The 57,671-nt window shown below is 34.9% G+C and carries 35 protein-coding genes and 1 tRNA gene (2 of these 36 running past the window's edge); 22 read left to right on the top strand and 14 right to left on the bottom strand.

Annotated elements, in window-relative coordinates; all coding sequences use genetic code 11:
• The 7 genes from atpB to V6246_RS10485 form a co-directional block, all read right to left on the bottom strand.
• On the bottom strand, positions 1 to 199 hold the start of the coding sequence (gene atpB / locus V6246_RS10455) for a F0F1 ATP synthase subunit A (RefSeq protein ID WP_341560407.1). 917 nt of this gene lie to the left of the window's left edge; the window shows 199 of its 1,116 coding nt (coding positions 1–199); it begins with the start codon at positions 197 to 199; its stop codon lies beyond the left edge, outside the window.
• Between the two features lie 135 nt (positions 200 to 334).
• Positions 335 to 706, bottom strand: coding sequence for a DUF6168 family protein (locus V6246_RS10460; protein WP_341560408.1), 372 nt, complete (start codon positions 704 to 706; stop codon positions 335 to 337).
• On the bottom strand, positions 706 to 957 hold the full coding sequence (locus tag V6246_RS10465; RefSeq protein WP_159018842.1) for an AtpZ/AtpI family protein: 252 nt from the start codon (positions 955 to 957) through the stop codon (positions 706 to 708). Before V6246_RS10465 ends, V6246_RS10460 begins: the two co-directional genes overlap by 1 nt.
• Positions 929 to 1,303 (bottom strand): bactofilin family protein, encoded by a 375-nt coding sequence (locus V6246_RS10470; protein ID WP_410488896.1) that lies wholly within the window; start codon positions 1,301 to 1,303, stop codon positions 929 to 931. The genes V6246_RS10465 and V6246_RS10470 overlap by 29 nt, the downstream gene beginning before the upstream one ends.
• Positions 1,304 to 1,344: 41 nt before the next feature.
• Positions 1,345 to 3,924 carry a type IX secretion system periplasmic lipoprotein PorW/SprE gene (gene porW, locus V6246_RS10475; RefSeq protein WP_341560409.1) on the bottom strand — a complete coding sequence of 860 codons (2,580 nt, stop codon included), beginning with the start codon at positions 3,922 to 3,924 and terminating at the stop codon, positions 1,345 to 1,347.
• A 274-nt stretch (positions 3,925 to 4,198) separates the two neighbouring features.
• The gene (locus V6246_RS10480; RefSeq protein ID WP_042500739.1) at positions 4,199 to 4,654 is read right to left on the bottom strand and encodes a 6-pyruvoyl trahydropterin synthase family protein; all 456 of its coding nucleotides are present in this window, start codon (positions 4,652 to 4,654) and stop codon (positions 4,199 to 4,201) included.
• A 130-nt stretch (positions 4,655 to 4,784) separates the two neighbouring features.
• Entirely contained in the window at positions 4,785 to 6,119 is a 1,335-nt protein-coding gene (locus V6246_RS10485) for an MATE family efflux transporter (RefSeq protein WP_341560410.1), read from the bottom strand.
• 122 nt (positions 6,120 to 6,241) lie between these two features.
• On the opposite strand from V6246_RS10485, the gene V6246_RS10490 reads away from it, so the two are divergent.
• The 3 genes from V6246_RS10490 to V6246_RS10500 all read left to right on the top strand — a co-directional run bounded on the left by V6246_RS10490 (position 6,242) and on the right by V6246_RS10500 (position 8,126).
• The gene (locus tag V6246_RS10490; RefSeq protein WP_341560411.1) at positions 6,242 to 7,036 is read left to right on the top strand and encodes a universal stress protein; all 795 of its coding nucleotides are present in this window, start codon (positions 6,242 to 6,244) and stop codon (positions 7,034 to 7,036) included.
• Positions 7,037 to 7,042: 6 nt separating this feature from the next.
• Positions 7,043 to 7,116, top strand: a tRNA-Ala gene (locus V6246_RS10495).
• A 152-nt stretch (positions 7,117 to 7,268) separates the two neighbouring features.
• Positions 7,269 to 8,126 carry an endonuclease/exonuclease/phosphatase family protein gene (locus V6246_RS10500; RefSeq protein WP_341560412.1) on the top strand — a complete coding sequence of 286 codons (858 nt, stop codon included), beginning with the start codon at positions 7,269 to 7,271 and terminating at the stop codon, positions 8,124 to 8,126.
• 103 nt (positions 8,127 to 8,229) lie between these two features.
• Here V6246_RS10500 and V6246_RS10505 read toward each other — a convergent pair whose 3' ends face one another.
• The 6 genes from V6246_RS10505 to V6246_RS10530 all read right to left on the bottom strand — a co-directional run bounded on the left by V6246_RS10505 (position 8,230) and on the right by V6246_RS10530 (position 19,622).
• On the bottom strand, positions 8,230 to 8,946 hold the full coding sequence (locus V6246_RS10505) for a hypothetical protein (protein ID WP_341560413.1): 717 nt from the start codon (positions 8,944 to 8,946) through the stop codon (positions 8,230 to 8,232).
• Positions 8,946 to 12,305: an alpha-amylase family glycosyl hydrolase gene (locus tag V6246_RS10510; protein ID WP_341560414.1), complete on the bottom strand. Its 3,360-nt coding sequence runs from the start codon at positions 12,303 to 12,305 to the stop codon at positions 8,946 to 8,948. The genes V6246_RS10505 and V6246_RS10510 overlap by 1 nt, the downstream gene beginning before the upstream one ends.
• A 141-nt stretch (positions 12,306 to 12,446) precedes the next feature.
• Positions 12,447 to 13,913: a SusE domain-containing protein gene (locus tag V6246_RS10515; RefSeq protein WP_341560415.1), complete on the bottom strand. Its 1,467-nt coding sequence runs from the start codon at positions 13,911 to 13,913 to the stop codon at positions 12,447 to 12,449.
• 25 nt (positions 13,914 to 13,938) lie between these two features.
• Positions 13,939 to 15,066: a SusE domain-containing protein gene (locus V6246_RS10520; protein WP_341560416.1), complete on the bottom strand. Its 1,128-nt coding sequence runs from the start codon at positions 15,064 to 15,066 to the stop codon at positions 13,939 to 13,941.
• Between the two features lie 21 nt (positions 15,067 to 15,087).
• Complete coding sequence (locus V6246_RS10525) at positions 15,088 to 16,689, bottom strand: RagB/SusD family nutrient uptake outer membrane protein (protein WP_341560417.1); 1,602 nt, start codon at positions 16,687 to 16,689, stop codon at positions 15,088 to 15,090.
• Between the two features lie 11 nt (positions 16,690 to 16,700).
• On the bottom strand, positions 16,701 to 19,622 hold the full coding sequence (locus tag V6246_RS10530) for a SusC/RagA family TonB-linked outer membrane protein (protein ID WP_341560418.1): 2,922 nt from the start codon (positions 19,620 to 19,622) through the stop codon (positions 16,701 to 16,703).
• A 238-nt stretch (positions 19,623 to 19,860) separates the two neighbouring features.
• Here V6246_RS10530 and V6246_RS10535 point away from each other — a divergent pair, with 238 nt between their 5' ends.
• From V6246_RS10535 to bglX, 19 genes are all read left to right on the top strand, one after another.
• Positions 19,861 to 20,934, top strand: a complete 1,074-nt coding sequence (locus V6246_RS10535; RefSeq protein ID WP_042499472.1) for a LacI family DNA-binding transcriptional regulator — start codon at positions 19,861 to 19,863, stop codon at positions 20,932 to 20,934.
• A 165-nt stretch (positions 20,935 to 21,099) separates the two neighbouring features.
• A complete protein-coding gene (locus V6246_RS10540; protein ID WP_133967766.1) occupies positions 21,100 to 22,467 on the top strand; it encodes an MFS transporter in 1,368 nt (455 codons plus the stop codon).
• Positions 22,468 to 22,475: 8 nt separating this feature from the next.
• Entirely contained in the window at positions 22,476 to 23,132 is a 657-nt protein-coding gene (pgmB, locus tag V6246_RS10545; protein ID WP_341560419.1) for a beta-phosphoglucomutase, read from the top strand.
• Between the two features lie 78 nt (positions 23,133 to 23,210).
• Positions 23,211 to 25,517, top strand: a complete 2,307-nt coding sequence (locus V6246_RS10550; RefSeq protein ID WP_341560420.1) for a glycoside hydrolase family 65 protein — start codon at positions 23,211 to 23,213, stop codon at positions 25,515 to 25,517.
• A 15-nt stretch (positions 25,518 to 25,532) separates the two neighbouring features.
• On the top strand, positions 25,533 to 27,644 hold the full coding sequence (locus tag V6246_RS10555) for a glycoside hydrolase family 97 protein (protein ID WP_341560421.1): 2,112 nt from the start codon (positions 25,533 to 25,535) through the stop codon (positions 27,642 to 27,644).
• A gap of 19 nt (positions 27,645 to 27,663) precedes the next feature.
• A complete protein-coding gene (locus V6246_RS10560) occupies positions 27,664 to 29,610 on the top strand; it encodes a glycoside hydrolase family 13 protein (RefSeq protein WP_341560422.1) in 1,947 nt (648 codons plus the stop codon).
• Between the two features lie 17 nt (positions 29,611 to 29,627).
• Entirely contained in the window at positions 29,628 to 30,599 is a 972-nt protein-coding gene (locus V6246_RS10565; protein ID WP_341560423.1) for an alpha/beta hydrolase, read from the top strand.
• A 51-nt stretch (positions 30,600 to 30,650) separates the two neighbouring features.
• A complete protein-coding gene (locus V6246_RS10570) occupies positions 30,651 to 32,531 on the top strand; it encodes an alpha-amylase family glycosyl hydrolase (protein ID WP_341560424.1) in 1,881 nt (626 codons plus the stop codon).
• A gap of 67 nt (positions 32,532 to 32,598) precedes the next feature.
• A complete protein-coding gene (locus V6246_RS10575; RefSeq protein ID WP_341560425.1) occupies positions 32,599 to 34,260 on the top strand; it encodes an alpha-amylase family glycosyl hydrolase in 1,662 nt (553 codons plus the stop codon).
• Positions 34,261 to 34,456: 196 nt separating this feature from the next.
• Positions 34,457 to 37,270 (top strand): helix-turn-helix and ligand-binding sensor domain-containing protein, encoded by a 2,814-nt coding sequence (locus V6246_RS10580; RefSeq protein ID WP_341560426.1) that lies wholly within the window; start codon positions 34,457 to 34,459, stop codon positions 37,268 to 37,270.
• 278 nt (positions 37,271 to 37,548) lie between these two features.
• The gene (locus V6246_RS10585) at positions 37,549 to 40,683 is read left to right on the top strand and encodes a glycoside hydrolase family 2 TIM barrel-domain containing protein (RefSeq protein ID WP_341560427.1); all 3,135 of its coding nucleotides are present in this window, start codon (positions 37,549 to 37,551) and stop codon (positions 40,681 to 40,683) included.
• A gap of 13 nt (positions 40,684 to 40,696) precedes the next feature.
• Positions 40,697 to 42,109, top strand: a complete 1,413-nt coding sequence (locus V6246_RS10590; RefSeq protein WP_341560428.1) for a glycosyl hydrolase family 16 — start codon at positions 40,697 to 40,699, stop codon at positions 42,107 to 42,109.
• A gap of 32 nt (positions 42,110 to 42,141) precedes the next feature.
• Complete coding sequence (locus tag V6246_RS10595; protein WP_341560429.1) at positions 42,142 to 42,993, top strand: glycoside hydrolase family 16 protein; 852 nt, start codon at positions 42,142 to 42,144, stop codon at positions 42,991 to 42,993.
• Positions 42,994 to 43,033: 40 nt separating this feature from the next.
• Positions 43,034 to 46,126 carry a PKD domain-containing protein gene (locus V6246_RS10600; protein ID WP_341560430.1) on the top strand — a complete coding sequence of 1,031 codons (3,093 nt, stop codon included), beginning with the start codon at positions 43,034 to 43,036 and terminating at the stop codon, positions 46,124 to 46,126.
• Positions 46,127 to 46,766: 640 nt separating this feature from the next.
• The gene (locus V6246_RS10605; protein ID WP_341560431.1) at positions 46,767 to 49,910 is read left to right on the top strand and encodes a SusC/RagA family TonB-linked outer membrane protein; all 3,144 of its coding nucleotides are present in this window, start codon (positions 46,767 to 46,769) and stop codon (positions 49,908 to 49,910) included.
• Between the two features lie 20 nt (positions 49,911 to 49,930).
• Positions 49,931 to 51,433 (top strand): RagB/SusD family nutrient uptake outer membrane protein, encoded by a 1,503-nt coding sequence (locus V6246_RS10610; RefSeq protein ID WP_341560432.1) that lies wholly within the window; start codon positions 49,931 to 49,933, stop codon positions 51,431 to 51,433.
• Between the two features lie 18 nt (positions 51,434 to 51,451).
• On the top strand, positions 51,452 to 53,548 hold the full coding sequence (locus tag V6246_RS10615) for a hypothetical protein (protein ID WP_341560433.1): 2,097 nt from the start codon (positions 51,452 to 51,454) through the stop codon (positions 53,546 to 53,548).
• 12 nt (positions 53,549 to 53,560) lie between these two features.
• Positions 53,561 to 55,234 carry a family 16 glycosylhydrolase gene (locus V6246_RS10620; RefSeq protein WP_341560434.1) on the top strand — a complete coding sequence of 558 codons (1,674 nt, stop codon included), beginning with the start codon at positions 53,561 to 53,563 and terminating at the stop codon, positions 55,232 to 55,234.
• Positions 55,235 to 55,238: 4 nt separating this feature from the next.
• A complete protein-coding gene (gene bglX, locus V6246_RS10625; protein ID WP_341560435.1) occupies positions 55,239 to 57,530 on the top strand; it encodes a beta-glucosidase BglX in 2,292 nt (763 codons plus the stop codon).
• A gap of 117 nt (positions 57,531 to 57,647) precedes the next feature.
• On the opposite strand, the gene V6246_RS10630 is transcribed toward bglX, so the two are convergent.
• Positions 57,648 to 57,671: the end of an NUDIX hydrolase gene (locus tag V6246_RS10630; protein WP_341560436.1), read on the bottom strand. Its footprint extends 696 nt past the window's final position; only the last 24 of its 720 coding nucleotides appear in the window; its start codon lies off the right edge, out of view — the gene reads right to left on this strand; it ends in the stop codon at positions 57,648 to 57,650.

Below are 57,671 nucleotides of genomic sequence, written 5' to 3' on the forward strand. Positions count from 1 at the left end.
GTGTTCCAGATTCATTGTGCGTGTAGAAATGAAAATCGTGCGAATCCTTTAAGTGATGTGCAATATATTCATTAATTTCTTCTGCTGTATCTACTTTGTTTCCAGGTTTATGCTGCGCATCATCTCCATAAGAAGATATAGAAAACAACGCTAAAACTAAAACTGCTATAAAATTGATAGATTTTTTTGCCACCATCATACTTTTTCTAACTAATAAATTTATGCTCTGTAAATTTTGTGCAAATGTAAGTAATAATTTAAAAAAGTAAAGCCTTTTTTTTATTAGATTTTTCAAGAATAGAAAATTCTTAAAGAATTCTTAAAAAGTTAGTAATTACTTACTGTTTAAGAGCTTTGAAACTGCTATGGCTTCGGTGATTAAAAATAGAAATAATGGAATCACTAATCCAATGCGTTCCATTTGCGTCAAATTATCATTAGCAAAAACCGATGATTGAAAAATTAAAACAAAGGCTCCAATTTTAAAAAACATCAAAGTTAAGTAGGCGTAACCTGCTTGATTAGGCAATTTTTCTGCAACAAATTCTACGGTTGCGTAAACTATAACAGCCGCTATTAAATGGAATAGATATACAGAAAGCAACGAGAACGAAAGTGTTTCGGTGGTTAAGTAATTTTGAAGATTGAAGGCTATTAGGAATAATACTAAAAGAATAGCCGTTACAATTAAAATACGCTTAATCATTAAGGTTTGTTTTTGGTTTGGTCGCTGTTTGTTAAGTTGAGTACTTGTTTTATAACCGCATACATGGCAATAAAAACAGCAATTAAGGTCACTATTTTGTAATAGAGTTGGTTGGTGTTATTGAATTTTACATCTAGCCATTCACCCAATTTGCTACCTAAATAGATTGTTAAACCCATTTGGAGCGCAATAGATGAAAACCTGATAAACGGATTAAGCCGTTTATCCGATGGCTTTTGGTTGTCCGCCATCTTTCACTTGCTTTTTATGCCCTTGCATAGCACATGATACATTAAAGGTTGCCCCAGGTTCTACTGCTAGTTTTCCAACAACAACATCACCTTCAATATTTGCGGTAGATTTTAATGTTAGCGTGCCGGTTAAAGTAAGTGTGCCTAAAAAAGCGCCTTCAAAATGAGCATCTGTACCTTGTAAAGACCCTTTTATAGATCCCGATTTTCCAACAACAACTTTACCTGGAGTTGAAATATTACCTTCTACGGTGCCATCTATTCTAAAATCGCCTTCACTTTTTAAATCACCAACAATAATGGTTCCTTTTGCTACTATATTCTGGTTGGACGTTGCTTCTGCCATGTTCTTGTTTTTTTTATTATCTGAAAACATAATGAGTTTGGTTATTGGTTATTTGGGTTTAAGTAGGCCTCTAAATTTTTATGAATTTGAACGGTTTGATAATTCGCCGATGAAATTACGAAGAATGGTTTAACAATCCTCTTTTTATTTTTATCGGTTAACAGTTGTTTGAATGTTTTAGCAACGGCTTCGTTCTTTATGCCATGCACTAAAACAAAGGTTTTTTGCGGGTTATACAAGTCTACCGAAGATGACAATCGGTAATATTTAACCTCTTTTAAAACACTGTCTAGCTCTTTTTGAAAAGCCGAAATGTTGTTTCGTTCCGCATCTTTAAACTGAAAAACAACTTTGTAATGCGTAGTGACACTATCTATAGCTTCAACAAAATCGGTACTTGCTATTTTTGGAAGCACGTCGTTAATTATCTTTTGGGCTTGTTTACCTTCGTTAGTATTGGCATAGGTAACCGATAAATTATTAACACCTTCCTTAAAGGCCTCAAAGCCATTTAAACGACCGTTTGCGGTAGCTTTTAAAAGTTCTAACTTCGGAATAATAGGTTCGCCATCAAAACGTTTAATATAATCTTCACTTTTAGAAATAACCTCGGCATATTTTTGTTGTTCGTGTAAGTTGTATAGCGCTTCATATAAACTCTCTGGGCTATTTTCGTCTTTGTCTGAAACCAACTCTGGATGCTCTAAAATATTAGCATAACGCGATTCTGGATAGTTTTTAATAATTTCAGATTTTGCAATCGAAGCTTCTCCGTTTTCTCCTAAAAGCTCATATATTTTATATAAATTATATTTAGAAGGAAGAATTAATCGCTCTTCTGGGTTGCTTTCTAATAAATTTTGAAACTTACTTTTTGATAATTTATATTCTTTAAATTTCTCTTTGTAAATTAATCCGAGTTGATAATAAGCGTAGTTTCTTTCTTTTGAAATACTGTCTATTTCTTTTTCTTCCGAAGGAATTTTAGAAATATAAAATTGTGGATCAAATCGTTCTTCATCTGATGCTAAAGCAGACAGGTCGTTAGTGGATCCTGTAGTATTTGTACTTGTTGCTATACTGCCTTTGCTAGACCATCTCCAATTATCTTCTAAAGCGCGGTTGCCCCAAACTTTTACAAATTCATTTTTACCATAAGCTACCGTGGTAGGGTTGTAAAAATAAAATAAAGCAGCTTGCCCAGGTAAACCACCTCTAGCTCCAACAGCATTGGTTGCGCCAGGTATATTGTTAGCGGTAACTAAACCCGTGTTTGCATTACGTTCGGCAGCTTCGGCTTGTTCTTTTTCTTCTTCGGCTTTTTCTTTTAAATTGCTTACATAGCCTTCAAATAGGGCTAATCTTTCAGCTTCTGGTAAGTGTACTAAATTTAAAATACTATCGTTTGTTTTCGCGATAGCTTCATAATAAATAACATCTTCTAGGTTGTCGCGCTTACGTTTTATAACTCTAAACGGTTTAGAGTTTAAGGGTAAACTACTCATGGTGCTATCGAAATAAGCACCGGCTGTAGCGTATTCCGAGTTATCGAAAAACATATCGCCAATGGTTTCGTAGTTTTTTGCCTTTAGTAATCTGTCTGGTGAATTGGTGCGTAACGACTTATTGTAGTAAGCCATTGCTGAAGAATCGGAACCATTATTTAAATGAAATTCGCCAATTTGATGATAGATTTTATCTAAAAACGGACGATTCTCACGATTTTCTTCGAGTTTAGTAAGCAATTCTTGAGCTTCTAATTTGTTTCCATTTTCAAAATCGAAATTTTTAAATTTTTCAAGATAAGCGGTAATCATGTAGATTCTTGGCGTTCTGCGATTCAGGTCGATCACCTTATCAAAGGCCAAGTTTGCACTATCTTTTTCGTTTAATTGATTATAGAGTTGACCCTGAATAAAACGGTAACGCCCGCGCTCGTCATTGTTTTTTGTTGATGTCGATGCAATTTCTAATTGGGTAATTGCGCTGTCTATAGATTTTGTGTTTAAATAAGCTTGGGCTAGCATAGATGTAGCATCGGCTAAATCTTGACCTTCAAGTTGCTCTTGTTTTAAAAGGCGTTTTAGGTTTTTTATAGCCAACTCGTTATTGTCTAAACGCATGTTGGTTTTCTCTCGCCATACTTTGGCTTGGTTTATTTTATCGCTAGCTGGGTATTTGTAAAGTATGTAGTTAAAAGCTTCTATGGCTGGTACAAAACGTTGATCGAAATAACGCGCTTTACCAAGTAGCAAGTACGCTTCGTCCATTTGTGGGTTAATTTCTTTCCCTTTAATATTCATGCTATGCTTTTGTATGGCTTTAACAGCTTTTTCTTCGGCACGCGAAAAATTTTCGTTTTTAGATTGCCCAGGTAGCATCACTTCTTCCGAAATTTGCATACGCTCTATGGGTAAAACATCCCAGTAATTATCAAAATAAGCATCGTTTAAACTTATTCGTCCTTCTTCTAAAGCATTATAACCATTGTAAAGCGAGTTGAATTCTGCGGTAACTGCGTGAAAATTTCGATTAATAAATTTATCTTTTTTTCGCGAGCAGCTTACTACGAGAATAGTTGCTATTAATAGTGATAATATAGTTTTAAAAGATGTTTTCAATGCTGGTGTTTTTAGTCTAAAATAATAACAAGAAACTCAGGCTATTATTATATAGCGAGGTAAAAATAAGCATCTTTTTGGATTTAAACCTTTTATCTATTAAAATGAATTTGGTTTTATAAAAAAAAATGAGTTTAAATTAAATTTCTAAAAACACCCGATTAACTTGAGTTACATGTACAGCAAATACTCGCGTTAGGGATTGAACGGCGTGTTTGAGCTTCCGACCTTAGGAGGAGCGAGTAGTGAAAGCCCGACCCTTTTGGGTAACGCCCTAAATATTATCGGAAGCAAACCATTGCGCAAAAGAGCTATCGGTTTCTTGTAATTTTAATGAATGTAAACTGATGTGTTTTGGTAAGCGATTCTTGATTTTTTTTGCAAAATCCATAACCATCATTTCACTTGTTGGTTGGTAATCTACCAATAAAACGTTGTGATCGCGAGCTTCAAGTTCTTTTGCTAGCTCTACGTGTGGTGTGTTTTTATTAAAAACGGTAGCATGATCAAAAACATCTACAATTTCTTCTTTTACAATTTTTTTAAGATCGCCAAAATCGATAACCATACCGTATTTTACGTTGGTGCTATCTGAAATAGGTTGTCCAATTACGGTTACAGATAGTTTGTAACTATGGCCGTGTACGTTTTTGCATTTTCCGTCGTAACCATATAAGGCATGACCAGTTTCGAAAGCGAATTTTTTTGTAATACGAATGTTATTGCCCATTATCTTCTTTTTCTACGGTTTACTACGTAAACAACGATTAGTACTATGGCTAATAGCAGAAATAATCCGTTTCCGCTTATAAATGAGAGAATATCCATGGTGTTTGCTTCGTTTTAAATTTTGACCAAAGTTAAGATTTTTGTGACAGCGGAATAAATATTTTTCGAAATTTTATAATTAAAGGAATCCCTCGAGCTATAATCCAAAAGGTTAACGCAATAAAAATGGCATGAAGTTTATAGCCTATCGCATCTAACCAAAATAAAACGGGAAGAAAAACAAGTGATGTGGCGCATAAAAGTACGTTTCTTAAAAATTTCATTTTACCTAAACCTTTAAACATACCATCAAAAATGAAAGCTAAAGCACAAAAGGGTTGCATAATTAATACAAGCCAAAAGCTATTGTAAAATAAAGATAAAACCTCAGCATCTTTAGAAAATAGACGACCTAATGGATAGTAAAAAAGTGCTCCAAATACGGCTAGCATAATACCTACAATTATACCGTAACGAATAAGTTTGTTGCTTAGTTTTAATAGTGTTGCATAAGCCGTTTCTCCATATAATTTACCTGATAGTATATTGCCTGCACTGGCATAACCATCGACAAAAAAGGCGGCAAAAAACCATAAATTGATACAAATAGTATAGGCTGCTATGTGCGCTGGTCCGTAACCTGTGGCAAAACGTGTTGCAAAATATAGGGTTACATTTAATGCTAAGGTGCGCACAAATAGGTTAAGGATCATGATAACCAATTTATCGATTTCTTTATTTAAAGGGAAAGTGGGTATTAACGGAATATCGGTTTTTTTAATGAGGTAAATAGTTGCTAAAACGGCCATGGTAATTTGGGCGATTAAACTACCGTAAGCCGCGCCTTTAATATTCATGGCTGGTATGTAATTTTCTATACCAAACACAAAAGCGTAATCGAGTGCAATATTTAGAAAAGCACCAATAGTGGCTATAATCATGGGGTAAAATGTGTTTTGTAAACCTCGGAAAACACCAAAAACAGCCATGGTGAATAGTGTAAAAGGAAAACCAAAAACACGAATTCTGTAATACTCTACGCTGTAATCTAAAATAATGTTTGTGGCATTATATAGCTTAAAAATAGATCTAGCAAAAGGATAGGTGCCAAATATAATAAGTACACTTAGTAAGGTGATTATAAAAATGGCTTGGGCTGGTAAATTTTTAATTTTATCTAATTTGTTAGAGCCTAAATGTTGCGATACTATGGAGGAAATAGCACTTCTAGTTTGTCCTAAAACCCAAATAAGCATTGAAATAAATGTGCCAACAATACCAACGGCAGCCAAAGATTCTGTGGCGTTACTATCAATATTACCAATAATAGCCGTGTCGGTAATTGATAAAATAGGTTCGGCTATACCTGCAATTAATGCTGGTACGGCTAACTTGTTGATGTGCTTAAAACTAATGTTTGTATTCACAGAGGTATGTTGGTTTTCGTATATTTACCATGCAATTTTGTTTTTGCACTTACACGAATCATTTTTAATGTTTACTTTTGTTGCTTTAAAGCAGCAAATTTAATATATAATATCAGTTTATTATGAAGAATATTTTAGTTCCTGTTGGATCCTCGAAAAATGCACAAAGCCATTTACAGTATGCTGTAGATTTTGCTGAAGCCGTAGGCGCCAAACTTTTTGTAGTACAAGTTTATAATGTGTATACCAAAGCCGGAACTATGATTAGGGTAGACGATGTTATACAACGTGAAAGTAAAGCGTTTTTAGATAACTTGGTATCGCAAATTGATACTAAAAATGTTGAAGTTCTTGTAAAGGTTTTAAAAGGAAAATTAATTAATACTTTAGAGTTAGCCTGTAAAACGGCGGAGGTAGATTTAATTTTAGTTGAACCTAGAACTAACTCTATTAAAGATGAAGTTTATTTAGGAAAAACATCGGGTAAAATTATAAAACAAACCAATATACCGGCACTTATTGTTCCGGAAGGTTATGTGTTTAAACCTGTTACCAATGTTTTATTAGCTATGAAATCGGCTATTATTAAAAAGAAAAGGGCTTTAAATCCATTAAAATCTATAAAAGACACGTTTAATGCAGATGTACATTTGCTATTAGTAAAAACACCACATTACAACGAGGGTGATTTTGATGTTAACGAAGTTCTAGAAGATTTATCGAGTAGTGTTACTAAAAGTGGAAATGCTACAACGTTTCAAGGGGTGTTAGAACATTACCGTTCACACAACCCAGATATGCTTTGTGTTGTGCGCCGTAAGCGTGGTTTCTTTGCTAAAAAATGGGAGAAAAATACCATTCTTAAAAAAGATTTCCATAGTAACTTACCTGTTTTAGTATTACGCGGATTAAAATAATATTTTGGGGATGTAGCTCAGTTGGCTAGAGTGCTTGACTGGCAGTCAAGAGGTCGTCGGTTCGAGCCCGGTCTTCTCCACATTAAAAAGCTTCTCAGAAATGAGGAGCTTTTTTGTTTTTTAAAACTGTTTTACTCCATATATTAAAGGGGTTTTAAGTTTTTGTAAACATCTTTAAATTGGTTAGTAAAACTTGTAGCTTAGCGTTTTGAACTAATAAATATATCGAATCATGAAACTTTATTCAATTGGAATTTGTCTTTTATTTATAATTTTTCAAAGTTGTAATAATACAACTAAAGATAAAACGACGAGTGAAACTGTTAAGGTTATGACTTACAACATCCGTTTAGATGTCGCTTCCGATGGTGAGAACGCTTGGCCAAACCGAAAAACTTTTTTGTGTTCGCAGGTGTTGTTTAATGCACCAGATATTATGGGTATTCAGGAGGCGAAACCAAATCAAATGTTAGATTTAAAGCAGGCATTAAAAAACTATAAAACCATTGGAATTGGACGTTATGGCTTAAATATAGGCGAATTTTCGGCTATATTTTATAATTCAGAAAAAGTAAAAGTTGAAAATGAAAATACTTTTTGGCTTTCTGAAACTCCAGATCAGGTTTCTAAAGGTTGGGATGCAGCACATCCAAGAATTTGCACTTACGGGTTATTTACAAATCGTGAAACTCAGAAACAGTTTTGGGTGTTTAATACCCATTTAGACCATAAAGGGCACGAAGCGCAATTGCAGGGTGTTGCTCTAATTCAGGATAAGATAAAAGCGCTTAACACGAATAATTTGCCTGTTGTTTTAATGGGAGATTTTAATGCCGAACCTAACACTGAGTTAATTACCAAACTTAGCCAAAGTATGGACGATTCTAAAGGCTTAGCAAAAGTAGTTTTTGGCTCTAATGGTACTTTTAGTGGTTTTAAGACTGAAAAACTAGTTACTCGTAGAATTGATTATATTTTTGTTTCTAAAACTAATATTGAAGTTGAAAAATATGGTGTTTTATCGAGTTTGGTGGATTTGAAATACCCTTCGGATCATTTTCCTGTTTTAACCGAATTAATCATTAAATAACTTTCCAAAAGAAGCATGTTTTCAGAATAGTCAATTTAATAAGAAACACTTTGAATCTTGATATAAATTATCATCAAGTTTCAAAGTGTTTTTTTAGGTGAATTTATTGAACGGTAAACTCAAAAACTTGAGATTCCGAAGTATTGTTATTAGTATCTTTAGTAATAACACGCCAAAAATAAGTATTGCCAGAACCCACGGTTACTGAAACATTGTTGCTGCTTGTAGTAGCTTGTGCTTGTGTTGGCGGGTTTACGGTTCCGAAAAGGACTTCATATTCTGTAATATCATTATCAACATCTTCGCCTAACCATACTAAAGATATATTTACTGTTGAAGCCGCTAAGGAAGCCGATAGAGCAGGGCTAACCAATTCCGCTGGAAATGGAGCGTAAGATGATGTTGCTTCGCCTGCATTATAAAATTTCCAAGTATTACTTTGTGCTGTTTCTGTTCCCGAGTTTTTAGAAACCACATACCATGAATATGGCGTGCCTCTTAAAATAGTAACACTTTTTTCTGAAACAGAACTTGTATAATTGGTTGTAGTTTGCGTGTCTAAATTTTTAACGAATAATTGATATGATGTTACATTTTGAGCATCATTCCAGTTAAATAAAATAGTGCTTTCAGTACTTGTTAGGCTAGAACCTTCGGTGCATTCTGAATTTTCTTCAGGGAATGATAAAGTTGCTGCAGTTGGTGTTTTTACTTCATTGTCTGGATCCGGATCAACATCGTCATCGCTATTGCCTCCACAGTTAAAAATGAAAAGACATAAAACGAAACTTCCGAAGATATATTTAAGTGAATTTTTCATTAGTTCTTAATTATTTTAAAACTTTTGTTTGCTGTTTTTGTAACCACTTTTAATAAGTAAACGCCTTTTTCTAATGGAGTTGCATCTATTTTTAGTGTGTTGCTAGTTGTCTCAGTGTTGTAAACACGTTTTCCTAAAATAGAATAGAGTTCTACTATGGCTTTATCGTCGTTTAATTCTCCCAAGTAAACGTTTAATTCGTTGTTTGAAATTGGATTAGGAAACACCGTTAATTCGTCTCCATAAAAAATAGATTCTTCAAATTTACCTTGGCAAATTTTATCGGTTTCTACAGTAATCTTGTTTTCTCCATTCTGTAAAGTAAGTTCAATTTCAGAATTCGAAGTTTCTGTAGTAATACCGTTAAGCGTAATTTTATAAAGAGAACCACCACTCATGTTAAGTGAAACTAATTTCTTGCCATTTGCAGATTTTGATAGTACCGATAAATTTTCTGGCTCCGTTATAGTAATGTTGTAGCATTGCTCGTAATCTGGTTGGTTTTCAACAGTAATACAAACATTATAATGACCAGAAGCTAAATTGTTTTTAATAAAACTACTTGTAAAAGCATCGTCACTATTTAGGTTGTCGCCCGTAATTTTAACGCTATAGTTTAGATTCTTTTCTGCGGAAATATCAATAAAACCATTGTTGCTATTTCTGCAAGTTTCGTTACCAATTTGTAGTTTAAAGTTGTTGGCCGGTAAACTAAATATTTCACAACCGTTAGCATCTACTGTAGCTCCAATTGGAGTGTTGCTACACGTATCATTTGTGTTTAAAACACCATCGCTATCAAGATCTTCTGGAGTAATAAAGGTTTTGTCTCCAAAAATAATAAACTCGCCAGCCTTTAATGTTATCGATGCCGTGGTGCTGGTAACTTCCATAGGCATGTTTCTGTCTAGCAAATTATACCAAGTACCTGTTTGCTGAAAATTAGGCGTAATATTTTGTGCTGTAATACCAAAGTTACCAAGTATGGTAATGTATTTAATATCGTTTTCTGTAGCGCTATCCAGTGTTAAATGGATGGTTTTTAATCCTGAAGATTTGTTAGTGTCAACCTCGAAATTAGTGGTTTTGAATATAGGTTCTTCAAGTTTTAAACGAATTAAATTACGCCAAGTGTCATGAACAGATTTTCGGTTAGCATCATTTAAGTATTCCCAAAGGATAGGTTTGTTGCCAACTCTGCCGTTTTGGTCTATAGAAATATCATACCCCAATTCTCCAAATTGCCAAATCATTTTTGGTCCGGGTACCGTAAAGAAAAATGCGCCAGCGGTTTCTACACGTTTTAAGGCTGTGTTTAAATCTTTAACATTGTAATTAGTGTTGGTTGCTCCAAAATTAAGGTTTCTGTACATCATGCGTTCTTCATCATGACTTTCCATGTAGCTTACGGATGATGTGGCTTGTGCAAATCCTTTTTGTTTATATGATACGTTTCCGAAGTTAGATTTTCCATCAGTGAAAAACCCCATAGCGGCATCGCTATAAGTTCCGTTTAAATTGTTCCAAAGCATGATACCTTTCCCTTCATTTATGCGGTAGTTCCCCCATTCGCTTTCTTCAGTAATACCACCAAGATGCTCAAAAATAATATAGAAATCATCTTTTTTATCCCATTGGTAATCTGCATATTCTTTTAAAACGTCTACACGGTCTTGCTGATAGCTTCCAGTACAACTCTCGTTGTTTTCAGTACAATTTTGAGTAAATCCTTTGGTTAAATCCCATCGGAAACCATCAATTTTATATTCGTCAATCCAAAATTGAGTAACACGCTTTACATAATCACGAGTTGCTGTTTTACTATGGTTAAAATCGTTAAAAACACTATAGGCGTGTTTTGCTGTTTGGTTAAAAAACGGATTATCTGCAGAGGCGGTTCCTCCGTAATTACCGTTATCGGTGTTCCAAAGTCTGTAATATGGGTTCTGTCCAGAAGCATGATTAAAAACAACATCGACAATAATAGCTATACCACGACGGTGACATTCGTCTACCAAAGCTTTAAAAGCATTTTGGGTACCGTAATATTTATCGAGCGCCATGTGAAATGATGGGTTGTAGCCCCAACTTTCGTTACCATCAAATTCATTTAATGGCATTAGTTCTATAGCGTTTATACCTAGGTTTTCTATATAATCTAGTCTGCTTTTTAAAGCATCAAAACTGTGTAGAGCATCAAAGTCGCGAAGTAGTAATTCGTAAATTACTAAATCGGTTTTTTCGGGAGCTGTAAAATTGGTTACTTGCCAATTATAGTCTGCATCACCTGTTCTTAATAAAGTAATGTTGTGGTTTGTTTTTCCTGTTGGATAAGCTGGTAAATCGGGATAAGTTATCGCGTTGATATATTGATCGTTCGATTCTGTTAAAATAACCGGAGAATAGGGATCTGCTATTTTTATAGAAGCATCAACCATATATTGATACATGTGGTTGGTTTGTGGTGTTAACCCTGTTAGTTCTATCCAAAAACGATCTTTACTGCTGTCTTTCTTCATTAAAAAAGCATCATCTATCGTCCAATTATTAAAGTCGCCAATAACATGTACGAATTCTTTTAGCGGCGCATAAAGCACCAAAGTTGCTTTAGTATTATCGGTTTCATTATAATTAATACCATCTAATAACCCATTTGGTAAAGCGACTTCTGTAGTAGCCGGAATTACAATAGCTTCGAATGTTTTAGATTCTGTTTGTGTGCCATCCGTAATTTGTAATTCGAATGTTGTGGTTTCGTTTACCTGGTAATTGTTGGTGTATGTTGTAGTTTGAATAGCTGTATCTACTGGGTTATTGTTGGCCAGAAGTGTAAAGTTGGCGACAGTGCTAGAAGTCGCATTAATAGGAAGCGTTTCGCCAGCATCCAAAATGGTTGTTGTTTTCGTAGGCATGTTTAAAAATAGTTGAAAAGAACCAATATCGAAAAAGAAATCGGAACAACCTGACGCTTTTAATTCTTGATTTCCAGATGCATTTCTAAAAACCATACCCATTTTGGTAGATTCGCTTTGTTGCTCGTTTGTTAAACTATAATAAACGGATGGTGTTATAGTGATGCTCCAAGTGCCATCATTATTGTTTGACATTTCGCCAATGCCATCATCAGCGCCCCAATTCCCTACGGTTTTAATGCCCCAAGCATCGGTGTTGTTACCTATGCCAGAGTGCATGTAGACTTTGCTAGGTGCAGATATACTATTGCAATCTGTTGCTGTGCTGCTGAGGTTTACCGTAATGGTTATTTGGCTTGTAACTTCGAAAGCGCTAGGTGAAATAGTAACTTGCGAGATAGCGGTTAGGCTAAATAACAAGAACGTAAATAGTAACAGTTTTTTCATCTGTTTTGGTGTTTAGTTAAGTTGTAGTGTTGTAAAAGAAGGTTTTAGTTGAAAATATACGAACGTGTCGTTTTTATAATAACTTCTTTTTTAAGAAAAAAAAGGCTGATATAAATCAGCCTCTTTTATAGATTTAATATTTTAGTTTGGTATAATGTTGTAACTACCATCTAAATCGTTGAACCAGAAATCGTAATTGCCTGTTTCTGCGTTAAACGGAATGTTGTCTCCGCCGCCAGATAAATTGGCTTTACCATAAAGTTCACTAGATCCTGAATATCTCCAAACGTCTACCCAATCATCATTTGCTCTAATTAAGATGAAACCTCCATTTGTTAATGTTACACCATTAATGTACCATAAGTGTGGATTGTTAGCGTCCTGAGTAAAATTGGTGTCATTATCACCATCCCAACCGTTTGGTGTAGCATCTCCAATAATAGCCATAGAAGTATATGTTGGTGCTGCAGAAGCATCATAAGCTTCTACTGTAAAGCTACCAGATTCTCCAACTGTAGTGAAATTATACGAGTAGTATCCTGCAGTAGCAACATTAAATGTTCCTGGGTCTGAACCGCTACCAGTATTTACTGCTAGAGCAGTGCCATCATTTGTTCCCCATTGTGGTTGCCATGCGCCTTTAGTTTCTAATAATTTAAAAGCTCCTGCTCCAAAATACCCTACATAAACATAGTTGTTTGGTACATCTTGGTTTCTAAATAATGGTGTGTTATTGTTATCGTTACTCCATCCTGGTGATGTTGCATCTCCAACAACATATAAGTTAGGGAATGCAGAAAGGTAAGGTGTAACAGAAATGGTTAAAGCATCGGAAATTCTAGTTAATTCGCTACCACCAGAATTTGTATTTTTTGCTACAATTCTAATATCCATGTCGCCAGCAACTTCAGGAGTTAAACCAATGCCAATAGCAACTGCGTTTAATTCTGAATGTGTTGATGATACTGTACTTGCGTTAGTTGTTGTTCCAATAGAAACAGGGCTTGCAAAATCAGTTCCTGCTGTAGCGGCTTCAATAGTGTAATTGATGTCGGTGCCTAAAGAAGATTCTAAAACAGCATCTGTCCAATTTACAGTTAAAACCGTGTCGTCTACGGATCCAATAGATAAAACAAAAGCATCGCTAGCTAAAGGGCTAGAAATTACAGGAGCATCGGTTGGATATCTAGTTGCTAGTAATAAAATACTATTAGAAATTTCGATTCCCGCGGAAACTCTAATGTAGACAGGCACATCTCTAAATGTTGTTGCACCGGAATTTGCAATGGCATTGTTGAACTCTGCAACAGTCATTGAGAAATTTTTCGCTTCGGTTGTACCTAGAGCGAACTGCGATGTGAATTCAGCGTCGGCCGCCATTTCAACGGTGTAAGAACTGCTTCCGGTTACCTCGTCTTCCCATGACAATGTAAATGCAGGATTATCTGGCAATGCAAAATTTAAAAACACAGTGCTAATACCTGGTGTGTTTAGAACAAACTCAGCTTCTGGAGCTGTAATTGTTAGGCTTTCTTCTGTTTCGCAAGACGCGAAAAGCATTGTTGACAAAAGCAACAGAAAGCTTATTTTGGTTATATAAAATTTCATATTTTTTCTATTAAAAGGATTAATATTATAAGTTTAAAGGCACAAGAATGTAACGGCCAGTAAGGTCATTAAACCAAACATCGTAATCGTCTTCTACAATTACAGGTATTGATTCGCCACCATCTGTAGCGACTCCAGAAAACCCTGTTGCACCACCCCAAGCAGATCCTGTGTTTGTTACAAACGTAAGGTCTCCAGGTGTTAAATGTAAAGCTGCTGCATACCACATATGTGTGTCTATAGCTAATGCTGTTAAAGCAGTTGTTGTGGTACTTGAGCCTTGAACTTCAATAGTAGAAAAACTTGCTGCTCCTGTAGTGCTGTAAGGTGTTAAAGTGTATTTTTTAGTAGAAAAATCTATGCTGAATTGATAGTAACCAGCTGTTTCTACTCCAAAACGTCCTGGGTCTCCAGATTGTGTTGTTGGATTACCAGCAATATCGCCAGCTGTTGCTGGTACATCGTCACCTTCATTTGGAGTAACACCCCATTGTGGTTGCCATAAACCTCTACTTTCTAATATTTTAAATCGACCTTCGTCAAATCCTCCAGGTGTTGTAAAATATCCTGTGTAATAATAAAGGTTCTGGTTGGCAGCATCTCTAAATAATGGTGGGTTATTCGCGTTGTTATTCCATCCTGCAGATGTACCGTTTCCTACTAAATAGTAATCATCAAATACATAGTTATAATATGGGTATACATCAAATTGTACTGTATTTGATGCTATAGATTCACTGCTTTGTGAACCTAAAGATGCTACAACTCTAGTGTATAAAGTACCCCAAGTAAAAGGATCTAAACCCGCGCTACCTGCAGCGGCATTTATTTCACTAGTAGATAATGTTAGGTTGTTACGGCCTGTAACGGTAGATGCTGTAACTGGAGTTGTAAAAGCATCGTCGTTTGCGAATTGCACAGCATAATTAATAGCTGTTTGCTGTCCGTAATCAGATTCTATCCAGTTTAATGATAAAGCTGGGTTGTTTGTATTGTTTGCATCTAGTTCAATTTGGCTGAAGTTTAAGTCGGCTAAAATTGGTGACGATGGTTCTGAAACAGAATATATATCAGTGGTGTCTTCGCAAGAACTCAGGCATAGTAAAACTAAACCAATAATGCTAAACACTGAAATGTTTTTAAATTTTTTCATGGTCTTAATTTGTTTTTAATTTTAGTACCCTGTGTTTTGAGTAAGGTTAGGGTTTGCTGCAATACTTCCGGTTGGAATTGGATAGACATTAAAGTGCGATGGTAAAGAGATGCCATTGCTTCCATTACCTTTCCATGCCCAGTTGTAGTTTCCTCCAGTAAATTTATTGTAACGAATTAAATCTTGTCTTCGGTGTGCTTCCCAGTGTAATTCACGAGCGCGTTCATCTAAAATAAAATCTAAAGTTAAACCTCCAGAAGAAATAGTATTTGGGTTGTGTGCTCTAGCTCTTAAAGCATTTACATAACCAACAGCATCGGTAATAGTACCGCCACCGCCTCTTAAATGTGCTTCGGCATACATTAAGTATACATCGGCTAATCTAAATAAAGGGAAATCGGTGTCAACAAAGGTTTGATCGGCACCAGCGCTTCCTGTTGAGGTTGCGTTTGAGTATTTTTCAATAATGTATCCCGTATCTTTATCAGAGATTTCAATAATATCAATTGGTCTATCTGCAGAGATAATAGTATTTCTATCATCGTCAGCAAAAGAAGCATCAAATAGATTAGCTAATTGTTTTCTAATTCTAAGTGCGCCACCCCAGCCTGGTTTACTAACACCAAGTTCTAGTCCGTTTTCTTCTAAACTTCCAACTTGACCATTAATCATAACCGTTGTTGGTCCGTAGTTTTGCGTTGTTGTACCATCTGAAACTATTGGGAAAATAATTTCGTTTACCGCAGAGTTTGTGTTGTTATCTGCCATAAAATTGTGTAAATAATTAGGTGCTAATGTGTAACCACCGTCCATTATTTTTTCGCAATAGGTTAAACATTCAGTATAATGGTTTTCACCAATATATACTTCAGCATTTAAATACATTTTAGCTAAAACCATGTAAGCAACCGATTTATCGGCACGGCCATATTCATTTTGTCTAGAATCTATTAAATCGGTATCGATTGCTATTAATTCCGATTCAATAAAATCGAATAATTGACCTCTTTCATATACAGGAGGAAACGAGTTAAGATCATCATTTTCTGTAACGAAATTTGCTTTTCCAAAAATATCCATCATGTAGTAATAAGCCATGGCACGCATTAAGCGAGCTTCAGCTCTATAAGCTACAATGTCGGTTCTTGTAGTTGTCGATACGTTTCTTGCATCTAGTTTATCATCTGTAGTTTCTCTTAAAAAATTGTTTGCTAAAGCAATAGAAAGGTGTGCTCTACTAAACATACCAAGTAATAATGGGTTTTGAGCTGTCCATGTATTTCTTTGAATTTCTCTAGCTCCAGGATCATTCTCGTAAGACCAAATCATTTGATCTGCCGATAATGTTTGTACATATAAAAGTACACGTCCAAATTGGCTAGTTCCAGCATCAATGTTTTTAAGGTTTGAATTCCCTGCGCCATCGGTTCCTGTAAGTGCTAAGTTGGCATAAATACCTGCTAGCACTTGTTTGTAAGCTGCTTCGTTAGTAAAAAGCTCTTCGCTTAATACCGTTTGATCGTCATTAGGTACAATATCTAAATCATCGGTACACGAGGTTAGTGTAGCGAATAAAAGTAGAGCGGTCCCAATGGTATTTTGTATTTTAAATCTTGGTTTCATAGTTGTATTTTTTAAAATTTAAAATTAGCTCCTGCCAAAATAGTTCTTGGCCTTGGGTATATATTATTGTCTATGCCTTGGTCTGTACCAACCGATACTTCTGGATCTAATCCGCTATAATTTGTAATAGTGAATACGTTTTGAATTCCGGCCCATAAACGAATACTTTTTAATTTTTTAGAAACATTAGGAAAAGTATAACCTAAAGTAATGTTGTCCATTTTTAAGAATGAAGCGTCTTCTACATAAATATCAGAAATGATAACATCTGCAGTACGTTGAAAGTTATTATCTAAAACCGATGTTGGTAGGTTGCCTAACACCGCATTATCTTGAAGTAATTGGTATTGTGATCGCGATGAGTTTACGTTGTTATAAACGTAGTTTCCTAAATTAGCTCTCATATTGAAAGAGAAATCGAAATTTTTATAATTCACGTTAGATTGAAAACCTAAAATAGCATCTGCACCTGGGTTTTCTTTTAAGTAACGGTCATCTTCATTAATTACGTTATCACCATTTAAATCTACATAAGCACCTTCAATTGGGTTTCCAGATGTGTCGTAAAGTTGTTTGTAAACATTAAATGAGTTAGGCGAAAATCCTTCGCTTAATATTTGAATGTTGTTACCTGTACCACCAGAAATACCACCGGTTTTTACATCCTGACCTTGGGCAAGTTCTTTAATTTCTCTGTCTAAAAATGTTGCATTAAAATTGAAGTCTATAGTGAAGTCTTCTTGTTTAACCACATCGGCATTAACCGAGAATTCTATACCACGAGTTTGTAATTCGCCAATATTTTGGATAATGTTGTTTGAAAAGTTTGTACCATCGGCAACAGCAGCAGAGAATAATAAATCGGTAGAGTTTTTCTGGAAGAAGTTTAACGAACCAGAAACACGGTTGTCAAAAACGCCATAATCAATACCAAATTCTATAGTTGCTGTTTCTTCCCATTTAATATCTGGGTTTATTTCTGAAGCAATAAGCGATTGGATCACTTGGTTCCCAAACTGGTATTGAGAGTTAGCATCGCCGCCTCTATACCTGTTTAAGAAAATATCTTTTTCGCTAATAGATTGTTGACCCGTAATACCATATCCTGCTCTTAATTTTAAGTTTGAAATGGTTTTAGAATCTTTCAAAAAATCTTCATCACTAATATTCCAAGCTAAAGCAGCAGCAGGGAAGTTACCCCAACGATTTTCTTCGCTAAAACGAGATGTTCCATCGCGTCTGTAAGTTAGTGTTACTAAGTATTTTTCCAAAAATGTTAAGTTTGCTCTACCAAAAAAGCCAATTAAAACCACATCTGGATCTGCGTAAGTGTTAGCAAAAGTTTGTGGGTCTCTTAAGTTACCTGTATCGTTTCCGTTAAAGGTAAATTTTTGATAAGAGTAACCTGCCATTAATTCCGTACGGAAGTTTTCAAATTCTTTCTTATAGTTTAAGTAACCATCTAATAATTTGTTGGTTCTGTTTTCAAAACGACGTAAAGTATTTCCTTTTACAGGGTCGTTTGTTGGTACATTGTACGATGTAGATTGAATTTCTTTTGCCTTAGTTTCATCGTAACCAATATTTATTACCGCTCTTAAGTCTGGTAAAAAATGGAATTTATAATCAAAGTTTAAATTACCATAAACTCTATTAGAATCTCCCAAGTTATTAGTTTGAAGTAATGATGCTACTGGGTTTGTAGTTCCGTTTAAAACCGTTGTACCGTTGCGGTGCTGGTAATAACCATCAAAAGGAGATGTTGCGTCGTAAACCGGTTGTGTAGGGTCGTAAGATAATGCAGCGCCTATTTGACCAGAATCTGCAAAACGGTTATCTTCAAAACTCATGTTTGCATTTAAATTAATTTTTAAATGATCTTTAAACAGTGAAGGGTTTAAAGCTAAGCCTAAGTTTCTACGTTCAAATTCCGAAGTCATTAAAGCGCCTTCTTGGTTGGTTAATCCAAAAGAGAAACGTGTTGGAATGGCTTGAAATAAAGAGCCTTGCATAGAGATGTTGTGTTGAGATGATACGGTGTTTCTAAAAATTTCATCTTGCCAATCTGTGCTTGTTGCTCCCAATAAACTTTCGTCTAAAGTGGTTCCGTTAAGGGGTTGCGATGCAATAAGGTTTCTGTATTCATCTCCAGAAAACACATCAATACGGTTAGCGATTTCACCAAAACTGTATTGCGTATCATAGGTAGCGCTAAATGAAGATTTACCTTTTTTAGTTACAATAATAATAACCCCGTTTGATGCTCTAGAGCCATAAATTGCGGTTGCCGAAGCATCTTTCAATACAGAGAAAGAGTCAATATCATTTGGGTTAATACTAGCTAAAACTCCACGAGATCCTTTTACACTATTGTTATCTATAGGTAAACCATCGATAATAATAAGTGGATCGTTAGATCCGTTTATAGACGAGCCTCCACGAATTCTAATTTGAGAGCCAGAACCTGGAGCGCCACTTGTAGTAACGCTTACACCCGATACACGGCCGCTTAATAAGTTTTCTGGAGTTACAATGTTTCCTCGTGTAAAGTCTTCTGAAGTTATTGCTTCTACTGAGCCTGTGGCATCTTTTTTGGTTGTAGAACCGTACCCAATAACGACTATTTCGTTAAGTAGTGCAGCATCTTCATTAAGTTGAATATTTAATGGGGCTTGTCCCGAATAGGTTATTTCTTGTGATTGGAAGCCTACGTAAGTAACAACAAAAATGTCGCCGTTTTTGGCTTCAAGTTGAAAATTACCGTCAAAATCTGTTGCTGTTCCTGTTGCAGTGCCTTTAATTACGACATTTACTCCGGGAAGCGGAATAGAAGTTGCTTTTTCTGTTACTGTCCCTTTTACTCTATTTTGCGCGAATATTAATGTAGGTGCAAATAGCAAAAAGAACAACAATCTTTTAATAGTTGTCTTCATACAAATTAGTTTAAATAATGTCTAAATTAGTTGTTTATACTTTCACTTCTCGTGTTAAAATTATGTAAAAGAAATTGTTAAACAGTGATTGTGAGTTACGAAATTCTTAACGAAAACGTTTTCGTGTTGATAAGTTTTCATTATTTAAGCCTTAAATTATCAATTTCACATAATTGAGTCGTGTTAAATTATGCCGTAACTTTATGGTGTTAAGTATATTTTTTGTTAATTTACTTCAATGAAAAGAAAAATAACCCTTAAGCAAATTGCCCGCGAATTAGAGGTCTCCATATCTACGGTGTCCAAAGCTTTAAGCGGAAGCAAAGAGATTAGTGAAGATACCACTCAAAAAATACAAGCATTTGCTAAACTTTATAACTACCGGCCCAACAATATTGCACTGAGTTTAAAAAATAGAAAAACAAAAACCATAGGAATTTTAATACCTGAGATTGTTCATCATTTTTTCTCAACCGTTATTTTTGGTATTGAGCGTGTGGCTAATAAACGTGGCTATAATGTAATTGTAGGACTATCTAACGAGTCGTTTACCAAAGAAATTATAAATATGGAAATGCTTGCCAATGGTAGTATTGATGGGTTTATTCTTTCTATTTCTAAAGAAACATTACTTAAACAAGATTATCATCATTTTCATGCAACCATTAACCAAGGCATGCCCATTGTTATGTTCGATAGGGTGGTGAGTGAAGTAGATTGCGATAAGGTTATTGTTGATGATTTTAACGGTGCAGTAAAAGCGGTAAACATGCTTATTAATAAAGGTTGCGAGAATATAGCGCTTTTAACAACCATGGATTATGTAAGTGTTGGCCGACTTAGAACACAAGGGTATTTAGAGGCTTTGGAGCGTAATAATATTGAGCCGAATTCCGATTTAATTTTAAAAATTAACGATAGTTTGAATTCTGCAGATCATCTGGAGTTTTTAGAGAATGAAATTAATAAGTTTTTCGAATTGAACCCTAATATTGATGGTGTTTTTGCGGTAAACGAACTGTATGCTATTACAGCCATGAAGGTGGCAAAAAAAATAGGATTGAAAATCCCGGAAGATATTCAGGTTATTGGTTTTACCGATGGAGTACTTTCTAAACACGCCACACCAACCTTAACAACAGTGAGCCAACATGGACAAAGAATAGGGGAGCAAGCCGCTAATTTACTGATAGATAGATTAGAATCTGAAGATGTAGAACCAGACTCGTTTATTGTAAATAGTAACCCGAAATCGGACTTTATAAAACTAGTAATTGAGACCGAAATAATTGAAAGAGAATCTACTAAATAATTTTTTTTCTTTGAAAATTTAAAATCTTTCATATCTTTACACCGAAATCAAAACTTATATTTTCACTTCTCACTTAAGTTTTGATAAGTTATATCGATATCCTTTTTTTATTGAAATTGGTATAAAACCGCTTATCAAATAGTATTAACTTTAATATACTATTTAATGGAAAAGCGTAAATTAAGTTTCTGGCAAATTTGGAACATGAGTTTCGGATTTCTAGGGATACAATTTGGATTTGCACTTCAGGGAGGCTTTATGTCTCGAATTTTTCAAACATTAGGCGCCAGTCATGATGACATTCCGTTGTTATGGATTGCTGCACCTTTAACAGGTTTACTTGTACAACCAATTATTGGTTATATGAGTGACAGAACGTGGCATTCGAAATTAGGCCGCCGACGCCCTTACTTTTTAGTAGGTGCTGTGTTAAGCTCTATTGCTTTGTTTTTTGTGCCACATTCTTCTGCACTATGGATGGCTGCCGGATTTTTATGGATTTTAGATGCTTCCATTAATATTTCAATGGAACCCTTTCGTGCTTTAGTAGCCGATAAATTACCGGAATCTCAACGATCTTATGGTTTTGTAGTACAAACGCTTGTTATAGGTATTGGTACTTGGGTAGCTAGTAATTTACCTTGGATGGTTTCTCAGTTAGGAGTTTCCGATGCTGCGCCACAAGGTGTTGTGCCTATGTCGGTGAAAGTTGCTTTTGCTATTGGTGCTATTATCTTTTTGTTGAGTGTTTTGTATACCATTTTTACAACTTCAGAATATCCTCCTGAAGACATGGAAGCCTTTGAAAAAGAGAAGCAAAAGAAAAACCGGTTTATTCCAGACATTGTAAACAATATTGGTAACATGCCATTAACTATGAAGAAGTTGGGTGTTATCCAGTTTTTTTCTTGGTTTGCGTTTTTTACCATGTGGAGTATGGCAAACCCGGCATTAACCGAGCATATTTTTAATGCACCTGCTCCTATTGAAGCGAGTTATGATATGAGTGTTCTTGCTCAAGAAGAAGCTTTTAATGTCGCAAACACAACATTTCAAAAAGCATCGAATTTAGTAGGTTCCGCCATGGGGATTTACGGATTAACTTCTATGGTTTTTGCTTTGCTTTTAACGTTTTACACATCAAAAAGAAATATTAACCGAAAGTACGTGCACATGGGGTCTCTTATCTTGGGAGGTCTCGGTTTTATTGGTATGTATTATATTTCGAGTCCCGAAAATTTAAAGTATTGTTTCGCTTTAGTAGGTATTGCTTGGGGTAGTATTCTCTCCATGCCTTATGCTATGCTGTCTAGTTCGGTAGATCCAAAAAAAATGGGAGTGTTCATGGGGATTTTCAATATGTTTATTGTTATCCCACAAATAATTGCAGCTCTTGGAGGCATCAATTATGTGTCGAGTTTAATTGGCGATCAAGCCATAAATGCCATGCTTGTGGCAGGAGGAAGTTTAATAATTGCAGGCTTATGTAATTTTCTAATTACAAACAAATCGGCCATTTCATATCAATCTTAAATATAAAAATGAATACAGTAGGAGTAATATTCGATTTAGACGGTGTTATTGTAGATACCGCGAAATATCACTATTTAGCATGGAAAAGCCTTGCCGATAGTTTGGGTTTTGAGTTTACAGAAGCAAATAATGAACTGCTAAAAGGGGTGAGCCGCGTACGTTCTTTAGAAATTTTATTAGGACTAGGAAACGTTACGCTTTCCGAAGAAAAAAAACAAGAAGTTTTATTAAGTAAGAATGAGCATTATCTCAAGTATATCCATAAAATGGGTGCTGATGAAATTTTACCAGGTGCCGAAAAATTATTGGATAGTTTAGATGAACTAGGTGTTAAATACGTGCTAGGTTCTGCAAGTAAAAATGCACCATTAATTTTAAAACAAGTGGGCTTGTTTGATCGCTTTAAAGGTATTGTTGATGGAAATAGTGTTTCTAAAGCCAAACCAGATCCTGAAGTATTTTTAATTGGAGCCGAAAAACTAAACCTAAAGCCAGAGCAATGTATTGTTTTTGAAGATGCCATTGCAGGAGTAGAGGCAGCAAATAGAGCGCACATGGTGTCTGTTGGTATTGGTGATAAAGACACGTTAAGTGAGGCCGATTATAACTTTAATGATCTTACGGAAATCCCTGCGGATTTTATTGAAAGTATAAGCAGTAAGTAGTAAAATATAATTTAGAAAGAAGACAAAACAGAAAGGTGATACATAGCAGTTAAGCCTTTCTCTCAAAATATAAAACAGATGAATCAAGATTATATAAAACCAGATAATTGGTCCGTTATAGAAGAAGGTTTCAATGCCGAGCGCGTAAAATCTTCAGAAAGTTTATTCAGCATTGGCAACGGTGCTATGGGGCAACGTGCTAATTTTGAAGAGCAATATTCTGGACCAACGTTTCAGGGAAGTTATATTGCTGGCGTGTATTATCCAGATAAAACCCGTGTGGGCTGGTGGAAAAATGGATACCCCGAATATTTCGCAAAAGTATTAAACGCACCAAACTGGATTGGTATTAATGTTTCTGTAAATGGAGAACAATTGGATTTACATACTTGTAAAGCTGTTGATAATTTCAGGAGAGAGCTTAACATGAAAGCCGGTTGGTTATCGCGTAGTTTTACAGCAACACTACAAAATAATGTGGTGATTGAGGTGGAAGCCAAACGTTTTTTAAGTTTGGAATTAGACGAAGTTGGAGCTATTGAATATAGTGTAAAACCAATAAGTGCAGATGCAGAAGTGGTGTTTCAACCTTATTTAGATTCTGGAATTACAAATGAAGATACCAACTGGGATGATAAATTTTGGGATACTTTAAAGATTTGTAATGAAAACAATCAGGCTTTTATCGAGGCTAAAACGATGAAAACCGAATTTCATACCTGTACTTTTATGGAATCGGAGGTTTTTGTCAATGGAACTGCTTTAACTGTAAAACCAATAATTGAAAGTGATTCTAATAGTATTTCTTTTAGTTATTCTAATCAAGTTAAACAAGGCGAAACTTACACTATCAATAAGTTTGGAGGTTATGTTGTAGATACTAATCACGATAAAAATGAACTTATTTCTGCTGCAAAAAGCGTATTGAATTTAGCAACAGAAAAAGGGTTTGATGTTTTGTTAGACGAACAAAAACAAGCATGGGAGCGTATTTGGAGCATGTCTGATATTTCAATTTCTGGAGATGTAAAAGCGCAGCAAGGTATTCGTTTTAATATTTTTCAACTAAATCAAACTTACTTAGGTAAAGATTCTAGATTAAATATTGGGCCAAAAGGTTTTACTGGCGAAAAATATGGTGGAAGCACGTATTGGGATACCGAAGCGTATTGCATTCCGTTTTATATGGCTACCAAAGATCAAAACGTGGCGAGAAGCTTGTTAGAATACCGTTATAACCATTTGGAAAAAGCGATTGAAAACGCCGAAAAATTAGGTTTTACAAACGGTGCAGCTTTATACCCAATGGTAACCATGAATGGCGAAGAATGCCATAATGAATGGGAAATTACTTTTGAAGAAATACATAGAAATGGTGCCATAGCATTTGCTATTTTTAATTACCATCGTTACACGGGCGATTATAGCTATATCCCAGAAAAAGGTTTAGAAGTTTTAATTGGAATTGCTCGTTTTTGGCAGCAACGCGCTACGTTTTCTTCAGCTAAAGACAAATATGTTATTTTAGGAGTAACAGGTCCGAATGAGTACGAAAACAACGTAAATAATAACTTTTATACCAATTATTTAGCACAATGGTGTATTAATTATGCTTTAGAAAATATCTCAAAAATTGAAAGTGAATACCCTTTAGATTTTGCTAGAGTAATGAATAAAGTAAAACTAGAAGAAGCGGAATTAAATAAATGGAAAGCGGTTGCTGAAAATATGTATTTTCCTTTTTCAGAAGAAAAACAAATATACTTACAGCAAGATGGTTTTCTAGATAAAGAATTAATTACTGTAGATCACTTGGAGAAAGCACAACGACCAATAAATCAAAAATGGAGTTGGGATCGTATTCTGCGTTCACCATACATTAAGCAAGCTGATACTTTACAAGGTTTTTACTTTTTTGAAGATCAGTTTTCTAACGACGAGTTGGAGCGTCATTTCGATTTTTACGAACCTTTTACAGTTCACGAAAGTTCATTATCACCTTGTGTACACAGTATTCAAGCCGCAAAGTTAGATCGTATGGAGCAGGCGTACACGTTTTATTTAAGAACGTCTCGCTTGGATTTAGATGATTATAATAATGAAGTTCACGAAGGTTTACATATTACATCTATGGCTGGTACATGGATGAGTATTGTAGAAGGTTTTGGCGGTATGCGTGTTAAAGATGATATGCTTTCTTTCACTCCAAAAATCCCTAAGGAATGGGATGAATATTCATTTAAAGTGAATTTTAGACACCATATTTTAAAAGTGAATGTAAATCAATCGGGTGCTAAATTCGAATTAGAAGGCGATTCAGATTTACAAATTTTAGTAAATAATTCAGCGGTAACCATTTCTCGAAATAGTTTGTTAACAGTTTAATTGAATAAAGAAATTATGAAGTTATTTATATTGATATATGCTGTTTTGTTTTCAGTAATAGAAGGGAATTCTCAAGAACTTAAATCGCCTAATGGAGATTTAGTGATGCAGTTTTCTTTAGAATTAAATGGTGTACCAACTTATAAGTTAGCATACAAAAATAAAGCAGTAATAAAGCCAAGCCACTTAGGATTGGAGTTAAAAAATGATGAAAAATCGTTATTAAATAGCTTCGAAATTTCGAGTACAGAAACAGTAACTTTCGATGAGACTTGGCAGCCTGTTTGGGGAGAAACCAAAGATATTCGCAATCATTATAACGAATTGGCGGTAGAATTAACTCAAAGTGAAACGGAGCGTAAAATAATTATTCGTTTTAGGTTGTTTAATGATGGTTTAGGCTTTCGTTACGAGTTTCCTTCGCAAGAAAATCTGGTTTATTTTGTAATAAAAGAAGAGCGAACTCAATTTGCTATGGCTGGCGATCATAAAGCCTTTTGGATTCCTGGAGATTACGATTCTCAAGAATATGATTTTACGGAATCTAGATTATCAGAAATTAGAGGTTTGTTTGATACGGCTTTAACTGATAATGCCTCGCAAGAACAGTATTCTAAAACAGGAGTACAAACGTCTTTAATGATGAAAACAGCCGATGGTTTGTATATTAATTTACACGAAGCTGCGCTTGTTAATTATTCTTGTATGAATCTTAATCTAGATGATGAAAACATTATTTTCGAGTCTTGGTTAACACCCGATGCTAATGGTGATAAAGGTTATATGCAGGCGCCATGCACTTCACCCTGGAGAACCGTTATGGTTAGTGATGATGCTCGCGATATACTAGCATCTAATATCACTTTAAATTTAAATGAACCTTGCGCCATTGAAGATACATCTTGGATTAAGCCAGTAAAATATATTGGCGTTTGGTGGGAAATGATTACCGGAAAAAGTTCTTGGCAATACACCGATGAATTACCAAGTGTAGAGCTCGGAATTACAGATTATACTCAGGTTAAACCAAATAAAACGCATGGAGCAAACAACACCAAAGTAAAACGATATATAGATTTTGCTTCGGAACATGGTTTTGATGGTGTTTTAGTTGAAGGTTGGAATGAAGGTTGGGAAGATTGGTTTGGGAAATCGAAAGATTATGTCTTCGATTTTGTAACACCATATCCAGATTTTGATGTAGAGGCTATACATAGTTATGCGAAATCTAAAGGGGTTAAAATGATAATGCATCATGAAACTTCTGGCTCGGCACGAAATTACGAACGTCATCTTGATCAGGCTTATCAATTTATGAAAGATAATGGTTACGATGCCGTTAAAAGTGGTTATGTTGGTGATATGTTACCAAGAGGAGAGCACCATTACGGACAATGGACGGTAAATCATTTTCAATATTGTGTAGAAAAAGCGGCAGATTATGAAATTATGGTTAACGCTCATGAAGCTGTAAGACCAACTGGAATTAGTAGAACTTATCCTAATTTAATAGGAAACGAGTCTGCACGTGGAACCGAGTTTCAGGCCTTTGGCGGCTCTAAACCAAACCATGTTACGGTATTACCGTTTACACGTTTAATTGGTGGTCCTATGGATTATACGCCTGGTATTTTTGAAATGGATATTAGTAAGCTTAACCCTGATAATAAGTCGCATGTAAATAGCACTATTGCTAATCAATTAGCGCTTTATGTTACGATGTATTCACCGTTGCAAATGGCGGCAGATTTACCGGAACATTACGAGCAATTTATGGATGCTTTTCAGTTTATAAAAGATGTCGCTTTAGATTGGGATGAAAGTGCGTATTTAGAAGCCGAACCAGGTTATTATGTTACTATTGCTCGAAAAGAAAAAGGAACAAACAATTGGTTTGTTGGTAATGTAAATGGTAACGAATCTAGAGTTTCAACCATTAAATTCGATTTCTTAGAAAAAGGAAAAAAGTATAAAGCTATTATTTATGCCGATGCTAAAGATGCGCACTACAAAACCAATCCGCAGGCATATAAAATAACTACAAAAACAGTAACAAGTAAGTCGAAATTATCGCAGTTATCTGTTCCTGGTGGTGGTTACGCTATTAGTATTATGGAAATTAAATAATTTGAAAATACATGTTATTATGAATTGTCTAAATATTAATAAATGCTGTTTTGCACTTTTAGTGGTTTCTTTTTTTGTTTTAAATACATCGTGTAAACAAAATAGTGAGGCTTCTGTTTTAAAAGTAGATGAGGTGTTTAGTATTGAAATTAAAAACGATATTGAACGGATTGAACCAATGCATTGGTGGGTAGGTTTTAAAAATACCGAATTGCAATTGTTAGTTAAACATCCAAATATTTCGGCTGCTACTCCAAAAATTTCATATAAAGGAGTTTCAGTAAAAAAAGTAAATAAAGCCGATAGTCCAAACTATCTTTTTATCGATTTAGAGATTTCAAAAGAAACCAAAGCAGGACAATTTAATATTGTTTTTAAGTTTAAAGATGGGAATATATTAACCCAAACTTATCAATTAAAAACTCGTGAAACTCCAGCGGAAGATTTTGTTGGTTTTGATAGTAGCGATGCGGTTTATTTAATAACGCCAGATCGTTTTGTAAATGGCGATACGAGCAATGATATTGATGAAACGCTAAGTGAGAAAACAATTAATAGAGAAGATAATTATGCGCGCCACGGTGGCGATATAAAAGGCATAACGCAGCGTTTAGATTACATAACCGATATGGGTTTTACGGCCATTTGGCCTTGTCCGTTACTTACTAATAATATGGCAAACTCGTCGTATCACGGTTATGCAATGACCGATTTTTATCAAATAGATCCGCGATTTGGGACCTTAGACGATTATCGAGAATTGGCTGATAAAAGTAGAGCGCGTGGTATAAAGTTGATAATGGACCAAGTTGCTAATCACTGCGGAAGCGCGCATTGGTGGATGAAAGATTTACCTTTTAAAGATTGGCTTAACTATCAAGAAAATTTTGAAAATGGAGGCAAATTAAAAACATCTAATCATAGACGTACTAGTAATCAAGATATATACGCTTCTAAAATTGATAAAGAAGAAATGGCGAATGGTTGGTTTGTGTCGGCTATGCCAGATCTTAATCAGCGTAATCTATTTATGGCAAAATACATTATTCAAAATAGTATTTGGTGGGTGGAAACAGTTGGTTTGGGCGGGATTCGTCAAGATACTTATCCGTATCCAGACAAGGCGTTTATGAGTCAATGGACTGGAAGTATTATGACGGAATATCCTAATTTTTCAATAGTTGGCGAAGAGTGGAGTACAAACCCATTACTTATTGGTTATTGGCAAGATGGTGCTAATAATCGTGATGGATACGATTCTAATTTAAAATCACCAATGGATTTTGCTATGCAGAGTTCTATTGTGAAGGCTTTAAATGAAGAAGAAACCTGGGATGAAGGTTTAATAAAAATGTATGAAGGTTTGGCGAACGATTTCTATTATGCGTCACCTAAAGATTTAATGGTGTTTCCAGATAATCATGATATGAGCCGCATTTTTACACAGCTTAAAGGCGATATTCCAAACACAAAAATAGCACTGAGTTATATTTTAACCATGCCTAGAATTCCGCAAATTTATTACGGTACCGAGATTTTAATGAATGATTTCCAAAAGCCTGGCGATCATGGTTTAATCCGTACCGATTTTCCTGGTGGTTGGCAAAACGATACCGTGAATGCCTTTACAGGAATAGGCCTAAGTAACGAGCAAAAGGATATGCAATTGTATTTAAAAAAGTTGCTTAATTTCAGGAAAGGCAGTGAAGCAATTCATAACGGAGAAACGTTGCATTTTGCACCTTTTAAAGGAACTTATGTTTTGTTTAGAACGCTTAATGATGAGGTTGTTGTGCATATTATAAATAAAAACAACACACCAATAACATTAGATTTAACTCGCTATGCGGAAGTGGACTTAAAAGGAAAAACCTTAAAAAACATTATCACTAACGAAACATTTGTTTGGGGAGATCGTATAATTTTAAAAGAAACAGGAAGTTTTGTTTATACTACAAAATTATAATTTAAAAAACATTTAAAATGAAGTTTAGCATTATTATAATTTCGGTTTTACTATTTATTTCCTGTAAAGAAATGGCAAAACCCGATGGTTTTGTTAAAGAAGAACTAATTACTAAACCTATGATTAGAACCTTAGAAAATGCACAGTTGGCTGGTGGCACATTGCTTAGAATGGATAGCTTGGCTTCAAAATATATTACACCACGACCTGTAGATGTTTGGTTGCCCGAAAACTATTCAGAAGATAAAAAATACGCTGTGCTTTACATGCACGATGGTCAAAATTTATTCGATTCTACAACCACATGGAACCAACAAGAATGGAAAGTAGATGAGTGGGGGTTAAAATTAGTAGAGGAAGATATTATCAAAGATTTTATAGTTGTTGGGATTCATAATATTCCAGAAATTCGTTGGCAAGATTTGTTTCCTGAAAAAGCAATCAATTATTTATCAGAAGCAGATAAGAAAGCGATTATAAGCGAAGCTGAATCTCGAGATTTTAGTTTAAAATTTAAAGGTGATAATTATTTAAAATTTTTAGTTGAAGAATTAAAGCCGTTAATCGATTCTCAATTTTCAGTATATACAAACCAAGAGAATACAGTGGTTTCAGGCTCGAGTATGGGAGGTCTTATGAGTATGTATGCGTTGTGTGAGTATCCTGATATTTTTGGTGGGGCAGCTTGTTTGTCTACCCATTGGGAAGGTGCTGAGCCAAAAGAAAACAACCCTATAGCCCAAGCTATTTTAGATTACATGGAAGTGAATTTGCCTAATCCGGAATCTCACCGAATATATTTCGATTATGGAACAGAAACATTAGATGCCTATTACCCTAAATTTACACCCGAAATAAATAGAATTTTAAAAGCCCGTGGTTATACTAGTGATAATTCGGCGAATTTAGAATTTAAAGGAGCAGATCATTCAGAAAACTCATGGAATAAACGTTTAGATATTCCTTTAACTTTTTTATTGAAAAAATAACATTAGAAAATCTTGTGTAATAGTTCGTTTTATTCAAAAAAAAACATTGAAATGAAAGCCATAAAACATATCATATTTGTACTTTTATTACTCGTAATGAGTTGTAAAAATGAAGAGAAAATGGATGTTGAGACCATGGAGCGACAAGAAATTGTAACGAGTGGAAAACAAGTGGTTTATCAAGTGTTTACGCGTTTGTTTGGTAATACAAATACAAATAATAAGCCTTGGGGAACTATTGAAGAAAATGGAGTTGGTAAGTTTAACGATTTTACGGATAAAGCTTTATCTGAAATTAAAAAGTTGGGTGTTACTCACATTTGGTATACAGGTGTGCCACATCATGATGTAATTACCGATTATACTGAATATGGTATTTCTAACGACGATCCCGATGTTGTAAAAGGGAGAGCCGGTTCGCCATACGCTGTTAAGGATTATTATAATGTTAATCCAGATTTAGCTGTAAATGTAGAAAATAGATTAGAGGAATTTGAGGCGTTAATTAAGCGCACGCACGCTGCAGGTTTAAAGGTAATTATTGATATAGTACCTAACCATGTCGCTAGAAATTATAAGAGTATTTCTAAGCCAGAAGGTGTGCAAGATTTTGGAGAAACCGATAATAAAACAGTAATTTACGATGTAAATAACAATTTTTATTATAACCCAAAGGAAAACTTTGAGGTTCCTAATTGGGAACATCATTATGTGCCTTTAGGTGGCCGCAGTACGGAATTGGTCGATGGTGCGTTTTTAGAGTTTCCTGCAAAATGGACTGGGAACGGAACGAGTGCATCCAGACCAAATATGAATGATTGGTACGAGACTGTAAAAGTTAATTATGGTATTTCGCCAGAAGGCGTAAAAGGTTTTGATGAATTGCCTAATGGTTTCGAGAATGAAACATACAGAAAACACTTTGAGTTTTGGCAAGATAAAACGGTGCCAAACTCGTGGGTGAAATTTAGAGATATTGCCTTATATTGGTTAGGTTTCGGAGTCGATGGATTCCGTTATGATATGGCCGAAATGGTACCTGTGGAATTTTGGAGTTTTATGAATTCGTCTATAAAAATGAAAAAGCCTGAGGCATTTCTATTGGCTGAGGTTTATAACCCGAGTTTATATCGCGATTATATTAAAAAAGGAAAAATGGATTATCTGTATGATAAAGTACAGTTCTATGATACCTTAAAACATGTAGTGCAAGGGTATGGCAAAACGGATCATATTCCACCTATTTTAGACAATTTAAAAGATATTGAGCATCATATGCTTCACTTTTTAGAGAATCATGATGAGCAACGTTTGGCGAGTCCGGATTTTGCTGGTAATGCTGAAAAGGGACGACCTGCAATGGTGATTTCTGCAACATCAACTACAGCGCCAACCATGATTTACTTTGGACAAGAAGTAGGTGAAGATGGTTCTGAACACCCGGGCTTTGGTGATCCTACCCGAACATCTATTTTTGATTATGTTGGCGTACCTGCGCATCAACGTTGGGTAAATAACAAGCAATTTGATGGCGGACAGTTAACAGATTCCGAAAGGGAATTAAGAGATTTTTATAAACGTCTTTTAAATTTTACAACACATAGTCCGGCGTTAATGGGGAATTATGGTGATATTCATCAATATAACCGTGAGCATACCGAAAACTATACCGACAAAGTCTTTTCTTTTGTACGTTGGAGTACTTCTGAAAAGCTTATTGTGGTTTCAAACTTCGATGCTGAAAATAGTTTTGAATTTCAATTAAAAATTCCAGAGAATATATTGAAGCGTTTGGATTTAGAAGACGGAATGTATCCGTTAAAAGATCAATTATATCATCAATTTTCACCTCAATTAATAGTTGGAAACGTAATGGGGTCTATTGAAATTAAGTTAAAACCGCTAGAGTCTTTCATATTAAAAATGGAATAAATATCAGTAGAAAATAATTTGTAATTCATATAAAATAAATAGGTTTAAAATTAAAACATCAACTAAAATGAAACATATTCTTGCTAGCATTATAGTCCTGTTTATTTTAACAAGTTGCAATAAAACTGTAAAAATGGAAGCTGTTAAACCCAAAGAAAAAGCAACGTTTGTATGGGAAGGTGCAAACGTTTATTTTTTACTTACCGACCGTTTTAATAACGGAGATACTAGTAATGATGTTAATTTTGAAAGGACGGAGCAAGCGGGTAAGCTGCGTGGTTTCGAAGGTGGAGATATAAAGGGTGTTACTCAAAAAATTAAGGATGGGTATTTTAGCGATTTGGGTATTAATGCTATTTGGATGACGCCTATTGTTGAGCAAATTCATGGTGGTACAGACGAAGGTACGGGTTTAACTTATGGATACCATGGGTATTGGACGCGCGATTGGACGGTTATAGATCCTAATTTTGGAACTAAAGCAGATTTACATGAATTGGTTGAAACGGCTCATAAAAATGGTATTCGTATTTTGTTGGATGCTGTAATAAATCATACGGGTCCCGTGACCGATAAAGATCCGGTTTGGCCAGAAGATTGGGTGCGTACCGGCCCGCAATGTAGTTACGATAATTACGAACACACTGTGGCGTGTACGCTTGTTAAAAACTTACCAGATCTTAAAACGGAAAATAATAACAGTGTAAACTTGCCTCCACTTTTAACTCAGAAATGGAAAGATGAAGGGCGTTATGATGAAGAAATAGCCGAGTTAGATGCATTTTTTGAACGCACAGGACATCCAAGAGCGCCAAGATTTTATATTATGAAATGGCTAACCGATTACATTATCGAATATGGTATTGATGGTTACCGCGTAGATACCGTAAAACATACCGAGGAATACGTTTGGCAAGAATATAAGGCCGAGTGCGATTACGCTTTCGCGGAATATAAAAAACAAAACCCAGAAAAAGTATTAGATGATAATCGATTTTACTTAGTTGGGGAGGTTTATAATTATGGTATATCTAACGGAAAAGCATTTGATTTTGGTGATAGAAAAGTAAATTATTTTGATAATGCGTTCGAGGCTTTAATTAATTTTGAAGCCAAATGGAACTTGGGGCAAAGACCAATGGAGCAGGTTTTTAAGCGTTATTCCGATGTGTTGAACGGGGATTTAAAAGGTTATGGAGTTTTAAATTATTTAAGCTCTCACGACGACGGACAACCATTTGATGCTAAACGCGAAAAATGTTTTGAAACGGCAACCAAATTATTATTGTGTCCTGGTGCATCGCAGGTTTATTATGGAGATGAACTAGCAAGACCACTCGTTATAGAAAACACAGTAGGCGATGCTACATTGCGTTCTTTTATGAATTGGAACGATTATGAAAACAATGCAGAAACGCAATCTGTTTTAAAACATTGGCAAAAATTGGGTCGCTTTAGAGCTAATCATCCAGCTATTGGTGCAGGTGTGCATAACATGATATTAGAGGCGCCTTATTTGTTTACTCGTAGTTTTGAAAAAGGAGATTTTAAAGAGGTCGTTATGGTAGGTTTAAACTATCCGGAAGGAGAAAAAACTATTGATGTATCGGGTGTTTTTCCAAATGGCGCTAAAATTCGTGATGCTTATTCGGGAGTTTTATCTGAAGTAATTAATGGCAGGATTTCTATTAGATCTAACGATACTATCTTACTTTTAGAGCAGATTTAGTAGTTTTACCCATACTAAAAGGTTTTTTGGTTAAAAGATTTATTCATTTAAATTTGAATCATTTTTTGTTTAATTTATCAGGTGTTTAGCCGTTTTTCTGCCTTCATTTAGTAGTTTAAATACCTATACAGTATTATTTTAAAGCCTTTATTTAGTAGATATTTATTACCTTGTTAACCCAACATTAGTTTTAAAAATGAAAAAGGGTTATTATTTCCTGTTTTATATCTTCTTAAGTTTCGTTTTTATATCGAATTCACAAGAATTCCCACCAATACAAACCTACACACCCGAAGATTATGGTGGAGAAAACCAAAACTGGTCTATTTCTCAATCTTTAGATCGATATGTTTATGTTGCCAATAATAAAGGGTTGTTGGAATTTAATGGTGCTAAATGGAATTTGTATCACTCACCAAAAGAAACCATTATCCGGTCGGTAAAAGTTATAGACTCTCTTGTTTATACAGGTAGCTTTCGTGGTTTTGGTTCATGGAAAAGAGACAGTTTAGGACTGTTAAAATACACCTCGCTTTCCGAAGCGCTTAAGGTTGAATTTTTAGAAGATGAAGAGGTTTGGAATATTTTAAGATTAGAAGACTGGATTTTATTTCAATCTTTAGATCGTATTCATATTTACGATCAAGTTAAAAAAACATATAGTGTAGTCAATTCTAAAACCAAAATTTCCAAGTTATTCAAGGTTGGTAAGCGTTTATATTTTCAGAATGTAAATAAAGGTTTGTATCAAATTGAAAATGGGGTTGATGTTTTGGTTTCTAGTGATGTTGTTCTCCAAGAAAATTTAATTGTAAATATTTTTAAGCAAAACGATGAGTTGCTTGTTCTTACTCAAGATCGCGGGTTTTTCAAATATAGCAATGGTGAATTAGAACCATGGACCATTCCTTCGGAACATGTTTTAAATGGTGTAAGTGTTTTTAGTGGTATCCAACTTAAGGATCAAAGTTTTGTAATTGGTACTATTTCTAACGGTTTAATACATTTAACAAATGAAGGACATGTAAAATATAGTATTACTCAATCTAACGGGTTAAGTAATAATACGGTGTTGTCACTGTTTGAAGATGAAGATCAAAATATTTGGCTAGGTTTAGATAATGGCATTAACTGTATAAATAGTAAATCGCCTTACCTGCAATATTTTGATAACGATGGGATGATAGGGAGTGTTTATGCTTCTAAAGTTTACAAGGGTATGTTGTATCTCGGTTCTAACCAAGGTTTGTTTTGTAAGCCTATTAATAGTGCTGATAAATTTGAATTTGTTCCTAAAACGCAAGGACAAGTCTGGTGTTTAAATATTGTTGATGATAGGTTGTTTTGTGGTCACAATTCGGGTACTTATTTAGTTGAAGGTAAACAAGCCGAAAAAATATCTAATGCGCAAGGAACTTGGCAAATTAAAACGGTTCCAGGCCGGAAAGGTTTACTGATTCAGGGGAATTATAATGGTTTCAATATTTTAGAGAAAGTTGATGGAAAATGGACTTTTCGGAATAAAATTGAAGGTTTTGATATTTCTAGTCGCTATTTTGAGTTTGTAGATTCACAACATATTTTAGTTAGTCATGAATATAAAGGTGTTTTTAAGGTTGAAGTAGATAGTGAACTACGCAGGGCTTTAAATTTTAATAAGGATGAATTAGTCGAAAAAGGGTTAACCTCTAGTTTTGTAAAGTTTAATGACGAATTGTTGTACACCACAAAAAATGGTGTTTTTAAATATCATAATACGAGTAATGCGTTTAAAAAAGATACGCTTTTAAGTCGGTTAATTCATTTTGATAGTTATTCTTCGGGTAAGTTAATTCCAGACTTAGAAACCAATAAATTATGGAGTTTATCAACCACAGGGTTAGATTATTTAACAGCGTCAAAATTAACCGGAGAGCAGAAAATAGAAACCATAATATTTCCTTCGGAAGTTAGAAAAGATATTATTGGTTTTGAAAATATTACGCATATTGACGATGAGCAGTTTTTAATAGGGTCTGCAACCGGTTATTTTATTTTTGACTTAAAGAAAATTCAAAGTTATCCTTCTAAAATAAGCATAAATCAAGTTGAAGTTAGTTCTTCTAAAGATGAAAACACTTTTAGGTTTGTTGATTTAAATAGCTCACAATCTTTTTTAAACAACGATAATAATTTAAAATTTAGCTATAGTATTCCTCAGTATTTAAAAATACAAAAGCCCGAATATCAATATAAGTTAGAAGGTTTTTATGATACATGGAGTAACTGGAGTAGTAGTGGAGAGGTGTTGTTTGAAAACTTGCCTTATGGCGATTATACCTTTGTGGTTAATGGCAGGGTAGGAAAATCTTTAACTCAAAATTCTGCATCGTACACATTTCGGATAGAGCGTCCATTCTTTCTTTCTAACAAGGCTTTATTAGGCTATGTTTTACTCATCATGTTGTTCTCATTTTTTATGCATATGGTTTATAAGCGTTATTATAAAAAGCAGCGTGAACGACTTTTAATAAAAAAAACTAGAGAATTTGAAGTAAAGGAACTGGAAAATAACCAGAAGCTTATGCGTTTTAAAAATGATAAACTTCGTGAAGATATTGAGGCTAAAAATAGAGAGCTAGGCATGTCTACCATGAATTTAATAAAAAAGAACGAGTTTTTAAATAGCTTAAAAAAGGAACTTACTGGTGTTGAAGATGGAAAAGCACTAAAACACGTTATAAAGATTATTGATAAAAACATTAATAATACGGACGATTGGAATCTGTTCCAAGAAGCTTTTAATAACGCAGATAAAGATTTCTTAAAAAAAATAAAGCAATTACATCCGAGTTTAACAGCCAATGACCTACGTTTATGTGCTTATTTAAGGCTAAACTTATCTTCTAAAGAAATTGCTCCTTTATTAAATATCTCACCGCGTAGTGTTGAGGTGAAACGATATCGATTAAGAAAAAAAATGGAACTCGCTCACGAAACAAGCTTAACAAATTACATTTTAGAGTTGTAATACCCACAACATGCCGCTGGTATACCCATACAGCACCACTACAATTAATAATTTAAATAAATTTTAACACATTTCATCAGGAAAAAATTAGCTCTCTAAACCCTAGTGTGTTTAAGGGTTTAGGTAATATTGCCTTTTGTTTTTATGTTGTATGTTTTTTGTTGAGGTAGACGAGGTTAATTTAACACACTTATGGGTTAATTTTACATAACCGCTACATTTTGTGTGGTAAATATTACTCAACAGCTATTAACTAAGACAACTAAAGTATTAATGTTATGAAAAAAAACTTTTTAAAATTAGTCTTGATTTTATTTTCAACTTCACTCTTTGCACAAGCAGATAAGGTGTTGATTGAGAGTAATAATGAAGGCTTGTTTCTTTCCGTTAATGGAGAGAAATTGATGATTAATGGGATGAATTGGGATTACTTTCCAATCGGTACCAATTATTCCTATAGCCTATGGAAACAATCTGACGATGTTATTAAAGCTGCGTTAGATTCAGAAATGGGACTGCTTAAAAACATGGGTGTAAATGTTATTAGACAATATACAGGTGTACAACCAAAATGGATTAAATATATTTATGATAATTACGGCATTTATACTATGCTTAATCATTCTTTTGGGCGTTACGGGTTAAATTTAAATGGAGCATGGGTTGCTGTAACAGATTACAGTCATAAAGATGCTCAAGAAGTTTTATTGACCGAAGTTTCAGAAATGGCGCAAACCTATAAGAATACACCAGGTTTGTTGTTATTCCTTTTAGGAAATGAAAATAATTATGGTTTGTTTTGGGCAGGAGCAGAAACTGAGGACTTCCCGGACGATGATGAGAAAAAGAGATTTATTGGTGATACGCGCGGTAGAGCAATGTACAAACTAATGAATGAGGCGGCCATTAAAATGAAATCTATTAATGCTTCATTACCAATCGCTATTTGCAATGGAGATCTTTTGTTTATAGATATTATTGCTGAAGAATGTAAAGATGTAGATATTCTAGGAACTAATATGTATCGTGGGCCTTCTTTTGGAGATGCTTTTGAAGTTGTAAAAGAAAAACTTAATAAACCTATTTTATTTACCGAGTTTGGAGCAGATGCTTTTAATGCTATTGAAAACCAAGAAGATCAAAAGTCTCAGGCTTATTATATGGTAGAAAACTGGAAAGATATTTACCAAAATGCTGCAGGTTTAGGAAAAGCAAATAATTCTATTGGTGGTTTTACTTTTCAATTTAGTGATGGATGGTGGAAATATGGTCAAACTACAAACTTAGATGTTCATGATAATAATGCGTCTTGGTCTAATGGTGGTTATGCGCTCGATTTAGAAGGAAGTAATAATAATATGAATGAGGAGTGGTTTGGTATTTGTGCCAAAGGACCAACAAACTCTAGAGGACTTTATGATTTGTATCCTCGTGCAGCTTATTATGCTCTAAAAGAAGCGCATCAGTTAAATCCTTACATGTCGGGTGTAGATGTAGCTTTTGTTAGTAATCATTTTAAAAACATTTCACTAATGGACGCTGTTTTACGCGCTAGAGGCGACAAGGCAGCATTAAAAGGAAATGGTTCTGATAAGATTAGAATTAGTAACATGAGAGCAGAGTTTACAACTTTTAATACCGGAGGAAGTTTAATTACAACGCCTAATACAGCCGATCCAGACTCAAATACTTATCCAAACGAGTTGGGTTTCGATCATATGCAATCTTACTATATTGGTGTAGAGGGTAATCCCGCGCCAAATATGAAAGCAGAAGTTAATGTTAGCATTTTAGGTAATGTAGCAGCAAACCCTATTGATGAAATTTTTTATGAAAACAGAGGGAGACCGGTAACTGTAAAATCAGATGATGGAGATGTTACTATTACGGATCCTAATCGTGTACAAATTTACAATGCAAGTTATACTTGGACGGCTAAAGACTTTGATGTTCGTGGTTTTTATCGTACCGGTCATTATCATTGGGCTTATGAAGGTGATTTTTTTAACCTTTATCCAGAAGCCAATTATGGTGAAAATTTAGATATCTATAATGGTGAAACTTCAGGTTTTGAAATTGATGGAAAGCGTGGTTTAAAAGGTTTAAAGGCTGCCTTTGGTCCTCAACTATGGTGGGGTGCAAATCCGGCTGTATTGTTAAAATATACACGTAACATTGGAAAGTTTGATGTTACTGCTGTGTATCACGAAGATATTGATGATATAGGTGAAGCAGTAACTTCTATAGCAATTCCTTTACCTAAAACGCGTCGAGTTACGCTTCATGCTAAAAGGCAATTTGGAAACCTGGGCTTTGAGATAGGTGGTATTTGGGGTGGTCAGCCATTAAATGGAAGACAATTTCAACTTGTAGAAGGAGAGCCTGGAAGTTATATTGTTTACAACGATGAAATAAATAATGAAGATAACTGGGGAGCAAAAGCCAAAATAACTTATCAAAAAGGAGCTATTAACTGGTACGCTCAAGGAGCAGCTATGGGCTTAGTTGCTAATGGTGGTGCCGATCAAACAAAAACGTTTACAGGTTGGAGATTAAAAGACTCTGGTAGTGGCAATCAAACTAATTTCCTTTCTGGATTTACTTACACTTTTGGTGATTTTCAAATTGCACCAAATTTTTTATGGCAAAAGCCAATTGTAGATGCTATGCCTAACGATGTGCAAGCACCTGGAAGACTTAGAAATATTCAAGACGATCCATTTGCAGTTCGAGCAAATAGAGAGACTACGGCAGGAGAGCTTTTGTTTTCATTCGATCCAACTCCAGGAACATGGATGTACGATTGGGATAACGATAGATCGGAAGATGCCAAATTTGCTATGAATTTTGGTTTTGTATACCGCCACCTTCCAACGGCTCAAGATGCTGCTGTAGGGTTTTTAGGTAATAGAACATCTTTTGCTTTTCCAAATTCTGCACCAGCAGAAGATCTTTGGGAGGCTCACTCTAGAATTGTTTCTAAAGTGCACCCAGATTTAGGTGTAATTGCTAATTTTTACGCAGGTAATGGTCAAGCTAATGGTAGTGATGAGCGAATGATTCAACGTGTTGGAGGTGATATTAGACTTATATATAATAAATTAAAGCTAGTGCATTCTTTTAAAATTAATGATTGGGGACCATTTGATTATCATCGTGATTTTAACTTAACATATCCTGTACAATTAATGCTAGATTTATCTACAACCTTAGGTAAATCCGATTGGTTTATTTTACCCGATACTAAAATTGGAATTAGAGGAACATGGCGTTCTTTAGATCAGTATTCTCCAAGGTATAGCCCTAATACAACAGGTGAGTTTGCTACAGCGCCAGTAATAAGTCCTGTTGGTTTTGGAAATGGAAACGAGTGGGAAATTAGAACCTACATACACATCAATATTGGAAAATAAAAAAGATAGAAAAATGAAAAACATAAAATTTATATCTTCAAAAATCACCTTCCTATTAGGTTTAATTTTTGTTATTGCAGTAAGCTGTGAAAGAGAAGCTTCTGATGCAGTAGAATTTGCTACACACGCTGCTACAGGCGAAGTTTTTATTGATGGGTTTGTTGGTGGGTTGGATTATTTTCCTTTTGGAGGATCTTTTGAAGAAGCCTTTTCAGTAGAACAAAATGAAACTTATAAAGGAGATGCATCTATGCGTTTTGATATTCCGGCATTTGGTGTAGGTTATGGCGGAGCTACTTTCCCTAGTACTAGTCCGCGCGATTTAACAAGTTATGATGCTTTAACGTTTTGGGCTAAAGCTTCACAAGGCGCCGACATAAACGAAATAGGTTTTGGTATTGATGGAGAAGACAGTAAGTTTCAGGTGTCTTTAAGTAATTTGGAGATATCAACAAAGTGGACAAAGTATGTTATTGCTATTCCAGATCCTACAAAATTAATTGAAGAAATAGGCATGTTTTATTATGCTGAAGGCGCGGAAAATGCAGATGATGAAGGTGGTTATGTTTTTTGGATAGATGAATTGCAATTCGAAAAATTAGGAACTATAGCACAACCAAAACCGGCTATATTAAATGGAGAAGATGTTGTAGAGCAAGTGTTTTCTGGAAGTACTATAAACTTGGTAGATCGTGGGCTTACTCAAACGTATAATTTATCATCAGGTGTAAACCAAACGGTTACTGCGGCACCGTCTTATTTCACGTTTATTTCATCGGATATTGAAGTTGCAAGAGTGAGCGAGTTAGGTGTGGTTTCTATAATAGGCGATGGTACTGCAACTATAACGGCAATGTTAGGTAGCGAAAAAGCACAAGGTTCACTTACCATAGAGACTATTGGAGGGTTTGATTTTGCACCTACTCCAACATTGGCGTCAAGTCAAGTTATTTCTATATTTAGCGATGCTTACACCAATGTGCCTGTAGACTTTTATAACGGATATTGGGAGCCTTTTCAAACAACTCAATCGGCCGATTTATTTCTAAATGGAGATAATATATTGTACTACACTAGTTTTAATTTTGTTGGTAACCAGTTTGCTAACCCAACGGTAGATGTGACTGAAAAATCTACTTTACATCTTAATATGTATATACCGGCTGAAATTCCATCAGATCTAGATTTTTTAATTACAATAAAAGATTTTGGTGCAGATGCTGTTGATGGTGGTGATGATGATACAACACAACAAGTGTTTTTTTATGCATCTGATTTTACTGCATATACTTGGGCTACATTAGAAATACCTGTAACCTTAGCAAATAAGAACAATATTGGTCTTATTATTTATGAAAATATAAATAACCCAACAACATCATCAATAGAGAGTTTCTATTTAGATAATATTTATTTCCATAACTAAAAAGTTGCTTCTAAAACCAAAAACACGAAAAGATGAATAAAATAAATAAATATAAAAAACGAATTAAAGCGACACTGCTTAAAACCTCCTTGTTTGTATTGCCAATGCTGGTGATAACGAGTTGTGCTACAGATGATACCCAAACTGTTGCAAAGTTTACAGATTTAGTGATGCAAGATGAGTTTGATACAAATGGTGCTTTGGATAGTTCTATTTGGGATTTCAATATAGGAAATGGTGAAAATGGCTGGGGAAATAACGAGCTTCAATATTATACAAACCGTGCAGAAAATGCTGTTGTTCAAAATGGAGTATTGATAATGACGGCTAACAAAGAATCTTTTCAAGGTTCTGATTATACATCTGCTAGAATATTAACAAAAGGAAAGTTTGAGCAAACTTATGGACGTTTTGAAGCACGTATCAGATTGCCTTACGGTCAGGGTCTTTGGCCTGCATTCTGGTTATTAGGTGCAGATGTTGATGAAGTTGGTTGGCCACAATGTGGTGAAATCGATATTATGGAAAACCGTGGGCAAGAGCCAACTTTAATTAGCGGTACTGTACATGGTCCAGGATATTCAGCAGGAGAATCTATATCGAAAAGTTATGAATTAACAAATGACAGATTCGATACAGGATTTCACATATTTGGTATTGAATGGGGACCAGAATATATTAACTATTACGTGGACGATGTTTTGTATAACCAAATAACACCAGAAGATGTTACAGGAGAATGGGTTTACGATCATCCTTTCTTTATCATAATAAATATGGCCATTGGAGGAGATTATGTAGGCGCACCAAATGAAGAAACTGTTTTTCCTCAAACCATGCTTGTGGATTATGTAAGAGTGTATAAAAATAATTTAATTGACTAAACTGAAAATATCAAAGACTATGAAACAAATAATTAAAAAAATGAAGCAAATTTCAATTTTGCTTTTAGTGTTATCCTTTGTAGGGTGTAACAACGACGATGATAATTATCCTCAAGTTATCGCAGGATTTACTTATACCATTAATTTAGAAACGGGAACAGTTGTTTTTATAAATATTTCTGAAAACGCGAGTAGTTATGAGTGGTCTTTTGGAGATGAAAACACATCTACGGAAAAAAACCCAATAAATACATATGATAAAAGCGGAACATATACGGTTGTATTAGAATCCAAAAATGTTGCAGGAGCAACAGATACTTTTGAGAGTGAAATAACATTTACAATACCAGAAAAACTTGGTTTGCCAATTAATTTTGATAATGCAGATGTAATTTATAATGCGGCTGTTTTTAACGGTGCTGCTTTTGAAATTGTTGAAAATCCAGATGTATCAGGTACAAACAGTGTAGCTTCTAATGTAGGTGCTATTACTAATAGTGGAGCAGAGTATGAGGGTATTAACTTCGATCTTGGAATTGATATAGATTTGGCGACAGAAAAAACTGTAAGTATGAGTTTTTGGGCAGATGAGGCTACAACTGTTTTAATGAAACTGGAAGAAGGTACAGGTGCAGATACTGAAGTTGCAGTGAGTCATACAGGTGCCGGATGGGAAACATTATTATTTAGTTTTAATCCTTCAGATAAATATTCAAGATTAACATTGTTTGTGGATGGTCCAGGGGAAACTGCGGGTACATTCTATATTGATGATGTTATGCAAGTAGAAACGCCTCCAGCACCATGTACAGCGGAAACAGAAGAGTCTAATAGCGCAGTGGATTTAAACATGACGTTCATGTCAGATCCTACAGCAAGTATTGTTGCAGATGGTACTTCTTTCGAATGGGCAGCGAATCCTGATTTTGATAATGATTTAAATATGTCTTGTAAAGTTGCTAAGATAACAAAGTTAGGAAGCAACCCTTGGGACAATACTCAAATCAGTTTAGATGCTAAATTAGACTTTGTTGCAAACGCAGGTTTAAAAATGAAAGTATATTCTGCTGTACCAGGCTTTAAAGTAAGAGTGAAACTTGAAGAAAATGGTGCTCCAGAGAATAACACTGAATTAGAGGTTGCAACAACCAAAACTGATGAATGGGAAGAAATAGAATTTCCATTTGCAAGTACGGAAAGCGAAAAGTTTGATAAGATTGTTATTTTCTTTGATCTTAATGCAGGAAATACAGATACTTATTACTTCGATGATTTAATGCTTTATGGTATCGGTTCAGTAGGAAGTGCTTGTGTTGCAGAATCTACAGAAAATAACACAGCAGGAGGTTTAAATATGACGTTTATGTCTGATCTTACTTCTAGAATTACAAATGACAATGCAACGTTTGTTTGGGCGGATAATCCAGATTCTGATAATAGTGTAAATAGTTCTTGTAAAGTAGCTCAAATCACAAAAAGCGGAACTAATCCTTGGGATAATAACCAAATAGATTTAGATGCTAAATTAGATTTAAGTGCAAATGCAGGGTTAAAAGTTAAAGTGTATTCTGCTCAACCAGGTTATACTGTGTTATTAAAACTTGAATCTATTGCTGATGCATCGGTAAATACTGAAATTGATTTAACAACTACTAAAACTAATGAATGGGAAGAGTTATCATTTGCTTTTACAAGTAATCATGATGCTAAGTATGATAGAATTGTTTTAATCTTCGATTTATCAGAAGCAAATACCAATACGTATTATTTTGACGATCTAAAACTTTATGAAAGAACTAGTGGCGGTGGGAGTACTGGAGCATATAGCCTTGATAAACCTATCGATTTTGAGTCTACAGGGTTTGGAGCTAATTGGTCTTGGAATGTTTTTGAGAATGAAGATAATCCACCAGTAGAATTTGTAGCAAATCCAAGTGCGTCAGGCATAAACACATCTGCTCAAGTTGCTAAAATAACAGCAAGACAAGCAGGCGCTCCATGGGTAGGTGCTGAAACAGTACACGGAGAAATGGGAATTACATGGGATCTTTCAGCTTCAAATGCAGTAATCAAAATTATGGTATATAAAACGGTAATTAGCGATGTTGGTATTAAGTTGGCAAATGCTGCAGGAGGTGCGCAAGGAGAGATAAAGGTTGCTAATACTAAAATTAACGAATGGGAAGAATTAACATTCGATTTTAGTAGTAGAATTGGTAATGGACTTGATGGTTCTACCAATATTGATCAAATTATTGTATTTCCAGAATTTACTGATGGAAGATCTTCAGATGTAGTAACTTATTTTGATAATATTACGTTCAATAAATTCGAAGTTTCAACAGAACAGGATGCAACTCTATCAGACTTGAAGGTTGATGGTAGTAGTGTTTCAGGTTTCAATCCGGATACATTAAGCTATTCTGTAATTTTACCTGAAGGAACAACAACAGTTCCAGCGGTAACAGTAACCGAAACTCAAGGAGCTGCTAGTTCTGTAATAACTCCAGCGGGATCTCTTCCAGGTGAAACTACGATAGTTGTTACAGCAGAAGATGGGGTAACAACATCTACCTATAATGTTGCTTTTACACTACAAGCATCGGGCGGTAGTGGTGGAGGCTATAATCTAACACTTCCTATCGATTTTGAATCATCTGGGTTTGGTGCAGGCTGGACATGGAATGTTTTTGAAAATGTAGGGAATTCACCATTAGAATTTGTACCCAATCCAAGTGCGTCAGGAATTAATACATCTTCAACGGTAGCTAAGATTACGGCATTACAAGCAGGAGCTCCATGGGCTGGAACTGAAATAGCTCATGGTGAAATGGGAATTACTTGGACCGTTTCCGCTTCTAATACTACTATTAAAATTATGGTATACAAAACCGTAATTAGCGATGTTGGAATTAAACTGGCTAGTGCAAATGGAGGGGCTCAACCCGAAATAAAAGTAGCTAACACTAAAATTAATGAATGGGAAGAGTTAACATTCGATTTTAGTCATCTTCTTGGTGTAATAGGTCAAGATGGAACAACTAATGTAGATCAAGTTATTGTTTTTCCGGATTTTGTAGATGGTAGAGCTGCAGATAACGTAGTGTATTTTGATAATATTACATTTAATTAAATTTAAATAGGGATAGTTAGTTTAGAGTAGTAGTTTTTAGAGTAAAGGGTTGAGAAAATATTTTCTCAGCCCTTTTTGTTTTAGGTTAGAGTAATGCTTTAATTTTTTTAGTGTGTTACTTTGCTTAATAAATAGTAAAGCATAATTTGGTTGGTTAATTTGCAAGAATTTGTACTGTAATAAGAGAGTGAATTAGTTTGTGCATGGTAGGTGGTGTAAGCATCATGTGTCAAATCCTTATGAGTTATTATGGCTAGGCATGATCATTTTAACGGTTTCAAGCTTTAATTCATACAACTTGTGGCGGTTTTTTATTTGTGCAATATCAAGATCAAATGCTACATCCTTTTGGGAGAAAATATGTTTGGAGGTTAAATTGGGGGGGAATCCCATTTTTTTAGTCTAAAAACAGTACAACATTTCAGTTTATCACCTATACATTACCACAACATCGTTGAATTTAGGATGGTTTTAACACTTCTTGTTAAAAGAGTGCTAGAACTTTAAAAGCTTGTGTTTATTGGTGATTTGGTAAAATTAATTGCCTTTTTTTACGATGTATGTTTTTTGTTGAGGTGATTTTTGTTAATACGTTAATTTGTTAACTTAAATTTATGATAAACAAAAACTAAACAAATTTATGAGACACACGCTATTCAAAATTTTAGCTTTATTCTTCATGGCATACTCAGGTGCACAGAATATAGATATAAGCGGAAATGTACAGGACGGATCTGGATTTCCAATTCCTGGAGCGAACATCATTGTTAACAATTCCTCTAAAGGAACTACAACAGATTTTGATGGTAACTTCGTATTATCGGGAGTGAAAAACGGAGCAACAATTTCAGTTAGTTATATAGGATATATAACTCAGGAATTAGTAATTACAAGCAACAAAAATTTAACCATTCAATTAAAAGAAGATTTAGCACAACTAGATGAGGTAGTTGTTGTGGGTTATGGTACGCAGAAAGTAACTAAAGTTTCTGGTGCTATTTCTACAGTTAAGGCAGAAACAATTGAAAATTTAAAACCTACTCGGGTTGAGGAAGCATTACAAGGAAGTGCATCTGGTGTTTCTGTAATTCAAAGTGGAGCTCCGGGAAGTAAGCCGACGGTATTAGTTCGTGGGATTCCTTCTTTTACAGGTGGAGATCCTGTGGTAATTATTGATGGTGTACCGCAATCTTTAGATGATTTAAATGCGATTAATTCAGGAGATATTCAATCGCTTAATATTTTAAAAGATGCTGCGTCTACAGCTATTTATGGTGTAAAAGGTGGTAACGGTGTTATTGTAGTAACAACTAAAGGTGGTAGAAAAAATCAAAAAACAGAATTTAATTACAATACTTACACAGGTACACAATCTGTGATTAGAAAATTAGGCTTATTAAATGCTACAGAATATGCTGTAATGGCTAATGAAGGAAGTGTTGTAGCTGGAGGAGATTTAATTTTTTCTGATATTTCTAGTTTAGGAGAAGGCACAGATTGGCAAGAGGAAGTTTTTAAGAATGCTAGTTTAACTTCACATTCTATTTCGGCAAGAGGAGGTTCGGAAAGTGTAGGTTACTTTTTATCTGCTGGATATTTAAGTCAAGGCGGTGTTGTTGGTGGAGATGATAAATCTAATTTTAATAGAGTAAACTTTACAGCAAACTTAGATTTTCAATTAACATCAAAATTGAGATTTTTACTAAATACAAGTTATGCTAATATAAAAAGCAAAACCATAGCTGAGAATTCATTTAATTCCATATTAGGTAATGCTGTAAACTTCGATCCTACGGTATCGGTTTATAATAATAATCCTAATGATTATGCAACTTACGGTTACAGTAACTTACTATTATCAGAAATATTTAATCCAGTACAACGATTAGATGATACTTATAATCAAAATAATGGTGATAAACTATATGGTAAGTTTGAATTACAATATGATATAATAGATAACTTGAAAATTACATCTCGTTTAGGTTATACTAAGTGGGATAATGTTTCTAAAACCTTTAATCCTTTAGCATATTATGGACCTAACAATGTATCTAGTCAATATTTGCCAGATGGTACAGTGCCAATGCAAACTGTCGAGAATGCCGATGGTACAACAAGTATAATACCTTCATTTAATAATAGTGTTTCAGAAAAAGAAGAATCTAATTTTAGTTACACTTTCGAAACCTTTTTAACTTATGGTTTTAATATTAATGAGGATCATAATTTTGATATTGTTTTAGGTCTTTCGAGAAGTAAATCTACGGGTGACGAAATAGGAACGACTAGACAAGATGTTAGAGATAACTCTTGGGCTTGGGCAGATATTAGTGCTGCTACAGGAGTTAATACAGAGTTAAACACAAATGCTTATACAGGTTATAGCTCTCAAGATTTAGAACGTAGAAATGTGTCTTTCTTTAGTAGAGTAAACTACGATTATCAAGGTAAGTATTTAGCATCATTTTCTGCAAGACGCGATGGTTCTATAGCTTTTGGTGACGATAATAAATTTGCAAATTTCTATGCAGGATCTTTAGGTTGGGTTGTTTCTAGTGAAGAATTTTTTAATTCTGAAGCTATTAATTTCTTGAAAATAAGAGGAAGTTACGGTACAGTAGGTAACGAGAACGTCGATCCGCAATATGTAAGTATTACTGTTGGCGGACCAAGTTATAATTCAACAGCGAATAGTAATGGATATACTTTTGGTAGTGAGTTTGTTTCGGGAGCTACAGTAAATTCATTTAGTAATCCGACATTAAGTTGGGAGGAGCAAACACAATATAATATAGGTTTCGATGCTAATTTATTTAATAACAAATTATCTATAACAGCCGATTACTTTAACAAATCTGTTGAAGGTTTATTATTTACAGATGCACCGCCGCTTTACGCTGGTACATCAGAGCCTGTTCAATCTAATATTGGTAGTACAGAAAGTAAAGGTGTAGATTTTACTTTAGGGTATAATACTAATGGTGATGATTTTAACTTCAATACCTCTCTAACATTTACTACTTCTAAGAACTTAGTAACAGAAACTAATTCTGATGGTACTGCATTTGTAAGTGGTGGTTCTTATTTTAATGGTCAAGGGCATGATGCTACACGATTTGAAAAAGGCTTTTCACCAGGTTATTTTTATGGTTTTCAAACTAATGGACTATTTCAAAACCAAGCAGAAATTGCTGATCACGCAACACAAACTGGAGCTCAGCCGGGAGATATTCGTTTTGTAGATATTAATGAGGATGGTATTATTAATGATGATGACAAAACTGATATTGGAGATCCATTTGCAGATTTTACTTTAGGATGGAATTTAGGTTTTAATTATAAAAACTTCGATTTAAGCATGTTTACTTATGCTTCTGTTGGAAACGATATTTTTAGAGCTTATGAGCGTAATGCTTTATATACTAACAAGGATAGAGGGATTTTAAATAGGTGGACAGGAGAAGGAACCACGAATGATGCTAGTAACCCTCGTTATACGTTTAATGATTCAAATAGTAATATTAGACCGTCTGACAGATATGTAGAAGATGGAAGTTTTATAAAAATTAAGAGTTTAGTTTTAGGGTATACCTTACCTGAAACTTCAAATAATGTATTTAGTAAAGTGCGTATATATGCGCAAGCTAAAAACTTATTAACGCTTACGGAATATACTGGCTACGATCCTGAAATATCAGGTGGTATTTTAGATACGGGTATAGACAGAGGAGCTTATCCACAGGCTAGAACATTTTTAATTGGTTTAGACCTTAAATTTTAAAATCCAAAAAATATATTAGTATGAAAAATATAAAAAACAGTATTGGGTTAATCATGATACTTTCAATCTTTATTGGTTGTTCAGATGTTGTGGAATTCGAACCACATGATGAGTACGCTGTAACGGAAGTAGATTATTTACAAACGGAATCAGACTATCAAACCATGGCAGTAAGCTGCTACACGCCTACGCAATGGTTAAACCAAATGGTTGTTCTTGGTGATATTGCATCAGATAATTCAGTAGCAGGAGGCGAAAATGCTTCTGATGTGTTAAGACTTCAAAATATAGACGATTATGATTATCAACTTTTAGCAAACAACGGAACATTAGAAGATTTATGGAAATCGGCTTATGAAGGTGTTAACAGAACAAATTATCTTTTAAAATATAAAGATGTTAATCTCTTAGGAAACACTGTAAATTTTGACGGAAAGGAAGCGCTTTTTGGTGAAGTTCGTTTTTTAAGAGCGTATTACTATTTTAACTTAACCAGAATGTTTGGTGATGTGCCTTTATTTATTGATGATAAATTGGTTATTAATGATTTTGGAACATTTCAAAGAGCACCTCAAGTAGATGTGTATGCGCAAATAGAAACAGATTTATTGGATGCTATTAGTGTTTTATCGCCAACAGCGTCTCAACAAGGTCGTATTACTAAATATGCTGCTCAAGCTTTATTAGGTAAAGTTTATTTATATCAAGAAAAATTTGATTTAGCTATGCCTATGCTTGAAAACGTGGTAAATGGACCTTTTAGTTTAATAGCAGATTATGATAGTATCTTTTTATTAGAAAATGAAAATGGATCAGAATCAGTTTATGAAGTACAATATTCAAATGGTTCTCCTTATTATAACTGGGAAGGTCAAACAAGAGGGCAAGGGAACTATGCTGTTCAACAGTGTGGTGTTAGAGGTTTAAGCGGTACTACTGATATGCCGTATAACTCAGGTTGGAGTACAAATTTACCAACACAAGATTTAGCGGCTGCTTTTGAGGATGGAGATCAAAGAAAAGATGCTACATGTTTTGATGTTGCAGCATATGCAGCAGCTAACCCAACTCTTAATGTTGTTTTTCAAGAAGCACCTTTTAAAAATACCGATTTATATAATAAAAAGTACTTGCCAAGAAAAGGACAAACAAGCGGGCAACTAGAATTAAACTACGAAAATAATCAACGTATTATCCGTTATGCAGATGTTTTATTAATGGCTTCAGAGGCAAACCTTAGAGCAACTTCTGGTAGTGCGGCAAAAGCTCAATTGTATTTAGATATGGTAAGAGATAGAGCTTTTGGTGACGAAGACCATAGAGTTAATGCAACAATTCAAACTGTTTGGAACGAAAGAAGATTGGAACTAGGCATGGAAGGCGATCGTTTTTTTGATTTAGTCAGAACAGGACGAGCAGCTGCAGTATTAGGTAGTGGATTTAGTACAGCTACAAAAGGATTGTTTCCAATTCCTCAACGTGAAATAGATATCTCTGGTTTATCACAAAATGAGGGCTATTAAAAACTTTAAAAATAAATTATGAAAACATTAAAATATATTTTTAGTACAATCTTAATTATAGCTCTGGTTTGGAGTTGTGAGGAAGATGGATTTGGAGATACAGATTTTGTAAAAAACATCACCGCTCCAACAAATGTTACAGCAGCAGTAAGCGTAACACAAGATAACACGGGTATGGTAACTATTACGCCATTGGCGGAAGGTGCTGTAAGTTATAACGTTAATTTTGGCGATGGTTCGGAAGAAGTAACTGAAATTACACTAGGAAATGGTATCGAACACGTTTACGAAGAAGGAACTTACGAGGCTACAATAACAGCGGTAAGTCTAAACGGATTAACAACAATCGTTACACAAAGTGTTGTGGTGTCTTTTAAGGCTCCAGAAAATTTAGTGGTAACTATTGAAAACGATGCAGCTATTTCTAAACAAGTAAACCTTTCTGCTGTAGCAGATTTTGCTACCATGTACGAAGTTTATTTTGGGGAGTCTACGGATGAAACTCCAATGGCTTTAAATTTAGAAGAAACCATTTCGTATCAATACGCAGAGGCAGGAACTTATACTATTAAAGTTGTTGCAAAAAGTGCGGCTATTGAAACTACAGAATATAGCGAAGAGTTTGTGGTTACAGCAATATTACAGCCTTTAGAAGGTGCTCCAACGCCAATTAGATCAGAAGCCGATGTTCTTTCAGTTTTTAGTGATTCTTATACAGATCCTAGTCCAATAGATTATTATCCTAATTGGGGACAAACTACAACCTACACACAAATTGAAGTAGGTGGTGATAACATTATTCAATACGGAGATATTACTTACCAAGGAATTGACTTTAGCAGTGTGCCTTTAGATGCTTCTGCAATGGAATTTATACATGTAGATGTTTGGACAGCAAATGCAGATTTTGATGCTAAAATGTCACCTATTAGCGCAGGGCCTAATGAAACTGCTGTGACTTTAGAGTTGAATCAGGATCAATGGACTTCTTTTGATATTCCATTATCTACCTTTACAGATCAAAATCCTTTAGTCGATTTTTCAAATATTATTCAATTTAAATTTGAAGGTGTAAATTCAGGAGAGGGCACTATTTTTATAGATAACCTATATTTCTACAAAGTACCTTCGGATGTTGAAACAGGAATTGTGGGTACATGGAAGGTAGCTTCAACAGCTGGCGCTTTAGGCGTAGGTCCAGCCGCAGGAGATATTTCTTGGTGGAGTTGTGATGACGCTTGCGTTGCGGAAAGAGCATGTTATTATGATGATACTTATGTGTTTAATGAAGATGGTTCATTTGAAAACGTTTTAGGTTCAGAAACTTGGGTAGAAGGCTGGCAAAATGGATCCGATGGTTGTGCTGCTCCGGTTGCACCACATGATGGTTCTAATGCTGCTACTTATGTTTATAACGCAGATGAAAATACAATTACCCTTAATGGTATTGGAGCTTTTATTGGGCTTCCAAAAGGTACAAATACTGGTGAGATTTCAAATCCTGCGGATGCGCCAGAATCAATTGTTTATAGTGCAACATTTATAGATCCGAACACAATATCAGTTGTTATAGAGACAGGAACAGGTTCTGGAACATTTTGGCAATTTACTTTAGTTAGAGAAGGCGTTGTAGCGTCACCATTAACGGGAACATGGCAATTGGCTCAAGAAGCTGGTGCTTTAGGTGTTGGTCCATCAGTTGGCGATATTTCTTGGTGGAACTGTGATGATGCTTGTGTTACCGATAGAGCTTGTTATTATGATGATGCTTATATTTTTGGGGCGGATGGTTCTTTTAAAAATGTATTAGGTTCAGAAACTTGGGTTGAGAGTTGGCAAAATGGAGCCGATGGCTGTGCAACACCTGTTGCGCCTCACGATGGTTCAAATCCTGCAACATTTACATACGATAATAATGTTTTAGCCTTAAACGGTTTAGGAGCTTATATTGGTTTGCCTAAAGGAACAAATACAGGAGAACTTTCTAATCCTGCAGATGCGCCAGATTTTGTTACATACAATGTATCTTTTATAGATAATAATACAATAAGTGTAAGTATTGAAACAGGTACTGGATCAGGAACATTTTGGCAATTTAAACTGGAAAGAATTTAAAACTTAAGATATATGAAAAACTTAAAATATTATATAGGATTTATTCTGTCGCTAACATTTCTCTTTACAAGTTGTCAAGATGACGATGCAGCGATAGGTAATATTGTGGCTCCAACTGGAGTAACAATATCTGCTGAAATTGTTGGGCAAGATGCCGATAATCCTTACGGAGATGGTAGCGGAATTGTGAATTTTACATCTACTGCAGATAACGAAATTACATACCAATTTAATTTTGGTGATGGTAAAACAGGCGTTGCTCCATCTGGAGAAACGGTGCACAGGTTTACACAAACAGGTATAAATACATACACCGTTGTAGCTAGTGCTGTTGGTACTGGAGGTGTAATGTCTAGTACGTCTATGGAAGTTGAAGTGTTTAGTTCATTCTCTGATGTAGAAGCTGAAAACTTTTTAGCAGGCGAATTAGTGGGTGATTCTAAAACTTGGTATTGGGCAGCAAATATTCCGCTTCATGTTGGTTTAGGTCCAGTTGAAGATGATTATGGAAATGGTGAGTTTGCTTATGAAGCTTGGTGGAATGGAATTCAGCCTTGGGATGAAGAGAAATATTGTATGTACGCTAATGAATTTGTATTTACTCGTGGTGAAAATGGCTTAACCTTCGAACAAACTGTTGGTCCTGCTTTTGTGCCAGGAACTTATGCTGATGATTTAGGAGTAGATGGCGATACTTGTCACGATGAAACGGTTGCAACAACTATGTTTGGTGTCAAAAATGTATCATTTTTACCGTCAACATCAAAAGCAGCTTTAGAAGGTAGTTATAATGATGAGCCTTATAGACAATCAGCTTTCGAAATTTCGGATGGTGGTTTTATGGGATGGTATGTTGGTGCTAGTACTTACGATATTATTTCTATAAGTGAAGATGAGTTACGTGTTAGAATTATTCAAGTAGGTGGTGGTGAAGCATGGTATCATGTATTTACATCTAGTAAACCGGTAGAAGGACAAGCCGATTTCGAATCGGAATTTAATACACTAGCATGGTCTGATGAGTTTGATACTGATGGAGCGCCAGATGCTGCTAACTGGACTTATGATTTAGGTGCAGGAGGCTGGGGAAACCAAGAAGTACAAACATATACTGAAGATGCTAGTAATGTAAGTATTTCTGAAGGAACGTTAAAAATTACTGCTAAAAAAGATGGTGCAGATTACACCTCTGCACGTTTAAAATCTATCGACTTATACGAGTTTAAATATGGTCGTGTTGAGGTAAAAGCTAAACTTCCAGCAGCACAAGGTACATGGCCTGCTATTTGGATGTTGGGTGCTAATTTTCCAGAAGTTGGTTGGCCAATGTGTGGAGAAATTGATATTATGGAACAAACTGGTGCTGATAAAAATACATCTTTAGGTACATACCATTGGTTCGATACAGGCACAAATGCTAATGCGAGTTACGGAGAAACAATTTCTGTAGAAAATGCGTCTTCAGAATTTCATCTATACACTTTGGAGTGGACAGAGGCAAAAATCACTGTGTTATTAGATAACGTTGTGGTTGTTGCCATGGATAACAATGCCGATTTACCATTTTATGATAAAGATTTCTTCTTAATCTTAAATGTTGCTATGGGCGGTACATTAGGTGGCGATATTGATCCGGTATTTACTGAAGATACAATGGAAATCGATTATGTAAGAGTTTACGAATAATAATATGAGAGCACATAAATTAGTTTTTTTAACGATAGTTTCAGTCGTTTTTATGTCGAGTAGCGCCATTGGTCAAAATAAAACTTTGGCGCAAAAGTTAACAAGCAAAGAAACCACTGTAGACCAAAAAGTTGCCGAATTACTTTCAAAAATGACTTTGGAAGAAAAAATTGGGCAAATGAATCAGTACAACGGATTTTGGAATGTTACCGGTCCAACGCCGTCTTCTGGCGATGCGGCCCATAAATATGAACATTTAAGAAAAGGCTATGTTGGTTCTATGCTTAATGTTCGTGGAGTAGAAGAGGTACGTGCCGTTCAAAAAATTGCGGTTGAAGAAACGCGTTTGGGTATTCCTTTAATTATTGGTTTTGATGTTATTCACGGCTATAAAACGTTAAGTCCAATTCCATTGGCTGAGGCGGCGAGTTGGGATTTAGAAGCTATTAAAAAATCGGCAGAAATTGCAGCTTTAGAAGCTTCTGCAGCTGGTATTAACTGGACGTTCGCTCCTATGGTAGATATTTCTAGAGATGCTCGTTGGGGGCGTGTTATGGAAGGTGCTGGGGAAGATACTTATTTAGGTTCTAAAATAGCGATAGCTAGAGTACAAGGTTTTCAAGGTGAAGATTTAACTCAACCAAATACCATTGCAGCCTGTGCAAAGCATTGGGCAGGTTATGGGTTTACCGAATCTGGAAAAGATTATAATACGGTAGACGTTGGAACTTCAACCTTAAATAATATTATTTTTCCACCATTCAAAGCGACCGTAGATGCTGGAGTAAAAACCTTTATGAATTCCTTTAACGAGTTAAACGGAATTCCTGCTACAGCAAATGCGTTTTTACAACGTGATGTTTTAAAAGATAAATGGAAATTCGATGGATTTGTAGTATCCGATTGGGGTTCTATGTCTGAAATGATAAATCATGGTTATGCCGAAAATGTAAAACATGCTGCCGAACTTTCAGTAAAAGCGGGTTCGGATATGGATATGGAATCTTATGCGTACGTCAATGAGTTGGCTAATTTGGTGAAAGAAGGAAAAGTTAATGAAGATCTAATTAATGATGCAGCTTCTCGTATTTTGAAAGTGAAGTTTGAATTAGGACTTTTTGATGATCCTTATAAATATTGTGATGAAAAAAGGGAGAAAGATATCATTGGAAGTCAGAAAATAAATGATGCCGTTTTAGATGTTGCAAAAAAATCTATTGTACTTCTTAAAAACGAAAATAACGTATTGCCTTTAAAAAAGAAGGGACAAAATATTGCTGTTATTGGTGTTTTGGCTAACGATAAAACAAGTCCGCTCGGAAGTTGGAGAATTGCTGCAGACGATAATACAGCGGTTTCTGTTTTAGAAGGTTTAGCTAAATATCCTGGTAACAAGATTACGTATGCAAAAGGTGCCGATGTGGCACTTGGAGAGGCTTCTTTTCCTTTTGAATTAGAAATTAATACCACGGATAAAAGTGGTTTTGAAGAAGCTGAAAACATAGCTAAAAAAGCCGATGTTGTTATAATGGTTTTAGGTGAACACGGTTTTCAGAGTGGAGAAGCACGAAGCCGATCTAAAATAGGTTTACCTGGCGTTCAACAAGAGTTATTAGAAGCTGTTTACGCTGTTAATAAAAATATTGTTTTAGTATTGAATAACGGAAGACCATTAACTATTTCTTGGGCAGACGCACATATTCCTGCTATTGTAGAAGGATGGCAATTGGGTACGCAAAGTGGTCATGCAATTGCGCAAGTATTGTATGGTGATTATAACCCGAGTGGTAAATTACCAATGACATTTCCTAGAAGTGTTGGACAAGTACCTATTTATTACAATTATAAAAACACAGGGCGTCCAGCAGCAAACGAGCCAAATAGCGTGTTTTGGTCGCATTATATAGACGAAAGTAATACGCCTCTTTATGCTTTTGGGCACGGATTAAGTTATACCTCGTTTTCATATAGTGATTTAAAAGTGAACAAAATTTCAGATACCCATGTTGAGGTTTCAGTTGAATTAAAAAACACTGGAAAGTATAAAGGTAAAGAAGTTGCGCAATTATACATTCGCGATTTATTTGCTAGCGTAACACGCCCAGTAAAAGAATTAAAAGGTTTTGAATTGGTGGAGTTGGAGCCAAACGAGGCTAAAACGATAACATTTCAATTAACAGAAAAAGAACTTGGGTTTTATAATAATAGTGGTGATTTTATTGTAGAATCGGGCGATTTTAAAGTCTTTGTTGGTGGGAGTTCAGTTACTGAGCTAGAAGCTAAATTTGAATTATAGATATTGAGGTATTAGATTAATAGTAACTATAATAGCGAAGACTAAAAATTGTGTTTATTAGTTTAGATTGTTTAAAAGAGTTAAGTTTTCGCTTAACTCTTTTTTTATTTGAAAAAATTAATTTTTAAACAATGAAAAGTT

The organism is Algibacter sp. TI.3.09, from assembly GCF_038154905.1.
In the GTDB taxonomy this organism is placed as follows: Bacteria; Bacteroidota; Bacteroidia; order Flavobacteriales; family Flavobacteriaceae; genus Algibacter.

What these genes read in the sequence shown, in the direction of transcription:
- V6246_RS10605 (WP_341560431.1), top strand. Translation starts at nt 46,767, where the DNA reads ATGAGACACACGCTATTCAAAATTTTAGCTTTATTCTTCATGGCATAC.
- V6246_RS10500 (WP_341560412.1), top strand. Translation starts at nt 7,269, where the DNA reads ATGAAACTTTATTCAATTGGAATTTGTCTTTTATTTATAATTTTTCAA.
- V6246_RS10530 (WP_341560418.1), bottom strand. Translation starts at nt 19,622, where the DNA reads ATGAAGACAACTATTAAAAGATTGTTGTTCTTTTTGCTATTTGCACCT.
- V6246_RS10575 (WP_341560425.1), top strand. Translation starts at nt 32,599, where the DNA reads ATGAAACATATTCTTGCTAGCATTATAGTCCTGTTTATTTTAACAAGT.
- V6246_RS10610 (WP_341560432.1), top strand. Translation starts at nt 49,931, where the DNA reads ATGAAAAATATAAAAAACAGTATTGGGTTAATCATGATACTTTCAATC.
- bglX (WP_341560435.1), top strand. Translation starts at nt 55,239, where the DNA reads ATGAGAGCACATAAATTAGTTTTTTTAACGATAGTTTCAGTCGTTTTT.
- V6246_RS10590 (WP_341560428.1), top strand. Translation starts at nt 40,697, where the DNA reads ATGAAAAACATAAAATTTATATCTTCAAAAATCACCTTCCTATTAGGT.
- V6246_RS10520 (WP_341560416.1), bottom strand. Translation starts at nt 15,066, where the DNA reads ATGAAAAAATTTAAAAACATTTCAGTGTTTAGCATTATTGGTTTAGTT.
- V6246_RS10615 (WP_341560433.1), top strand. Translation starts at nt 51,452, where the DNA reads ATGAAAACATTAAAATATATTTTTAGTACAATCTTAATTATAGCTCTG.
- V6246_RS10490 (WP_341560411.1), top strand. Translation starts at nt 6,242, where the DNA reads ATGAAGAATATTTTAGTTCCTGTTGGATCCTCGAAAAATGCACAAAGC.
- V6246_RS10620 (WP_341560434.1), top strand. Translation starts at nt 53,561, where the DNA reads ATGAAAAACTTAAAATATTATATAGGATTTATTCTGTCGCTAACATTT.
- V6246_RS10510 (WP_341560414.1), bottom strand. Translation starts at nt 12,305, where the DNA reads ATGAAAAAACTGTTACTATTTACGTTCTTGTTATTTAGCCTAACCGCT.
- V6246_RS10465 (WP_159018842.1), bottom strand. Translation starts at nt 957, where the DNA reads ATGGCGGACAACCAAAAGCCATCGGATAAACGGCTTAATCCGTTTATC.
- V6246_RS10595 (WP_341560429.1), top strand. Translation starts at nt 42,142, where the DNA reads ATGAATAAAATAAATAAATATAAAAAACGAATTAAAGCGACACTGCTT.
- V6246_RS10570 (WP_341560424.1), top strand. Translation starts at nt 30,651, where the DNA reads ATGAAAGCCATAAAACATATCATATTTGTACTTTTATTACTCGTAATG.
- V6246_RS10555 (WP_341560421.1), top strand. Translation starts at nt 25,533, where the DNA reads ATGAAGTTATTTATATTGATATATGCTGTTTTGTTTTCAGTAATAGAA.
- V6246_RS10515 (WP_341560415.1), bottom strand. Translation starts at nt 13,913, where the DNA reads ATGAAATTTTATATAACCAAAATAAGCTTTCTGTTGCTTTTGTCAACA.
- V6246_RS10580 (WP_341560426.1), top strand. Translation starts at nt 34,457, where the DNA reads ATGAAAAAGGGTTATTATTTCCTGTTTTATATCTTCTTAAGTTTCGTT.
- V6246_RS10550 (WP_341560420.1), top strand. Translation starts at nt 23,211, where the DNA reads ATGAATCAAGATTATATAAAACCAGATAATTGGTCCGTTATAGAAGAA.
- V6246_RS10460 (WP_341560408.1), bottom strand. Translation starts at nt 706, where the DNA reads ATGATTAAGCGTATTTTAATTGTAACGGCTATTCTTTTAGTATTATTC.
- V6246_RS10470 (WP_410488896.1), bottom strand. Translation starts at nt 1,303, where the DNA reads ATGGCAGAAGCAACGTCCAACCAGAATATAGTAGCAAAAGGAACCATT.
- V6246_RS10535 (WP_042499472.1), top strand. Translation starts at nt 19,861, where the DNA reads ATGAAAAGAAAAATAACCCTTAAGCAAATTGCCCGCGAATTAGAGGTC.
- V6246_RS10525 (WP_341560417.1), bottom strand. Translation starts at nt 16,689, where the DNA reads ATGAAACCAAGATTTAAAATACAAAATACCATTGGGACCGCTCTACTT.
- pgmB (WP_341560419.1), top strand. Translation starts at nt 22,476, where the DNA reads ATGAATACAGTAGGAGTAATATTCGATTTAGACGGTGTTATTGTAGAT.
- V6246_RS10480 (WP_042500739.1), bottom strand. Translation starts at nt 4,654, where the DNA reads ATGGGCAATAACATTCGTATTACAAAAAAATTCGCTTTCGAAACTGGT.
- V6246_RS10600 (WP_341560430.1), top strand. Translation starts at nt 43,034, where the DNA reads ATGAAGCAAATTTCAATTTTGCTTTTAGTGTTATCCTTTGTAGGGTGT.
- V6246_RS10565 (WP_341560423.1), top strand. Translation starts at nt 29,628, where the DNA reads ATGAAGTTTAGCATTATTATAATTTCGGTTTTACTATTTATTTCCTGT.
- V6246_RS10560 (WP_341560422.1), top strand. Translation starts at nt 27,664, where the DNA reads ATGAATTGTCTAAATATTAATAAATGCTGTTTTGCACTTTTAGTGGTT.
- V6246_RS10505 (WP_341560413.1), bottom strand. Translation starts at nt 8,946, where the DNA reads ATGAAAAATTCACTTAAATATATCTTCGGAAGTTTCGTTTTATGTCTT.
- V6246_RS10540 (WP_133967766.1), top strand. Translation starts at nt 21,100, where the DNA reads ATGGAAAAGCGTAAATTAAGTTTCTGGCAAATTTGGAACATGAGTTTC.
- V6246_RS10585 (WP_341560427.1), top strand. Translation starts at nt 37,549, where the DNA reads ATGAAAAAAAACTTTTTAAAATTAGTCTTGATTTTATTTTCAACTTCA.